The organism is Glycocaulis sp., assembly GCF_050485565.1.
Taxonomy (GTDB): Bacteria; Pseudomonadota; Alphaproteobacteria; order Caulobacterales; family Maricaulaceae; genus Glycocaulis.
Window position 1 is genome coordinate 1 of record NZ_JBJHBQ010000012.1, and the last position, 56,736, is coordinate 56,736.

51 protein-coding genes (1 of these 51 only partly in view) are annotated in these 56,736 nt (G+C 64.1%); 25 read left to right on the forward strand and 26 right to left on the reverse strand.

The window, feature by feature from the left end; translation table 11 throughout:
• On the reverse strand, positions 1–1,565 hold a 1,565-nt coding region (locus tag ACQ5ID_RS12380; protein ID WP_429912748.1), incomplete at its 3' end, for a DNA gyrase subunit B.
• Between the two features lie 66 nt (positions 1,566–1,631).
• Between ACQ5ID_RS12380 and ACQ5ID_RS12385 the strand changes: the two genes are divergently transcribed.
• Both ACQ5ID_RS12385 and polA read left to right on the forward strand, forming a co-directional pair.
• A complete protein-coding gene (locus ACQ5ID_RS12385) occupies positions 1,632–2,156 on the forward strand; it encodes a hypothetical protein (protein WP_429912749.1) in 525 nt (174 codons plus the stop codon).
• A gap of 87 nt (positions 2,157–2,243) precedes the next feature.
• The gene (gene polA / locus ACQ5ID_RS12390; RefSeq protein ID WP_429912750.1) at positions 2,244–5,018 is read left to right on the forward strand and encodes a DNA polymerase I; all 2,775 of its coding nucleotides are present in this window, start codon (positions 2,244–2,246) and stop codon (positions 5,016–5,018) included.
• A 2-nt stretch (positions 5,019–5,020) separates the two neighbouring features.
• Here the strand turns inward: polA and dapB are convergent, their stop codons facing one another.
• From dapB to ACQ5ID_RS12410, 4 genes are all read right to left on the reverse strand, one after another.
• Positions 5,021–5,851 (reverse strand): 4-hydroxy-tetrahydrodipicolinate reductase, encoded by an 831-nt coding sequence (gene dapB, locus ACQ5ID_RS12395; protein ID WP_429912751.1) that lies wholly within the window; start codon positions 5,849–5,851, stop codon positions 5,021–5,023.
• Between the two features lie 74 nt (positions 5,852–5,925).
• Positions 5,926–7,101, reverse strand: a complete 1,176-nt coding sequence (gene dnaJ / locus ACQ5ID_RS12400) for a molecular chaperone DnaJ (protein ID WP_429912813.1) — start codon at positions 7,099–7,101, stop codon at positions 5,926–5,928.
• An 89-nt stretch (positions 7,102–7,190) separates the two neighbouring features.
• A complete protein-coding gene (gene dnaK, locus ACQ5ID_RS12405; protein WP_429912752.1) occupies positions 7,191–9,110 on the reverse strand; it encodes a molecular chaperone DnaK in 1,920 nt (639 codons plus the stop codon).
• Positions 9,111–9,311: 201 nt separating this feature from the next.
• Complete coding sequence (locus ACQ5ID_RS12410; protein ID WP_429912753.1) at positions 9,312–9,659, reverse strand: hypothetical protein; 348 nt, start codon at positions 9,657–9,659, stop codon at positions 9,312–9,314.
• A gap of 118 nt (positions 9,660–9,777) precedes the next feature.
• Between ACQ5ID_RS12410 and ACQ5ID_RS12415 the strand changes: the two genes are divergently transcribed.
• From ACQ5ID_RS12415 to ACQ5ID_RS12430, 4 genes are all read left to right on the forward strand, one after another.
• Complete coding sequence (locus ACQ5ID_RS12415) at positions 9,778–10,446, forward strand: hypothetical protein (RefSeq protein WP_429912754.1); 669 nt, start codon at positions 9,778–9,780, stop codon at positions 10,444–10,446.
• Positions 10,447–10,452: 6 nt separating this feature from the next.
• Complete coding sequence (locus ACQ5ID_RS12420; protein ID WP_429912755.1) at positions 10,453–11,091, forward strand: alpha-ketoglutarate-dependent dioxygenase AlkB family protein; 639 nt, start codon at positions 10,453–10,455, stop codon at positions 11,089–11,091.
• Positions 11,092–11,197: 106 nt separating this feature from the next.
• On the forward strand, positions 11,198–11,551 hold the full coding sequence (locus ACQ5ID_RS12425; protein WP_429912756.1) for a YMGG-like glycine zipper-containing protein: 354 nt from the start codon (positions 11,198–11,200) through the stop codon (positions 11,549–11,551).
• 157 nt (positions 11,552–11,708) lie between these two features.
• Positions 11,709–12,080, forward strand: coding sequence for a YMGG-like glycine zipper-containing protein (locus ACQ5ID_RS12430; protein ID WP_429912757.1), 372 nt, complete (start codon positions 11,709–11,711; stop codon positions 12,078–12,080).
• A 73-nt stretch (positions 12,081–12,153) separates the two neighbouring features.
• Here ACQ5ID_RS12430 and grpE read toward each other — a convergent pair whose 3' ends face one another.
• Together grpE and hrcA are read right to left on the reverse strand one after the other, a co-directional pair.
• A complete protein-coding gene (gene grpE / locus ACQ5ID_RS12435; protein ID WP_429912758.1) occupies positions 12,154–12,810 on the reverse strand; it encodes a nucleotide exchange factor GrpE in 657 nt (218 codons plus the stop codon).
• A gap of 56 nt (positions 12,811–12,866) precedes the next feature.
• Complete coding sequence (gene hrcA / locus ACQ5ID_RS12440; RefSeq protein WP_429912759.1) at positions 12,867–13,937, reverse strand: heat-inducible transcriptional repressor HrcA; 1,071 nt, start codon at positions 13,935–13,937, stop codon at positions 12,867–12,869.
• 133 nt (positions 13,938–14,070) lie between these two features.
• Between hrcA and rph the strand changes: the two genes are divergently transcribed.
• Together rph and ACQ5ID_RS12450 are read left to right on the forward strand one after the other, a co-directional pair.
• Positions 14,071–14,793, forward strand: a complete 723-nt coding sequence (gene rph, locus ACQ5ID_RS12445; RefSeq protein ID WP_429912760.1) for a ribonuclease PH — start codon at positions 14,071–14,073, stop codon at positions 14,791–14,793.
• Between the two features lie 27 nt (positions 14,794–14,820).
• Entirely contained in the window at positions 14,821–16,011 is a 1,191-nt protein-coding gene (locus ACQ5ID_RS12450) for a hydroxymethylglutaryl-CoA reductase (RefSeq protein ID WP_429912761.1), read from the forward strand.
• A gap of 26 nt (positions 16,012–16,037) precedes the next feature.
• On the opposite strand, the gene ACQ5ID_RS12455 is transcribed toward ACQ5ID_RS12450, so the two are convergent.
• From ACQ5ID_RS12455 to ACQ5ID_RS12480, 6 genes are all read right to left on the reverse strand, one after another.
• Positions 16,038–16,355: a hypothetical protein gene (locus tag ACQ5ID_RS12455; protein ID WP_429912762.1), complete on the reverse strand. Its 318-nt coding sequence runs from the start codon at positions 16,353–16,355 to the stop codon at positions 16,038–16,040.
• A gap of 86 nt (positions 16,356–16,441) precedes the next feature.
• Positions 16,442–17,830, reverse strand: a complete 1,389-nt coding sequence (locus ACQ5ID_RS12460; protein ID WP_429912763.1) for an alpha/beta fold hydrolase — start codon at positions 17,828–17,830, stop codon at positions 16,442–16,444.
• A gap of 43 nt (positions 17,831–17,873) precedes the next feature.
• Positions 17,874–18,338, reverse strand: coding sequence for a VOC family protein (locus tag ACQ5ID_RS12465; RefSeq protein WP_429912764.1), 465 nt, complete (start codon positions 18,336–18,338; stop codon positions 17,874–17,876).
• A gap of 33 nt (positions 18,339–18,371) precedes the next feature.
• Positions 18,372–18,962, reverse strand: coding sequence for a hypothetical protein (locus tag ACQ5ID_RS12470; RefSeq protein ID WP_429912765.1), 591 nt, complete (start codon positions 18,960–18,962; stop codon positions 18,372–18,374).
• 10 nt (positions 18,963–18,972) lie between these two features.
• Positions 18,973–19,842: a methylated-DNA--[protein]-cysteine S-methyltransferase gene (locus tag ACQ5ID_RS12475; RefSeq protein ID WP_429912766.1), complete on the reverse strand. Its 870-nt coding sequence runs from the start codon at positions 19,840–19,842 to the stop codon at positions 18,973–18,975.
• A 23-nt stretch (positions 19,843–19,865) separates the two neighbouring features.
• Complete coding sequence (locus tag ACQ5ID_RS12480; protein WP_429912767.1) at positions 19,866–20,444, reverse strand: DUF2244 domain-containing protein; 579 nt, start codon at positions 20,442–20,444, stop codon at positions 19,866–19,868.
• 190 nt (positions 20,445–20,634) lie between these two features.
• Between ACQ5ID_RS12480 and ACQ5ID_RS12485 the strand changes: the two genes are divergently transcribed.
• Positions 20,635–21,384, forward strand: a complete 750-nt coding sequence (locus tag ACQ5ID_RS12485; protein ID WP_429912768.1) for a LolA family protein — start codon at positions 20,635–20,637, stop codon at positions 21,382–21,384.
• A gap of 3 nt (positions 21,385–21,387) precedes the next feature.
• Here the strand turns inward: ACQ5ID_RS12485 and ACQ5ID_RS12490 are convergent, their stop codons facing one another.
• Positions 21,388–21,624, reverse strand: coding sequence for a helix-turn-helix domain-containing protein (locus ACQ5ID_RS12490; protein ID WP_371393010.1), 237 nt, complete (start codon positions 21,622–21,624; stop codon positions 21,388–21,390).
• Positions 21,625–21,636: 12 nt separating this feature from the next.
• Positions 21,637–22,188, reverse strand: a complete 552-nt coding sequence (locus tag ACQ5ID_RS12495) for a DUF2975 domain-containing protein (RefSeq protein WP_371393009.1) — start codon at positions 22,186–22,188, stop codon at positions 21,637–21,639.
• A gap of 412 nt (positions 22,189–22,600) precedes the next feature.
• Between ACQ5ID_RS12495 and rdgB the strand changes: the two genes are divergently transcribed.
• Positions 22,601–23,224, forward strand: coding sequence for an RdgB/HAM1 family non-canonical purine NTP pyrophosphatase (gene rdgB / locus ACQ5ID_RS12500; RefSeq protein ID WP_429912769.1), 624 nt, complete (start codon positions 22,601–22,603; stop codon positions 23,222–23,224).
• Positions 23,221–24,366 carry a radical SAM family heme chaperone HemW gene (gene hemW / locus ACQ5ID_RS12505; protein ID WP_429912770.1) on the forward strand — a complete coding sequence of 382 codons (1,146 nt, stop codon included), beginning with the start codon at positions 23,221–23,223 and terminating at the stop codon, positions 24,364–24,366. Before rdgB ends, hemW begins: the two co-directional genes overlap by 4 nt.
• 19 nt (positions 24,367–24,385) lie before the next feature.
• Here the strand turns inward: hemW and ACQ5ID_RS12510 are convergent, their stop codons facing one another.
• Positions 24,386–25,750, reverse strand: a complete 1,365-nt coding sequence (locus tag ACQ5ID_RS12510; RefSeq protein WP_429912771.1) for a penicillin-binding protein activator — start codon at positions 25,748–25,750, stop codon at positions 24,386–24,388.
• 120 nt (positions 25,751–25,870) lie between these two features.
• Between ACQ5ID_RS12510 and ACQ5ID_RS12515 the strand changes: the two genes are divergently transcribed.
• From ACQ5ID_RS12515 to ACQ5ID_RS12530, 4 genes are all read left to right on the forward strand, one after another.
• Positions 25,871–26,260, forward strand: coding sequence for a YraN family protein (locus tag ACQ5ID_RS12515; RefSeq protein ID WP_429912772.1), 390 nt, complete (start codon positions 25,871–25,873; stop codon positions 26,258–26,260).
• A 163-nt stretch (positions 26,261–26,423) separates the two neighbouring features.
• Positions 26,424–27,989 carry a YifB family Mg chelatase-like AAA ATPase gene (locus tag ACQ5ID_RS12520; protein ID WP_429912773.1) on the forward strand — a complete coding sequence of 522 codons (1,566 nt, stop codon included), beginning with the start codon at positions 26,424–26,426 and terminating at the stop codon, positions 27,987–27,989.
• 24 nt (positions 27,990–28,013) lie between these two features.
• Positions 28,014–29,936, forward strand: a complete 1,923-nt coding sequence (locus ACQ5ID_RS12525) for an ATP-binding protein (RefSeq protein ID WP_429912774.1) — start codon at positions 28,014–28,016, stop codon at positions 29,934–29,936.
• Between the two features lie 27 nt (positions 29,937–29,963).
• Complete coding sequence (locus ACQ5ID_RS12530; protein ID WP_429912775.1) at positions 29,964–31,394, forward strand: AmpG family muropeptide MFS transporter; 1,431 nt, start codon at positions 29,964–29,966, stop codon at positions 31,392–31,394.
• Between the two features lie 6 nt (positions 31,395–31,400).
• Here the strand turns inward: ACQ5ID_RS12530 and ACQ5ID_RS12535 are convergent, their stop codons facing one another.
• Positions 31,401–33,683 carry an NADP-dependent malic enzyme gene (locus tag ACQ5ID_RS12535; RefSeq protein WP_429912776.1) on the reverse strand — a complete coding sequence of 761 codons (2,283 nt, stop codon included), beginning with the start codon at positions 33,681–33,683 and terminating at the stop codon, positions 31,401–31,403.
• 234 nt (positions 33,684–33,917) lie between these two features.
• Between ACQ5ID_RS12535 and mutS the strand changes: the two genes are divergently transcribed.
• From mutS to ACQ5ID_RS12570, 7 genes are all read left to right on the forward strand, one after another.
• Complete coding sequence (gene mutS / locus ACQ5ID_RS12540) at positions 33,918–36,539, forward strand: DNA mismatch repair protein MutS (RefSeq protein ID WP_429912777.1); 2,622 nt, start codon at positions 33,918–33,920, stop codon at positions 36,537–36,539.
• A gap of 38 nt (positions 36,540–36,577) precedes the next feature.
• The gene (locus ACQ5ID_RS12545; RefSeq protein ID WP_429912778.1) at positions 36,578–37,663 is read left to right on the forward strand and encodes a DUF2855 family protein; all 1,086 of its coding nucleotides are present in this window, start codon (positions 36,578–36,580) and stop codon (positions 37,661–37,663) included.
• A gap of 81 nt (positions 37,664–37,744) precedes the next feature.
• Positions 37,745–40,567, forward strand: a complete 2,823-nt coding sequence (locus ACQ5ID_RS12550) for a [protein-PII] uridylyltransferase (protein ID WP_429912779.1) — start codon at positions 37,745–37,747, stop codon at positions 40,565–40,567.
• Positions 40,568–40,571: 4 nt separating this feature from the next.
• Complete coding sequence (murJ, locus tag ACQ5ID_RS12555) at positions 40,572–42,173, forward strand: murein biosynthesis integral membrane protein MurJ (RefSeq protein WP_429912780.1); 1,602 nt, start codon at positions 40,572–40,574, stop codon at positions 42,171–42,173.
• Positions 42,174–42,278: 105 nt separating this feature from the next.
• Positions 42,279–43,316, forward strand: coding sequence for a tryptophan--tRNA ligase (trpS, locus tag ACQ5ID_RS12560; protein WP_429912781.1), 1,038 nt, complete (start codon positions 42,279–42,281; stop codon positions 43,314–43,316).
• On the forward strand, positions 43,294–43,488 hold the full coding sequence (locus ACQ5ID_RS12565) for a hypothetical protein (RefSeq protein ID WP_429912782.1): 195 nt from the start codon (positions 43,294–43,296) through the stop codon (positions 43,486–43,488). Before trpS ends, ACQ5ID_RS12565 begins: the two co-directional genes overlap by 23 nt.
• The gene (locus ACQ5ID_RS12570; RefSeq protein ID WP_429912783.1) at positions 43,485–44,063 is read left to right on the forward strand and encodes a copper chaperone PCu(A)C; all 579 of its coding nucleotides are present in this window, start codon (positions 43,485–43,487) and stop codon (positions 44,061–44,063) included. The genes ACQ5ID_RS12565 and ACQ5ID_RS12570 overlap by 4 nt, the downstream gene beginning before the upstream one ends.
• Before the next feature lie 96 nt (positions 44,064–44,159).
• Here ACQ5ID_RS12570 and lepA read toward each other — a convergent pair whose 3' ends face one another.
• Entirely contained in the window at positions 44,160–45,968 is a 1,809-nt protein-coding gene (gene lepA, locus ACQ5ID_RS12575; RefSeq protein WP_429912784.1) for a translation elongation factor 4, read from the reverse strand.
• A gap of 146 nt (positions 45,969–46,114) precedes the next feature.
• On the opposite strand from lepA, the gene ACQ5ID_RS12580 reads away from it, so the two are divergent.
• Together ACQ5ID_RS12580 and ACQ5ID_RS12585 are read left to right on the forward strand one after the other, a co-directional pair.
• Positions 46,115–46,576, forward strand: coding sequence for a BLUF domain-containing protein (locus tag ACQ5ID_RS12580; RefSeq protein ID WP_429912785.1), 462 nt, complete (start codon positions 46,115–46,117; stop codon positions 46,574–46,576).
• Positions 46,577–46,732: 156 nt separating this feature from the next.
• Complete coding sequence (locus ACQ5ID_RS12585) at positions 46,733–47,374, forward strand: DUF1134 domain-containing protein (RefSeq protein WP_429912786.1); 642 nt, start codon at positions 46,733–46,735, stop codon at positions 47,372–47,374.
• Positions 47,375–47,426: 52 nt separating this feature from the next.
• Here the strand turns inward: ACQ5ID_RS12585 and pheT are convergent, their stop codons facing one another.
• The 8 genes from pheT to ACQ5ID_RS12625 all read right to left on the reverse strand — a co-directional run bounded on the left by pheT (position 47,427) and on the right by ACQ5ID_RS12625 (position 56,615).
• Positions 47,427–49,820, reverse strand: a complete 2,394-nt coding sequence (gene pheT / locus ACQ5ID_RS12590) for a phenylalanine--tRNA ligase subunit beta (RefSeq protein WP_429912787.1) — start codon at positions 49,818–49,820, stop codon at positions 47,427–47,429.
• A gap of 12 nt (positions 49,821–49,832) precedes the next feature.
• The gene (pheS, locus tag ACQ5ID_RS12595; protein WP_429912814.1) at positions 49,833–50,906 is read right to left on the reverse strand and encodes a phenylalanine--tRNA ligase subunit alpha; all 1,074 of its coding nucleotides are present in this window, start codon (positions 50,904–50,906) and stop codon (positions 49,833–49,835) included.
• 192 nt (positions 50,907–51,098) lie between these two features.
• Positions 51,099–51,458, reverse strand: a complete 360-nt coding sequence (gene rplT / locus ACQ5ID_RS12600) for a 50S ribosomal protein L20 (protein ID WP_429912788.1) — start codon at positions 51,456–51,458, stop codon at positions 51,099–51,101.
• A gap of 44 nt (positions 51,459–51,502) precedes the next feature.
• On the reverse strand, positions 51,503–51,706 hold the full coding sequence (gene rpmI / locus ACQ5ID_RS12605; protein ID WP_371392981.1) for a 50S ribosomal protein L35: 204 nt from the start codon (positions 51,704–51,706) through the stop codon (positions 51,503–51,505).
• 162 nt (positions 51,707–51,868) lie between these two features.
• Positions 51,869–53,644 (reverse strand): hypothetical protein, encoded by a 1,776-nt coding sequence (locus ACQ5ID_RS12610; protein WP_429912789.1) that lies wholly within the window; start codon positions 53,642–53,644, stop codon positions 51,869–51,871.
• A gap of 145 nt (positions 53,645–53,789) precedes the next feature.
• A complete protein-coding gene (infC, locus tag ACQ5ID_RS12615; protein WP_429912815.1) occupies positions 53,790–54,329 on the reverse strand; it encodes a translation initiation factor IF-3 in 540 nt (179 codons plus the stop codon).
• A 145-nt stretch (positions 54,330–54,474) separates the two neighbouring features.
• On the reverse strand, positions 54,475–55,461 hold the full coding sequence (locus ACQ5ID_RS12620; RefSeq protein ID WP_429912790.1) for a glycosyltransferase family 9 protein: 987 nt from the start codon (positions 55,459–55,461) through the stop codon (positions 54,475–54,477).
• A complete protein-coding gene (locus ACQ5ID_RS12625; RefSeq protein ID WP_429912791.1) occupies positions 55,458–56,615 on the reverse strand; it encodes a glycosyltransferase family 4 protein in 1,158 nt (385 codons plus the stop codon). The genes ACQ5ID_RS12620 and ACQ5ID_RS12625 overlap by 4 nt, the downstream gene beginning before the upstream one ends.
• A gap of 113 nt (positions 56,616–56,728) precedes the next feature.
• Between ACQ5ID_RS12625 and ACQ5ID_RS12630 the strand changes: the two genes are divergently transcribed.
• A protein-coding gene (locus ACQ5ID_RS12630) for an alpha/beta fold hydrolase (protein ID WP_429912792.1) crosses the window boundary here: on the forward strand, positions 56,729–56,736 show its beginning. 748 nt of this gene lie beyond the right edge of the window; the window shows 8 of its 756 coding nt (coding positions 1–8); the start codon lies at positions 56,729–56,731; its stop codon lies beyond the right edge, outside the window.

A 56,736-nucleotide genomic window follows, 5' to 3' on the forward strand; every position in this document is an offset into this window, starting at 1 on the left:
GTGCGGATATGCGCGCCGTCCACGTCGGCGTCGGTCATGATGATGACCTTGTGATAGCGCAGCTTGTTGTAGTCGATCTGGTCGCGGCCAATGCCGGTACCAAGCGCGGTAATCAGCGTGCCGACCTGATCGGATGACAGCATCTTGTCAAAGCGCGCCCGCTCCACATTGAGGATTTTACCCCGCAGCGGCAGCACGGCCTGATTTTCACGGTTGCGGCCCTGCTTGGCCGAGCCACCGGCGGAATCACCCTCGACGATGAAGATTTCAGACTTGGACGGGTCTTTTTCCTGACAATCGGCCAGCTTGCCGGGCAGCGAAGTGATGTCGAGCGCGCTCTTGCGCCGGGTCAGCTCGCGGGCCTTGCGGGCAGCTTCGCGGGCCGCAGCCGCCTCGATGATTTTCGAGACAATGCCCTTGGCCTCGGCCGGGTGTTCCTCAAACCATTCGGACAGCTGTTCAAACACCGCGCCCTCAACGGCCGGGCGCACTTCGGATGAAACCAGCTTGTCCTTGGTCTGGGACGAGAATTTCGGGTCCGGCACCTTCACCGAGAGCACGCAGGTCAGCCCCTCGCGCGCATCATCGCCGGTAATGGCGACCTTGGCTTTTGAAGCCAGACCAGAGCTCGCCGCGTAATTATTGATGATGCGGGTCAGCGCGCCGCGAAAACCGGCCAAATGCGTGCCGCCATCTCTCTGGGGGATGTTGTTGGTGAAGCACAGCATGTTCTCGTGATAGCTGTCATTCCACTGCAGCGCGGCCTCCACCGTCACTCCGTCACGATCACCCAGGATGACGATCGGCTCCGGGAAGATCGGGGATTTGGCGCGATCAAGATGCTTCACGAAGGCGGCCACCCCGCCATCATATTGCAGCACTTCCTCAAAGGCTTCCGCCTCGCGCTCATCGCGCAGGACAATGCGGACGCCCGAATTGAGGAAGGCGAGCTCCCTAAGGCGGTGGTGCAGGCGCGCGCGCTCGAACACGATGTCGGAGAAGGTCTTGTCTGAGGGCAGGAAGCGCACTTCGGTGCCGGTCAGCGGCTTGCCATTGGGACGCAGCGGCGCCTCGCCAATGACCTTCAGATCTTCGCCATCCTTCGGCTCGCCATGGATGAAGCGCATATAGTGCGTCTTGCCATCACGCCAGATGGTGAGGTCCAGCCATTCCGACAGCGCGTTCACCACCGACACGCCGACGCCGTGCAGGCCGCCTGACACTTTGTAGGAATTCTGGTCGAACTTACCGCCGGCATGCAGCTGGGTCATGATGACCTGCGCCGCCGAGACGCCCTCGCCCTCATGGATGGCGGTCGGCACGCCGCGCCCGTCATCGGAGACGCTCGCCGAACCGTCCGCATGCAGCGTTACGCGCACCTCTGTGCAGTGGCCCGCCAGCGCCTCGTCAATGGCGTTATCGACCACCTCATAGACCATGTGATGCAGGCCCGAACCGTCATCGGTATCCCCGATATACATGCCCGGACGTTTGCGTACGGCATCCAGCCCTTTGAGGACCTTGATGCTGTCCGCGCCATATTCCTGATTCGTGTTCTCGCTCATGGGTTTTTTCTAGCCCATAGGCGCCCCATCCGCCATGTTTCACATGACAAAAGAGGGGGGTGGGCAATGACGCTGAAACACCTTGCGGCACTGACGGCATGTCTGGCGGCGGCGGCGTGCGGCAACTCCGCGCCCGCCGGTAGCGACGGCAGTGCATCTGCCCTCGACCCGCTAGCAGCATGCGAACCTTGGTTTGGAGTTGATGGCGGCTCGTTTGAAGACGGCATGCGGGGCAATGTGGCGGCAATCGATTGCTGGATCGCCAACGCCGAGAGGCGGCGTGCTGAAGGCTCCGTGGAGCCGGACCTGATCGATTTCGGCCGCTTGCGCGACGGGTATATGCGCTCCCACTGGTCGGGGGAGATATATCCTCCCGCGCTGGAGGCCGCGGCCCGTATGCCACGTATCGAGGTGGCCAGTCAGGTGGCCCTGCACCGCTGGTCCATCCGCTTCTTCTACAACCCGGACGAACCGCCGCTGACCGGCGAGCCGTGCTGGGAGCTGGACGAAACCCAGATTGCCTTCGTGCGCGCCGCCATCCCAGATGAGGAGAGTGCCCCCTGCCTTGAGGGCTGGGGAATCGCGGAGTGACCTGACCCCGCCTGATTGCCCCGATCTCGAAGCGGGCCTAGTTTGCGCCCTCGATACTCCCTCGCTCGCTTCCCAAGGACGCTACCCATGGCCACGACACGCCCCGTCACGAAGGATTCCCATGTCTATCTGGTGGACGGGTCGGGCTATATCTTCCGCGCCTATCACGCCCTGCCGCCGCTGACGCGCTCTGACGGCACGCCGGTCGGCGCGGTGCAGGGTTTCTGCAACATGCTGTGGAAGCTCCTGGAGGATCTGAAGGGCGAGGACCAGCCGACGCATCTGGCCGTGATTTTCGATCATTCGGCCAAGACCTTCCGCAACGAGATCTATCCCGAATACAAGGCCCACCGGCCCGAACCGCCCGAAGATTTGCGGCCCCAGTTCGCCATCATCCGCGATGCCACCAAGGCGTTTGACCTGCCCTGTATCGAGATGGACGGGTTTGAGGCCGATGACCTGATTGCCACCTATGCCCGCCAGGCCGCCGAGAAGGGCGCGCGCGTCACCATCGCCTCCTCCGACAAGGATCTGATGCAGCTGGTCAACGGGCAGGTGACGCTGCTGGACCCGATGAAGGTGCGCCGGATTGGCGATGCGGAGGTACGCGAGAAGTTCGGCGTTGGCCCGGAGCGCGTCATCGACGTGCAGGCGCTGGCAGGTGACAGCGTGGACAATGTGCCGGGCGTGCCGGGCATTGGCATCAAGACGGCCGCCGAACTCATCAACACCTATGGCGATCTTGAAACCCTGCTGGCGCGGGCGGAAGAGATCAAGCAGCCCGCGCGGCGCACCAAGCTGATCGAGAATGCAGAGAATGCGCGCATTTCCAAGCTGCTGGTGACGCTGAAAGACGATATCGAAACCCCTGATCCGCTGGAGGATTTCGGCGCGGCGGACCCGGACGGCGAAAAGCTGATCGCGTTTTTGCGCTCCATGGAGTTCCGCACCATCACGCGGCGCGTCGAGGAGGCGCTGGGGGCCGGGCCTGCCGACGAGACAGGCGATGCGACCGCGCCGATTGACCGTTCCGGCTATGCCTGCGTGCAGACGGTGGACGCCCTTCAAAGCTGGATCGCGAAAGCAAAGCGCATGCGCGTCATCGCGGTCGATACCGAGACCGATGCGCTGTCGGCGACGGCGGCCGGGCTTGTCGGTATTTCCATCGCGGTAAAGCCCGGCGAAGCCTGCTATATCCCGCTGGGCCACTTAGGCGGCGACCTCGCCGATGGCGGGGGAAGACCTGAGCAGATCGAGATGGCCGAGGCTATCGGGCTTTTAAAACCGCTGCTGGAAGACCCCGCCGTCCTGAAAGCCGGCCAGAATATCAAATATGATCTGGCGGTGCTGGCCCGCCAGGGCATCAACATGGCCCCGATCGATGACACCATGCTGATCTCCTATGTGCAGGAGGCGGGCCTGCACGGGCATGGCATGGACGAGCTCTCCGAACTGCACCTCGGCCACAAGCCGGTCGCCTTCAAGGAAGTGGCGGGCACCGGGAAAAACCAGAAGCATTTTGGCGAGATCGACCTTAAACGCGCGACCGAATACGCCGCCGAGGACGCCGACATCACGCTGCGCCTCTACGAGCTTTTAAAGCCCGGCCTTGCGGGCAAGGGGCTTGCCACCGTCTACGAGACGCTGGAGCGGCCCATGCCCGCCGTGCTGGCGCGCATGGAGCTCAATGGCATCAAGGTCGATGTCGCCCAGCTCTCCCGCCTGTCTTCGGAGTTTGCCCAGCGCATGGCTGAGGCCGAGGAGGAAGCGTTCGAGGCCGCAGGCACGCGCTTCAATCTTGGCAGCCCCAAACAGATCGGCGATATCATCTTTGGTGATATGGGCCTGCCGGGCGGCAAGAAGACCAAGACCGGCGCCTGGTCCACCGATGCGAGCGTGCTGGAGGAACTCGCCAATGAGGGCCATGCCCTGCCGCGCGCGCTGCTGACCTGGCGGCAGTTTGCCAAGCTGAAATCCACCTATTCGGACGCCCTAAAAGCCGCGATCAATCCGGATACGGGGCGCGTGCATACCAGCTTCTCGCTCGCCGCGACGACGACGGGGCGGCTCTCCAGCTCCGACCCCAATCTGCAGAACATCCCGATCCGCACCGAGGAAGGCCGCCTGATCCGCGAAGCCTTCGTGGCGGAAAAGGGGCATGTGCTGGTGGCGGCGGACTATTCCCAGATCGAATTGAGGCTGCTGGCTCATATTGCCGGCGTCGATGCCCTGAAAGACGCGTTTAAAGCCGGCCATGACATTCACGCCATGACGGCGTCTGAAATGTTCGGCGTGCCGCTGGACCAGATGGACGGCGCGACGCGGCGCAAGGCGAAGGCCATCAATTTTGGCATTATTTACGGGATTTCCGCCTTTGGCCTGGCCAATAATCTGGGGATCAAGCGCGATGAGGCGAAAGCCTATATCGAAAGCTATTTTGAAAAATTCCCCGGCATCGCCAGCTATATGGACGCGATGAAGGAGACCGCGCGCGAGCAGGGCTATATCGAGACCGTGTTCGGCCGGCGCTGCCACTTCCCCGGCATTCGCGACAAGAACCCGGCCATGCGCCAGTTCGCCGAGCGTCAGGCCATCAACGCACCCATTCAGGGCTCAGCCGCCGACATCATCCGGCGCGCCATGGCGCGCATGGACGCGGCAATTGAAGAGGCGGGCCTGAAAGCGCGCATGCTCTTGCAGGTGCATGACGAGCTGGTCTTTGAATGCCCTGAAGGCGAGGCCGATGCGCTGATCCCGCTGGTGCAGGAGGTGATGGGCAAGGCGGCCCTGCCTGCGGTCGATCTGTCCGTCCCGCTGGTGGTGGAGGCCAAGGCCGCCCTCACCTGGGGGCAGGCGCACTAGGGTCACTTCAACCCCAGCACATCCTCAATGCCGTAAAGGCCCGGTGCCTGCCCGGTCAGCCATTTGCCCGCTTCCAGCGCGCCGCGCGCAAAGATGAAGCGGTCATTGGCGCGGTGGCGGATTTCCAGCTCCTCGAACGCGCCGAGAAACAGGGCGGAATGCTCGCCAATTGCGCCGCCGCCGCGAATGGCAGAAAACCCTATCGCGCCTACGGGGCGGGCATTACCCTGACGCGGCCGGTCGAAAATGGCCTGGGTTTCGAAATCGAGCCCGCGCGCCTCTGCGGCCGCCTCGCCAATGGCCAATGCCGTGCCGGAGGGCGCATCGGCCTTGCGGCGATGATGGGTCTCGACGATTTCCAGGTCAAACTGCTCGGACGGCAATAGCCGTGCGGCCTCCCCGGCGAGCCAGCGCATGACCGCAGCGCCCAGCGAGAAATTGCGCGCATAGAGCACCGGCACTGATTGCGAGGCGGCGTTGAGCATCGCCATCTCGTCCTGGCCAAGCCCGGTAACGCCGCACACGAAAGGCGGTCCGCCGCGCTCTGTGATTTGCCGGGCAAAGGCGGCCGAGGCCTGCGGTCCGGAGACATCAATCACCAGATCGGCCGCGTCCGCCGCATCGCGCATGGAGACGCTGGTTTCGATGCCGGTCAGGGCGGTGTCTGCCAGCTCGCCCAGATCGGCGCCCAGCATCACCGAATCGTGGCGGACAACGCCCGCCACGAGCTCCATATCGGGCCGGCGCGTGATCTCGGCCATGATGAGACGGCCAAGCCGCCCCGAAGCGCCCAGAACCGCAATCTTGAGAATTTTGCCCGGTGGCGTGCTCACTGCTTTCACTCCCGCCCGCAATCATACCTGATATTGCAGACCCATTCGGTTAGCAGGGCGTGAATGACGGTGAATCAGGCACTGGGGCGCGCTTCATCATCGCCGCGCACATCATCCCAGAAGCGCTTGACCTTCTTGAAGAAACCGTCGCTGTCGGGATTGCAGCCATCGCCGGACAGCTCGCAGAATTCGCGCAAGAGCTCTTTCTGGCGCTCGCACAGCTTTTGCGGGGTCTCGACAAACAGCTCGACAAACATGTCGCCGCGTGCACCGCCGCCTTTGAGGCGCGCCATGCCCTTGCCCTTCAGGCGCATGCGCCGCCCGGTCTGGGAGCCTGCAGGGATGTGCATTTCGGCGCGCCCGCCTTCGATGGTGGGGGCCAGAATCTCGCCGCCCAGCGCCGCGGTGACCATGGGTACGGTCGCCCGGCAATAGAGATTGGGTCCGTCGCGCTCGAAAATGTCGTGCGGCCTGACGGAGATGAAAATATAGAGATCGCCCGGAGGGCCGCCGCGCCCGCCCGCCTCGCCTTCACCGGCAAGGCGGATACGCATGCCGTCCTCGACGCCCGGCGGCACCTGCACCTGCAGCTCCCGGTTCTTGCGCACCCGGCCCACGCCGTCGCATTCCCGGCAGGGCGTTTCGACATACTGGCCACGCCCGCCACAGGTCGGGCAGGTCTGCTCCATGGTGAAGAAGCCTTGTGTGCGGCGGATGCGCCCTGCCCCGTTACAGGTTTCGCAGGTGATGATCTTGGAGCCGGGTTCGGCGCCCGATCCCTCGCAATGGCCGCAGGAGACGGTGGTGGGGACGCGTATCTTGGCATCCTTGCCGTTGAACGCCTCTTCCAGCGTGATTTCCATGTCATAGCGCAGATCAGAGCCGCGCGCCGGGCCGGAACGCCGGCGTCCGCCGCCACGCCCGGCAAAGGCATCGCCAAAGACCTGCTCGAAAATATCGGCAAAATCGGCTGCGCCGCCAAATCCGCCCGGCCCGAACGGACCGCCTGCGCCAGCCCCGCCATTCTGGAAGGCGGCGTGGCCCATCCGGTCATAGGCGGCGCGCTTGTCGGCGTCCGACAGGATGGCGTAAGCCTCGCCCACTTCCTTGAACTTGGCTTCGGCTTCCGCATCACCCGGATTGCGGTCGGGGTGAAACTGCATGGCCAGCTTGCGGTAGGCGCTCTTTATCGCGCCCGCATCGGCGGTGCGTTCAACACCCAGGATTTCGTAATAGTCTCGCTTGGCCATGGTCCGCCGGTCTGAATGCTTGCTGGTATCAGGCAAAAGCCCCGGCCCACCTTCAGGGAGCCGGGGCTGTCAGCATCTACACGCCGTTATCAGGCGCTCTTCTTCTTGTCGTCGCCGTCCACTTCGGTGAACTCGGCATCGACCACATCATCCCCGTCCGGGGTGTTGTCGTCCGAACCGCCATCATCACCGCCAGCGGATTGCTGCTGGGCGTACATCGCCTCACCCAGCTTCATGGCCGCCTGCAGGACAGCTTGCGTCTTCTGCTGGATGGCTTCGACATCCTCGCCATCCTTGACCTCTTTCAACTCGGAAATGGCGGTCTCGATGGAGGATTTGTCTTCCGCCGAGACCTTGTCGCCAAACTCTTCGAGCTGCTTTTCGGTCTGGTGGACCAGCGCCTCGGCATTATTGCGGGCCTCGACCAGCGCGCGGCGCTTCTTGTCGGCCTCGGCATTGGCCTCGGCGTCCTTCACCATCTTTTCGATGTCAGCGTCGGACAGGCCGCCAGACGCCTGGATACGGATCGCCTGCTCCTTGCCGGTCGCCTGATCCTTCGCGGAGACATTCACAATGCCATTGGCATCGATATCGAACGTCACCTCGATCTGCGGCATGCCGCGCGGGGCGGGCGGGATACCGACCAGATCAAACTGGCCGAGCAGCTTGTTGTCAGCGGCCATTTCCCGCTCACCCTGGAAGCAGCGGATCGTCACCGCCGTCTGATTGTCATCAGCGGTGGAGAAGGTCTGGCTCTTCTTGGTCGGGATGGTGGTGTTGCGGTCGATCAGGCGGGTGAACACGCCGCCCAGCGTCTCGATACCCAGCGAAAGCGGGGTCACGTCGAGCAGCAGCACGTCTTTCACATCGCCCTGCAGCACGCCGGCCTGAATGGCCGCGCCCATGGCAACGACTTCATCGGGGTTCACGCCGCGATGGGGTTCCTTGCCGAAGAAGGTTTTCACCGCCTCCTGCACCTTGGGCATACGGGTCATGCCGCCGACCAGAACGATCTCGTCGATCTGACCGGTGGAGAGGCCCGAATCCTTCAGCGCCGCCTTGCACGGCTCGATCGTGCGCTTGATGAGGTCTTCAACCAGCGCTTCCAGCTTGGCGCGGGAAAGTTTCAGATTGAGGTGTTTCGGGCCGGAGGCGTCCGCCGTGATGAAGGGGAGGTTGACCTCATAGGCAGAGGCGCTGGAGAGCTCCTTCTTGGCCTTTTCAGCCTCTTCCTTCAGGCGCTGGAGGGCCAGCTTGTCCTTGCGAAGGTCGATGCCGTTTTCCTTTTTGAACTCGTCGGCAAGGTAATCGACAATGCGCATGTCGAAATCTTCACCGCCCAGGAAAGTGTCGCCATTGGTGGCCTTCACCTCGAACACGCCGTCACCGATCTCCAGGATGGAGATGTCGAACGTGCCGCCGCCAAGGTCGTAAACGGCAATGGTTTTGGACTCGCCCGATTTGTCGAGGCCATAGGCGAGCGCGGCTGCGGTCGGCTCATTGATGATGCGCAGCACTTCAAGCCCGGCGATCTTGCCGGCGTCCTTGGTGGCCTGACGCTGGGCGTCATTGAAGTAGGCGGGAACCGTGATGACGGCCTTTTCCACCTTCTCGCCGAGATAGCTTTCAGCCGTCTCTTTCATTTTCTGCAGGATGAAGGCGGATATCTCGGCCGGCGCGTATTTCTTGTCGCGCCCTTCCACCCAAGCATCGCCATTATCACCGGGGACGATTCTGTAGGGCACCATGTCGGCGTCCTTCTTGACCGTCGGGTCGTTCATATTGCGGCCAATAAGGCGCTTGATGGCGAAGAAGGTCTGCTCGGGATTGGTCACGGCCTGACGGCGCGCGGGCTGACCGATCAGGCGCTCGCCATCTTCGGTGAACGCCACGACAGACGGCGTGGTGCGCGCGCCTTCGGTGTTCTCGATGACGCGGGCCTGCCCGCCTTCCATGACCGCCACACACGAATTGGTGGTGCCAAGGTCGATGCCGATAACTTTGCTCATAGTCTCATTCTCTCCACTTTGTGGCAGGGCGGGGTGCGCGGTCCGTAAACCTTAAAAAGCGTTTGCGGCGGCTCGCCGGTCATCCGCCCCCCGTGCAGGTTGGTGTTTCTGGTCTTGCTTTAACCCTTCGAGGCGGTCAGGAAAAAACCCCTCTTGATACGGGGCGATTTAGGGAGGCGGGAGCGAAGCCGCAAGGGTGTGTTACGCCTTATTTGCTGCCGCTTTCCACCAGCGCCAGGCCGCAGCGCCGCCAATTACAGCAAAAGCGGGCACGCAAACCGGCATGGTCGCGCGCGCAACCGGTTCGGGCAGGAAGAGAATGTCGCGCGCCCAGCCCTCCTCGATTCCGGAAAGTTCACGCGCCCAGCTTTGCAGTATGCACTCACCATTGATGAGGATGCCGATGAAGATGAGCACTGGAAAACCGAGCGCCCACGGGACAAACCGTTCAAACCGCCCGGTCAGCACATAGGCGGCAAGCCCTATCACCATGGTGACCGCCACCACCCAGACAATGGTGTGGACCAGTTGCAGGATGAACAGCGCCATAATTCCCCTCGTCCCCCTTCTTGCCTGCCATCCATACTGGCCCGGCTTCCGGCGCGATCCAAATCCTGATTGAGTGTGTGGCAGGAAATGAGCTGCGCCCAGCCGTCAGGAGGCTGACATGAACACGATCCCCCTACGCACCGGACTTGTCGCCCTGATGGCGCTCGCCCTGACCGCCTGCATCATTGAGCGCGAGCATGTGCTGGCGCCCGATACGCAAGGTCTGGTGGTGGATGGCGATACACTGGCGCCAGTACAGGGTGCGCAGGTGCGTTTTGAAGCCCTGACCGCAAGCCCGGCGTCCATGACGGATGCTGAGGGCCGGTTTTCTCTGGACGGGCGTAGCGAAATGCGCCGTGTCATGCCCGTCGTTGGCGGTGTCCATCGCGATGCATCCCGCGTGCAGGCCAGCGCCAGCGAGTATGAGACCGGCTATTCAAGCGCGGCCTTCATCAACGGGCTGGGCCCGGCGCAGGCCGAGTATCCGGTGATTATCATGCTGGTCCCGCAAGGTGCCGCTGAACCTCATCTGGCAGATCTGATGGCGGACTGTCTTGAAACGCCTGAGCAGCGCCACGCGGTACATATCGCGGCCCGTCTTGCCGAGCTGGACCCGCGAGACCTTCCCGCATGGCTGGACACCGAGGCGGCGCTGGGACTGGAGGAGCATATCAGCATCGTCCTGCGTTCCAGCCTTCTTCTGGACTGTGAACAGACACAGGCCGCGCACGAAACCTTGCAAGGCCAGCTGACGGCCTTTCGCGCCACGGCCGGTATCGGGGGTTAGGCGGTGATGGACACTGGCCGGGTCACCGGGCCGGACGGGTTTGTCGTCCTGCCGGGCTATTTCGGCCGGGCGGCCCAGGAAAGCCTGCTGGCCGATGTGCTGGCAGGAATCGACGCTGCGCCGCTTTACCAGCCGGTCATGCCGCGTACAGGGGCACCCTTAAGCGTACAGATGAGTAATTTTGGCCCGCTGGGCTGGATCGCGGACCGCAAGGGCTATCGCTATGAGCCCACCCACCCCGTCACCGGCAGGTCCTGGCCGCCCATGCCGCAGGCGCTTCTCGATCTGTGGAGCGCAGTGTCGGGCTGGCAGCAGCCACCCCAGGCCTGCCTGATCAATGTCTACGGCCCCGGTGCCCGGATGGGCCTGCATATCGACGCAGACGAGGATGCGCGTGATGCGCCGGTCGTCTCGATCAGCCTCGGCGACCGGGCGCGCTTCCGGCTAGGCGGGTCTGAACGCAAAAGCCCTACACGGTCGATGGTGCTGTCTTCGGGTGATGTTGTGGTGCTGGGCGGGGCCTCGCGGCGCTTCTATCACGGCGTGGACCGGATTTATCCCGGCACCAGCACGCTCCTGCCTGAGCATCTGCGCCCCGGCCGGATCAATCTGACGCTGCGGCGGGTCCGGGCCGGCGGAAAATAAATCCGGCGGAACCCGTTTCGTTCATCTTGCGTATAGCGAAAGTCTGTTTCAATCACGGACAACGGCGGCACGAGGGCTCGCCGTACGGATTTGGATGGAGGCTCCCATGCGGAAGCTGATGATTATCTCTCTGGCGGCACCTGCCCTGATGGTCACAGGTTGTGCGGCCAATAACACGATGACCCATGCAGCAGGCGGCGCGGCCGCCGGTGCGCTGGCCGGTGCCGTGATCGGCAACAATACCGGCAGCGGGGATGCCCGTCAGGGTGCCATTATCGGCGCCGTGGTCGGCGGCGCTGCCGGTGCCTATGCCGGTTGCCGCGAAGATGGCGGCTGCCGCTGGAACCAGAACAACCAGAACCACTCCCAGCTCTATTATGACCAGCGTGCGGGCCGGTATTACTATGTCGACCAGCGCACGGGTCAGACCTTCTGGCAGAATGGCGAGTTCCGCGGCTAGATCCGTTTGCCGCGCCGGTGGCCTGCATTCCCCTGGCAGGCCAGATGAGAGAAGCCCCGGACGCCCTTTGGCCGGGGCTTTTTTCTTGACCGCGCCCGGAACCTCACGGCACACCAAGCCGTTAATCGTGCACAAGGCATCCATGGGAGAGTGATACATGTTTCGCAAAGTTCTCGTAGCCGCGACACTTAGCGTGCCGCTTATCGCAACCGCCTGTGCCACGACGCCAGCTGCACGCGGCGGCGCAACGGGTGCGGCTGTAGGTGCCGTCGGCGGTGCCGTGATCGGTAACCAGGTCGGTAGTGGCCATCCGCGCACCGGGGCTGCCATTGGCGCTGTGGGTGGTGCGATTGCCGGGGCGGCCATTGCCTGCCAGCAACAGGGCGGGTGCCAGCACAATCCCAATAATCCGCGCCACTCCCAGCTCTATTACGACCAGCACAATGACCGCTACTGGTATGAGGACCATCAGACCGGTAACACCTACTGGCAGAACGGCGAGCCACGCACGCGTGTGCCGCGCCGCTAACGCGCCGGGCATGAATGTGAAAAGGGCGGCTCTGACGAGCCGCCCTTTTTTTGTTTTTCAGGCCCTTGGACGATCAGGCTTCCACATCCAGCCCGCTGCCGGGCTTCTGCCCCGGCTGTGTGGATGCGGTAGCAGGCGCGTCTGCGGCGGGCGCTGCGCCTTCAGCCGGTCCTGCTGACACCACCACCATCGCCGCGCGCAGCGTGCGCTCGCCAATGACATAACCGGGCTGCATCACATGGGCGATGCGGCCCTTGGGCTGGTCTGCGGGGATCTGGGCGGCGGCCTGATGGAGGTTGGGATCGAGCGGATCACCCGGTTGCGGGTCAATGCGCTTTACGCCGTGACGCTCCAGCGTGCTCATCAGGCGGCGCTGGGTCATCTCCACGCCTTCAACCAGCGGCTTGACGTTTTCAGGCAGGCTGGCGCGCACATCGTCGCCCAGAAGGCCCAGAGCCCGTTCCAGATTGTCAGCGATATCGAGCATGTCGCGGGCAAAGCCGGTGACGGCGTATTCGCGCGTTTCCTTCACCTCGCGGGCGGCGCGCTTGCGGGTATTGTCCGCATCGGCCACCGCGCGCAGCAGACGGTCACGCAGATCATCGACCTGGCCCTGCAGCGCCTCCAGCCCGTCTTCAGCCGTTCCGGTTTCCATCGCAGCTTCGGCCGCCTCGTCCAGCTCTGCATCATCGTGAGCGCCGGTCTGGCCGTTCTTGCTGTCATCACTCATGTCAAAGCGTCCTGTTGTCATTCTTAAGGCGTCGGGTTGACCGACACATAGGGAGGCTAGCTGCGTCCGTCGAGAAGCCGGCCCACAAGCTGGGCGGTATAATCCACAAGCGGGATGACGCGGGCATAGTTCAGACGCGTCGGACCGATCACCCCCAGCGCACCCAGAATACGCTGATCGCGATTGCGATAGGGGGCAACAATCACGCTGGACCCGGAGAGCGAGAAGAGCGGGTTCTCCGAACCGATGAAAAGCCGCACGCCCTGCGCGCCGCGCGCTTCATCCAGGAGGGCCAGCAGGTCTTCCTTGCGCTCGATATCGTCAAACAGCAGGCGGATGCGTTCGAGATCCTCGCTGGCCTCGACCGATTCCAGCAGCTTTGCCTGACCGCGCACGATCAGCGAGCGGTTTTCCGACCCGCTCCAGTCGGCAAGCCCCGCCTCGACCAGGCTGGCCGCGGTTTCGTCCAGCTGGGCGCGCTTTTCGGCGATCTCGCTCTGGATGGCCGACAGCGCCTCGGCCAGCGTGCGCCCCCTGAGCCGGGAGGAGAGGTAATTGCCTGCCTCCACCAGCGCCGCAGGCGGCAAGCCGGCGGGCGCGGTCATCAGCCGGTTTTCCACCGCGCCTGATTCCGACACCAGCACGGCGAGGATCTCTACCGGCGAGAGCGGGACAAATTCCACATGGCGCAGCGGCACGTCCTGTTTTTGCGAAGCCACAAGGCCCGCCCCGCCGGCCAGGCCGGACAGAAGCGAGGAGGCTTCGGCCAGCACGTCTTCAGGCCGCTTACCCGCCGCGCCGACGCGGGCATCGATCTCGCGGCGCTCTTCCTCTGCCACTTCACCAATCTGCAGCAGGCCGTCGACGAAGAGGCGCAGCCCTGCATGGGTCGGCATGCGCCCGGCCGATGTATGCGGCGCAGACAGAAGCCCGGCGCCAGCGAGATCGGCCATGGTGTTGCGGATGGAGGCAGGCGAGAGGTTCAGCGCGGAACGCTTTGACAGGGTACGAGAGCCCACCGGCTCGCCGGTATCGAGATACGCCTCGACCAGCTCGCGGAAAATATCACGCGAGCGCGCGTCCAGTTCGGCCAGCGATGAGGATAGGGGCGAAGTCCGCTCTGTCATGATGGCAACCAGTTAAGCGAGCCGGGCGCGCGCTGCAATGGTCTCGTCTCCATGCCCGCTGCCCGCCAGCGCTGCTTTCATCGCGCGTACATTCGGGCTAGGTCGGCATCAGAGATTCATCCGGAGAGACACTATGCGCCCTGACAACCGCCAAGCCGACGCCCTGCGCGAGGTGTATTTCGAGCTGGGCGCCGCGCCCTATGCGGAAGGTTCCTGCCTTGCCGTGTTTGGCAATACGCGTGTTCTGTGTGCGGCGAGCGTTGAAGAAACCACCCCGCCCTGGCTGCGCGGACGCGGGCAGGGCTGGGTGACAGCCGAATACGCCATGCTGCCGCGCGCCACCCATCAGCGTACGCGCCGCGAAGTGACCAGTGGCAAGCCTTCAGGCCGCACACAGGAAATCCAGCGCCTGATAGGGCGCTCCTTGCGGGCGGTTGTCGACCTCAAAGCGCTGGGCGAACGCCAGATCATCGTCGATTGCGACGTGCTGCAGGCCGATGGCGGCACGCGCACGGCGGCCATTACCGGCGCATGGATCGCCCTGAAATCGGCCTGTCTCTATCTGATGGAGGAGGGGCTTCTCAAATCCGATCCGGTGACCGGACAGGTCGCGGCGGTTTCCGCCGGTATCATCAAGGGCGAAGCGCGCCTCGACCTTGAGTATGAGGAAGACAGCACGGCGGACGCAGACGCCAATTTCGTGCTGACGGCCAATGGCGGGGTTGTCGAAATACAGGCGACCGCCGAAACTGATCCGATGAAGCCCGAAGAGTTCGACGCGCTCTTTGCGCTGGCCCGCAAGGGCATTGGCGAGCTCGCGGTGCTGCAGAACGAGGCCCTGAAAACCCGGCGCTAGTCCGGGCGGGCCGTACGGGGAGGAGCCATGACCGACCGCCGCAACGACACCCGTGCGCCCGTGCCGCGCGACAAAACGAACGATCATACGCATGACGCCGCGCGCATGCGGCGGGCGTTTCTCACCAGCCGCACCGGCATGCCGCTTGACCATGTCGGGTCGTACTCGTTTGACCCCGGTGTGACCGCCGGGAATATCGAGAACTTTATCGGCGTGGCGCAGGTGCCCATCGGGCTGGCAGGCCCCTTGCGGATCAATGGCGAGCACGTGAACGAAGATGTCTACGTGCCGCTGGCCACAACCGAAGGCACGCTGGTGGCGAGCTATAACCGGGGGATGCGTATCCTGACCGAAGCGGGCGGGGTGAAAACCACCATCCATGAGCGCTTCATGCAGCGCGCGCCGGTTTTTCACTTCAGCGATGCCAGAAGTGCACGATCGTTCGCGCAGTGGGTGGACGGTAATCTGGACGGTATCCGCGCCGCCGCCGAATCTACATCGTCGGTGGCCAAACTCTCCCATATCGAGCGCTACTCGGTGGGACCGATGCTCCACTTACGCTTCAACTATGAGACAGGCGACGCGGCCGGCCAGAATATGTGCGGCAAGGCCACGCTGGCGGCGTGCGAGTGGATAGCCGCCAACCATCCCGGCGGCGCGCGCTATACCCTCTCCGGCGCGATGGATACCGACAAGAAGCACTCCCAGCTCAACGTGCTGCATTCACGCGGCGCGCGGGTGATCGCGGAAGCCTGGATCCCCAGCGCGCTGCTTAAAGAGCGCGCTGGGGTAGACGCGGCGACGCTGTTCCGCGCCCGGCTCAACTCCTTTGCCGGCTCGGTGATGGCGGGCAGCGCCAATAACGGCATGCATGCGGCCAACGGGCTGGCGGCCCTGTTCATCGCCTGCGGGCAGGACGCGGCCAATATCGCCGAATCCCATACCGCGATGACCTTTGTGCGGCTGGAGGATGATGGCGAGACCTATTACTGGTCGATCACCCTGCCGGCCCTGATCGTGGCGACATTTGGCGGCGGCACACAGCTGCCGACGCAAGGCGAGTGCCTCGATATTCTGGGCTGCCGGGGCAAGGGCAAGGTCGGGCGCTTTATCGAGATATGCGCGGCAACCGTGCTGGCGGGAGAAATATCGCTGGCGAGCGCGGTCGTGGCGGGGGACTGGGTGGAGAGCCACGACCGGCTCGGCCGCAATCGCTGATCTGGCGAGGGGTACAGATCAGCCGATCAGTTGAAGAGTTCCAGCTGGCGCGCCTCGCGGGCGAAAGGGGCGATGCTCGCCGGTCCCACCTGAAGCTTGCGGGGTTTGAGCGCAGGCCGCGCGACCGGCACGCTTTCGGGCGCTTCCACCAGCTCCAGATGCAGGGCAGACGCCTTGGTGCGGATCGCGCCTTCAGGCCGGCCGAGCTTTAGCGAAATGCGCTGCAGCGGCACGCCGCGCCGGGCCAGCTCGCGCAGTTCACGCTCATCCTCATAACGCCAGCGCTTGCCCGCATTGCGGGCATAGCCGCCGCCGCTTGCTTTCAATTTCGATGCATAATTCATGGCACCGCTCCTGCTCCGAATAAAGAACATAAGCGGAACATTAACCAAAGTCAAGGGATTGTGGATAAAATCTTACCCGCACCCCGTCAGGGACGGCATGTCTCCAATGTGTCTGCACCTTCGACGAAGGCCGATACGGCCCGGACAAAGCATGATGGCGCGACGACGGGCAGGAAATGGGCCGCGCCCTCAAATGTCGTAAAGCTGACCTCACCTGCCTGCGCCAGGCGTTCAGCGTGCGCGCGAGCGCCCTCATACGGCGTATTGGGGTCGTGCGTGCCGTGGATGATGAGGGTGCGCGGCAGGCTGGCCGGTTCGCCGCCAAAGTATGCGTCGCGCTCGTATAACGGTGCGGGTATGCCGACCAGCAGGCCGGGAAGCGGGCTGGTAAACAGGGCATCGGCCGCCTCTGCCGCCACCGTGTCGGCCGTCAGGTCCCGGCGCTCATTGTTCTCCGAGCCGCTTATCAGCATGACCAGCGGCAGGGAGGGTGGCGACTGGGGATAGCCGGCCAGTGTGGCCAGCAGCCTCTCCAGCTCAGCGGCCGTGTCGTCCAGAAGCCCGGTCTCGCCGCGCCCCAGCGTCTCGATCAGCGCCGGAATGCGGTCCCGGAGCGTGGGGAAGTTCAGCAAAGCGCCCATGAAGCGGCGCAGATCACCACCCGGCACACTCCCGGCCCAGCTGGCCGATGCAGAGTCTTCGTGCAGGAGCCGGGCATAGGCCGCCAGTTCGTCATCTGTCAGCAGATCGCGGCCCACCGCATCGACAATCTCCGTCCGCCGGGAAAGATCAGCGCCGGGCGTACCTTCGGCGGAGACAAGACCGTCCAGCACCAGCCCGTCGAGCGCCACCGGGGCGGCCTGCATCATCCGCAAGGCAAGCTGGGTTCCGTAGGACACGGCATAGACGAGGACCTCGCCCGGCTCCCTGTGGCGGCCGATCAGTGCCGACAGATCATGGGCGGCATTGGTGATGGTGAAGCCGTGAACGCGGCCGGGATCGGCAAACATCTGGCCAATGCACGGACCCCACTCCTCCCCGGCCAGCGCGATACCATCGGCGCTCTGCGGCGATTCCTGATCCGGGCAGAGCTTGGCGGAATAACCCGTCCCGCGATGATCCGGGATTACCAGATCATAGCCGGGGAAGGCGCTGCGGAACTCGTCGAGGAAGGGATAGAAGGACGCACCGGTCTCTCCCGGGCCCCCGGCGATCAGCCAGACTGCGCCGCGCCGCGCGTGCAAATCCCTTTCGGGGAAGAGGCGGACAAAGAGCTCTATCGCGCTCTCATCGCCCTCGTGCAGCGGGTGCAATGGCACACTCTCCACCCGGCACAGACTGTCAGACAGCGCGGGATAGTCACCGGCATCCGCGCAGGGCGCAAACCCCTCAAAGGCCGGAACGGCAGGCTGGGCTGCACAGGCAGCGGCAAGGCCAAGGACTGCCAGGCATGGCAGGCTGAAGGGTCGAATCATGAATCCTGTCCAGATGAAATGTTGGCGAAGGGCGAGCTGGGTCTTACCAGCTTCCGGTGTTCTCCATGCTGGCCCAAGGCTCTTTGGCGGGCAGGCTTTCGCCCTCCTGCAGCAGCTCGACCGAGATATTGTCCGGTGAACGCACAAAGGCCATGTGGCCGTCACGCGGCGGGCGGTGAATTGTATAGCCCATGCCCTGCAGGCGCGCGCACAGGGCGTAAATATCCTTCACCCGGTAGGCCAGATGGCCGAAATTGCGCCCGCCTGAATAGGTTTCCGGGTCCCAGTTATAGGTGAGCTCGATGCAGGGCAGACCCGCCGGGAGCGAACCTGTTTCCGGCACCCCGCCTGCCGCGGCAATATCATCAGGCGAACACAGGAAAATCAGCGTGAAACGTCCCTTCTCGCTGTCCATGCGGCGCACTTCCCTCAAGCCCAGCCCTTCGCAGTAGAAGCGCAAGCTGGCGTCCACATCGCTGATGCGCACCATGGTGTGGAGATATCTCACGACGCTGCCCTTTCGATCTGCTGCGCGCCCAGCCTAATCGCTGCTAGCGCCATCACCAGCGCTGGCGCTGCTATCGGCGTCTACGTCTGCGTCAGGGCGCACCCGGCGTGCCCATTTGGGCCGTCTGCGCCAGCCTGTATCTTCCGGGATCGGTTCGCCGCGTGCGCGGGCAAGGGCGTGGGTGAAGGGTTCGGGCGCCCTCGTGTGATGGAGGCGAGCCAGCACGAAAGCGGGCAGCGCGCCAAAGGCAACAACGCCGAAAAACACCGTGAACATGAAGACATAGCCGCCGCGCCCGGCCCAGTCCTGTGCGCCGCTGGCGAGCCATAGCTGGTCATAGGCGGCGGGGATGAGGATCAGCGCAACCGGGCTGAGAGCGATAGCGATCACGCAGCCTGCCGCCAGATAGAAAGCCCAGCGCGGCGCAAAACTTCTCACATAAAGGCGGATGAAATCAGCCTCGCTGACACCGCGCACAGTGGCGGGCTTGGTGGCTGTACGGTCGGCATATTCCTCTGCTGCGTCAGCACGCAGCGCCCTTAGGCGCAGCAGGCCATAACCCAGGCACGCAAGGATGAAGACCGCGAAGACGGCAAGGAGAAGCTGGAGCGAGAAATCATACATAAGCGCGTATCTAGCGCGTCGCGGCCTCGTAGGCGAGCATGGCGCGCTTACGCTCCAGACCCCAATGGTAGCCGTTAAGCCGCCCGTCGCTCGCCAGCACACGGTGACAGGGGATGAGCCAGCTGACCGGGTTGGCACCGACGGCTGCACCAACAGCGCGGCTCGCCCTGGCGGTGCAGACCTCGCGGGCGATATCACCGTAAGAAGTGGTCTCGCCGGGCGGGATGGCCAGCAGGGCCCGCCATACCTGCCGCCGCCAGGGCGTGCCATAGAGTACGAGCGGGACGGGCCGTGCGCCACCTTCACCGAATATCGCTTGCGCATAATGGTCAGCAGCACCGTGATCGACAGTGAAGCCCGCCGCCGGAAAGCGTGATCTCAGATCGGCTTCAGCCTCCGCCTCGCTGCCCGCATCGGCAAAGGCGAGGGCAGAGAGGCCACGCGGCGCAATGAGAAACACGCCGGTGCCAAAGGGTGTCGGGGCGTGACCGACGGCAAATTCAAGGCCCATTCCGGCAGTGCGGGCATTGCCGGGTGTGACGGCTTCCTCGGCGATGAAAACATCGTGCAGGCGCGACGGGCCGGATAGGCCGGTTTCCAGCGCAGCTTCCAGCACGCTTGCCCCTTCGCGCATCAGGCGGCGGGCGCTGGCATGGGTAAGGGCGGCGATCATGCGTTTGGGGCTGGCCCCGGTCCAGCGGGTGAAGACACGCTGGAAATGATGCGGGGAGAGGCCCGCAGCCTGCGCAATGCGCTCCAGCGAGGGTTGCTCCTCCCAATGGGCGGCGATGAAGTCCAGCGCGGCGTTGATGCGCGGATAATCGCTCGCGCGCAGGGCAAGGGCGGGCAGGGCGTCTGAAGGGGTGGCAAGATCTGTCATGGGAGCAAGAGTGCCGCTGGCGCCTAAGCTGCGCCACCCGTTTCTTGCGCCAAAGCCACCGGGCTGGTGCGCGCCTTGTCCAAGGCTTCGGCAATCGCGCTCGCAAGATCGCGCCGTTCACGCGGAGAGAGGACTGAGCCGACCAGCACATGCTTACCCATGGCGGTCAGGCGCGGCTGCACATCCGGATCGTCCTCATGGTCCACCACGAGGCGGGTCCAGGCAGAGGGCAGACGATAAAGTGTCTCATAGCCTGTCGGCCAGCGGCGCATGACATGAATGGCTTCCGGCGTGATATGGATACGCTCCAGACGCCGCCCGTCGCGATAATTGAGCCGGAAGGCGAGCCAGACGATCAGCACGTCCAGTCCGAAAAAGCCCAGCACCGGCCAGGCTCCGATCATCAGAAAGGCCAGACCTGCAGTAAAGCTGATAACGGCAATTGCCACCATCAGCGCGATGAATGCCGGACCGCCGAGCGAGCGGTTGGGCCGCACATGGGCGTCCAGCAGCACATCCTCGCGCGCGTCCAGATGGTCCAGACGCAGCGGACGGCCATGGGCCTCAATCGGCCAGTTCTCTATTGCCGTGCGACGCTTCATGGCACGCAAGATAGGGCAAAGGCGCGATCTAAGCGAGGCAGGCGGGTGCGGCGAATGGCACTTTGCCGGGCTTTTCACCTTATGAATTGCTGTCGCGCAGATGAACGCAAACGCCTTTCATGGGCCGCAATTTGCCTTTAGCCATAGGGTCATAGTGATTGTCCCCGGCACGAAGGAAAGGAACCAAAAAATGCTGACCACGCTTGCCACTGCCCTTGCAGCGCTGTCCACCGGCTGGAGCACGGCGGACGCCGATAGCGCCGCGTTCGATGTGAGCGCCGATACCGGCCTTGCCATCGTGCAGGAAACGCAAGAGGCGCAGGAGGTTGAAACCCTGCCGCCGGCTGAGGCTGTCGAACAGTCAGGCCGCGGCGAAGCGGTCGAGCGCGCCCGCGCGCTGGAAATCTTTGCCGCCGTTGAGACCCTGCAGGCGCGCTTCCGTCAAGTGAACCCGGACGGTTCGGTCAGCGAGGGCGATATCGCCCTGTCGCGCCCCGGTCGCGTGCGCTTTGCCTATGATGCACCCTCGCCCTTGCTGATCGTGGCTGATGGCTCGACGGTGGCGATTGCCGATAGCGCGCTGGAAACAATTGACCGTGCGCCGATCCGCTCCACGCCCCTGCGCTGGCTGCTGGCCCCGGCTTCGGAACTGGAATCCTCCGGCGCGATTGTGGAGGTCGGCCGCTATGACAATCAGCTCTATGTGACGCTGGAAGATCCGCAAGGCGAGGCGGAGGGCCGGGTGACGCTCGCCTTTGGCGATGATGATCCGGCGGCCCCTGCGGGTGAGGTGGCGCTTCTGGGCTGGTATGCGGTGGACGGGATGGGCTCGCTCACGCAGGTGACGCTCGATGAGGTGCGCCTTGGTCAGCGCGCCGATCCGCGCCTGTTCGTGCTGGATGATGACATGTTCTCGTCGCGGCGGAGGGGGCGGCGGTAGGGGCTACTCCGTCCCGTCATCATCCTCATCGCCGGGTTCGTCGGTAAACTGCAAGAGGTCGCCGGGCTGGCAATCGAGCTCGCGGCACAGCGCCTCCAGCGTGGAGAAGCGCACAGCCTTGGCCTTGCCGGTCTTCAGGATGGAGAGATTGGCCATGGTGATGCCGACACGGTCGCACAGCTCAGTCAGCGACATGCGCCGTTCGAGCAGCATACGATCGAGGGTGACGCGGATTGCCATGTCTCGCGCCCCCTAGATCGTCAGCTTCTGCTCGTCGCGCAGGCGCGTTCCCTCACGGAACACTTCTGACAGGACGAGAAGCGCGATAACGGCGATCCAGGCGCCAATGTTCAGGCCAAATTCGGGCTGGACGCTGACCCCGCTTTCCACCGGGCGGCCAAACACGGTGAAAATCAGCGCGATAATGCCGTGCGCGCCGTAGCGGATGATCTGGTAGATGGCGATGGCAATCGCGATGGCGCGCAGATGGCCGGCATTTTCCGGCACAAAGGGATCACCTTCAATGAGGGTGACAACGATACGGCGCAGCCGGTCGGTGATGAAGAGAATCGCAATGATCGCGGCCACGCCAAGCGGCAGCGCGATCACGATATCCAGCTGGAGGAAGCGGACAAAGGCGTCTGGCAGGTCCGGACCCATGCCGGTTACACTGAAGACGCCAAAAACCATGAGGGAGAGTGTGACGAGGCTGGCCAGGACCAGGAGGCCCCACAGCACGATAATCGCCACATCGAGAAAAATTTTCAGAAGGGATGTCAGAAATCCCGGACTTAGCGCACGCATCCCTGCCCCTTCTGCGACGTCACACCGGGCGCGATGCTGCCTCCAAGGGGGGAGAGGTCAGACGCGCCCGGTGCCGTCATGCTGCCTCACGGCGCCGCCTTATGCGACAATCGGTGACAGCGCCGCAGCCATGCCCGCTACTACCGCAGCGACCAGAACCACATTCATGATAGCCGTAAACGGAATACGGCGGGTGTTGTTTTCGAGCCTGACCATCTTTGTCTCCTTTGAGGTCCAGTGTTATCGATCAACCTTCGGCCTTTGCTCCGGTCATGTGTTCCGCCGGGGCTTTTGCCGTGAGGCAGCGGGGTGTTCCCCTTGCCTCGAAAACACATCTAGCAAGGCCCTCATCGCTTTGCAACAAAAAAATATCGAAAAACGATATGAATTTTTCGAAAGGCGATATGCGTAAATGGATGTAGTAACCATAAAACGCCTTTTCCGGGAGGCTCCGCTGTGGGTTTTGGCGAGCCATAATGCAGGCAAGATCAAGGAGATAGCCGATCTCGTTGCCCCCTTCTCCATCCGTGTCAAAGGGGCTGGCGAGATGGGTCTGGAGGAGCCGGAAGAGACTGAAAAAACTTTTTCGGGCAATGCGCTTTTGAAGGCGAGGGCCGCAGCCAAAGCCTCCGGAGCCGTCGCGCTGGCCGATGATTCCGGTCTGGAGGTGAGCGCGCTTGGCGGTGAGCCGGGGGTTTATTCCGCCCGCTGGGCCGGGCCGGAGAAGGATTTCCGCCTCGCCATGGAGACGGTTGAAAAAAAGCTTGCCGCCTCTGGCAGCCCGGACCGTTCGGCGCGCTTTGTGTGCGTTCTGGCGCTGGTTCATCCCGGCGGGGCCGAGCTGGTGTTCGAAGGCGAGGTGAAGGGCGATCTTGTCTGGCCGCCGCGCGGGGATCAGGGCTTTGGCTATGATCCGGTGTTTGTCGCCAGGGGCGAAACCCGCACCTTTGCCGAGATGGGCGCGGCGGAGAAAAAAGCGCTGAGCCACCGCGCTGATGCTTTCAGGAAGCTGACAGACACGGTGTTCGGCGCGTGAGCACGCCAGCGCCCACCCCGCTGGGGCTTTATATCCACTGGCCCTATTGCGTGCGTATCTGCCCGTATTGCGATTTCAATGTCTACAAGGCCAAAGGTGCAGACAGCGCAGCGCTGGTGGATGCGCTAATAACCGATATGGCCCGCTGGCGCGCGGTAACGGGGCCGCGCACCCTCACAAGTGTCCATTTTGGCGGCGGCACGCCCTCACTGATGGAGGCGGGTGATATTGCCCGCGTGCTGGAAACGGCGGAGACCCTGTGGGGATTTGAGAGCGATCCTGAGCTGGGACTGGAAGCCAATCCGGCCGAGCGCGCACGTCTGAACGATATTGTTGCTGCCGGGATCAACCGGCTGTCGGTCGGCGTGCAATCGCTGGACGATGCCGCTCTGGCGCGGCTGGGGCGCGACCATGATGCGCGCGCCGGGCTGGAGGCGCTGGAAATCGCCCGCTCTCTGGTGGGGCGCGTATCAGCTGATCTCATCTATGCCCGCCATGGCCAGAGCCTTGCAGACTGGGAAGGTGAGCTTTCCGCCATTCTGGCGCTGGGCGTCGATCATCTCTCGGCCTATCAGCTGACCATTGAGGAGGGGACGGCGTTTGCCCGGCAGGTGAAGCGCGGCGCGCTGGTGCCGCCGGAAGAAGAGCTGGCCGCAGACATGTTCGAGCTGACGCAAGGATTGACCGCTGCCGCCGGGCTGGAGCCTTACGAGATTTCCAATCATGCACGGGGTGAGGACCATCGCTCGCGCCATAACCGGCTCTACTGGACGGGCGGGGACTGGATCGGTATCGGCCCCGGCGCGCATGGCCGCATTGGCTCACACGCGGGCGGGGGGCGCATTGCCCATGGCGCGCCCTTGCGCCCGGCAGACTATATTGCCGCCAGCCGGGAGCCCCTTGCTCATCTCGAACGCCTGAGCGCGCTGGAAGAGGCGCAGGAGCGGGTGCTGATGGGCCTGCGCATTGTTGAGGGGCTGGACCGCACGCGCCTCAAAACCCTGACCGGACTCGATATCGATGAAGAGGCCGCCGCGTCTCTGCTGGATGACGGGCTTATTGCCATGGACGCGTCAGGCGTGCGCCTGACCGCGCAAGGACGCCTCTATGCCGACCGGGTGGCGAACATGCTGGCACCCTGAACAAGAACCGGACGGCTGATCAGGATTCGCCCGGTTCCACATCCATGGCGATGCCGTCCGGACCAAAGCGCTCGGGCGCCGGATCAAGCACCTCAAAGCGTCCGTTGCGGATGGTGTAGAGCGCAAGGCCACGCTCCACCGTGCCGTCGGCGCGCAGCCGGAACAGGCCGTCCACGCCCAGGAATCCGTTCGGATCTTCAATGATGGAGCGGTCGATCCCGCCCGTATTGGCGGCCATCAGGACAGCCAGTGAGGCGGAATCATACCCCAGTCCGGCGAGACGGGAGGGCCGTTCACCGAACGCCGCCTCATAGGCCATCTCGAACCGGGCGCGCATTTCGGCATCGGGACCGGCAAACCAGCCATTGGCCAGCGCCGGTTCGCGGACGCTATCAGGATTGCGCCACAGCCCGGTGCCGACAAACTTCACCAGCAGCGGGTCGATATCGGCAAACAGCAGCGAGGGCGCGAGCATGCGCAGATCATCGCCCCCTGCGGGGAGCATCACCACCTGGAACGCACCGCTATCGGCGGGCCGCCAGCCCTCGCCCGTCATGGCAAGGGCGCGCCCAACCTCCAGACTGCCAATGCCGGCGCGGGCGAGACGGCGGGCCGCCTGGCTCATGGAGTCCACGCCGCCCGAATAGACTTCCTCGGCCGTTACCGTGCCGCCAAACTCGGCAGCGGCGGAGCGATAAGCCTGGCTGACCAGCTGCCCATAAGGGGTGGCCGGGGCCACAATGGCAAAGCGGTCTGCGCCCAGAGCGGCGGTGTAGGACACCACGCGGCGCACTTCTTCCTCTGGCGGGAAGCTCAATAGATAGACGCCGCCACCGGCAACACTGGTGTCTGTGGAAAAGGAGATGACGGGAATGTTGGACCGGCGCGCCAGGCTGGAGACCGCGCGCACTTCGGCGGCGAGCAGCGGGCCGATGATCATGTCAGCGCCGTCGGCAATGGCTGCTTCGGCAGCGGCTTCCGCGCCGCGAGCCGTGCCTTCAGTATCCTTTGGCAGCAGAACGACATTCTCGACGCCGCGCTCAAACAGGGCCAGCTCGGCGGCGCGCAGCAAATGGCCGGCCTCTGAGCGCAAGGCAGCCGACGCGCCGGAGAAGGGCAGCAATACGCCGACGCGCACAAGGTCCACCCCTTCCAGATGCGGCGGGGTGAAGGCCAGACGTTCCGGGCTCATCTCCACACCCAGCACGGCCGGTTCAGGCGGCGCGCCTACGACCGGCGATGCGGGTCCCGGCGTGACACCGGGGCCCCCGGTGGTTGCGCCACAAGCCGACAGGAAAAGGGCCGCACCCGCCATACAGGCGGTCACACGCCAAAGGCCAGCTATTGGCACCAGCGCGCGGGTGGGCAAGATTGCTCTCATCATGGCTTGCGTCCTCAAAACCGTCTCCCCCGCCTTGTGCCGGCCCGGCCGGAACGGAGGCTACCGGCGCGGCCGGTCAGGGGCAACTATGCACCTGCCGAAATCCGTCTGCGAGGGGCGGGCATGACCCGGCATGCGCGCCAGCGGGCCGAACGGCGCGGACGGCGCGGGGAGCGGGCCGCCAGCATCCTGCTCATCCTGAAGGGCTGGCGCATTCTGGGGCGGCGGGTGAAGACCCCGCTCGGCGAGATTGATCTTATCGCGCGCAAGGGCCGCACGCTCGCCTTCGTCGAGGTGAAATGGCGAAACCGGCGCGAGGCCGCGCGCGAAGCGTTTCATCCGCGCCAGCAGGTGCGGCTGATGCGGGCCGCCGCCCTGTGGCGTGCGCGGCGCACCGGGCTGGACAGGCTGGCGACGCGTTTTGACCTGATCTGCGTGGCACCCGGACGATGGCCGGAGCACCTCAAGGGCGTGGCCAGCGCCGATTACGGGCCAGAAAACCATTTGATCTAGCAGGGGTTTGGTAAAAAGTTAATATGACGTCTTGACGTTTCCGGCAGTTTTGTTCTTTTCTTGTTCTGGTTTTATACCGGCCTGTTCATGCGTTCTGTGGATAAATGGTAAATCCCGGCGACCAGAATTGAATTTGTTCAGTGAATGAATTTCGGAGGCAAAGATGAGCGCCTACACCCATTCTGCCTCGTTTGAAGGTGCTAATGCGCGCCTTGTCGATGTTCAGGTGCAGATTGCCGGCGGCACCCCGGCCTTCAGCGTGGTCGGGCTGGCCGACAAGGCGGTGGCCGAAAGCCGCGAACGCGTGCGGGCCGCCTTTGCCGCCATCGGCCTGTCGCTGCCCGGCCAGCGCCTGATCGTCAATCTGGCACCCGCTGACCGGCCGAAGGAAGGCGCCCATTTCGATCTGCCGATCGCCATTGGCATACTGATCGCGATGGGCGTGCTCCCCCCCGAGGCGGGGTCTGAATATCTGGCGATGGGGGAGCTGGGCCTTGATGGCTCGATATCGCCCGCGCCGGGCGCGCTGCCAGCCGCCATGCTGGCCGTGGAGCAGGAAACCGGCTTTATCTGCGCGAAGGATAGCGGGCCGGAAGCGGCCTGGGCGGGGGGCGAGCTGGCCATTCTTGCCCCGGCCTCACTCATCCAGCTTATCAATCATTTCAAGGGCGGGCAGGCGCTCGCCCGGCCCCAGCCAGGAGATCTGGTGGAGGGGCCGCGCTTTAAGGACATGCGTGATGTGCGCGGGCAGGAGACCGCCAAGCGCGCGCTGGAAATCGCCATGGCTGGCGGCCACAACATCTTGTTCATCGGGCCGCCGGGTTCTGGCAAGTCCATGCTGGCCGAGCGGGCTCCGGGCCTTCTGCCGCCCCTGTCAGCCAAGGAATTGCTGGAGATTTCGACCGTTCAGTCGGTCGCCGGGCTATTGCAGCGCGGGGAGCTGAGCCGGGCGCGGCCATTTCGTGCGCCGCACCATTCTGCCTCGATGGCCGCGATGGTCGGTGGCGGCACGCGCGTGCGCCCCGGCGAAGCCTCTCTGGCCCATAATGGCGTGCTGTTCTTGGATGAATTGCCGGAATTTCACCCGCAAGTGCTCGATTCCCTGCGCCAGCCGCTGGAAACCGGCGAGATCGCGGTGGCGCGCGCCAATGCCCGCATCACATTCCCGGCCCGGTTCCAGCTGGTCGCGGCGATGAATCCCTGCCGCTGCGGCTGGGCAGGCGCAGACGGGCGCGCTTGCGCGCGCGGTAAAAATTGCGCGGAAAGCTATCAGGCACGCATTTCCGGCCCGATGATGGACCGGATCGATCTGCAGATCGAGGTGCCGCCGGTGACGCCTGCAGACCTTGCCCTGCCGCCCGCGCACGAAGGCACGGCCGAGATCGCCGCGCGCGTGGCAAAAGCGCGGGAGGTGCAGGAGGCGCGCGGCGCGCTCAATGCGCGGCTGTCGGGCGAGGCGCTGGACCGGATTGCCGAGCCTGACGCCGCCGGTCGCGAGTTATTGTCGCGCGCCGCTGAGGCCATGGGGCTGACTGCGCGCAGCTATCACCGCGTGCTGCGCACCGCGCGCACCATCGCCGATCTGGATGGTGTGGAGGGTGTGCGCCGCATCCATATTGCAGAGGCGCTGAGCGCCAGGCGCACCACCCGCCCTGCCGGGACGCCCGCAGGGTGGCCAGCGCTCGCAGACGGGGGAGAAAAATCACTCCGGCATTCGACGCTTCGTTAACCTGACCGGCATTAGCGTCGCACCATGACCCATGCCCTGCCGCCCTCCTCTCCGGACCCTTCTCCGGCCCCGTCCCTGGCCACCTCAGCAGACGGCGCGCCTGCCGATGAAGGCGCGGTGCCCGTCATGGCCGCGTCCACGGCCTTGCGCGGCGTGTTTGATGCCATTGGCGAGCTGGTCATCGTGCGTGACCGGGACGGGCGTCTGAGCGATGTGAACGGCGCGTTCCTGCGCGCCTTTGGCGGAACGCGCGAAGACTGGACAGGGCGCTGGTTCGCGGTCGCTCCCGCTTTTGGCGAGAGCGCATCACACCGGCGCTATGATGTGGCGATGCGCACCCGCACCGGGCCGGTCTGGATCGAGTGGTCGGAGACCCTCACCGCTGACGGCTCGATCATCGCGGTCGGCCGCGACGTGACCGAGCAGCGCAGCCAGGTCCAGCGCGAGAGCGAGGCCGCGCGCGGCAAGGGCGTGTTCTTTGCCGCCGTCACCCATGAATTGCGCACGCCCCTGTCGGGCGCGCTGGGCACGGCGCGCCTGCTGGAAGATACCGGGCTGAAGCCCGATCAGGCCGCCTATGTGGCGGCCCTCAAAGCCAGTGCCAGCCATGCGCTGAAGCTCATTGACGACATTCTCGACCTCTCCCGGCTGGAGGCCGGCAAGCTGGAACTCCGGCCAGAGGCCATGGACCCGTCGAGGCTGGTTGAAGAGGTGTGCGAGCTGTTGTCGGAGAAGGCCGCCGAAAAGGGGCTGGCGCTCGCCCACGCGCAGGGGCCGGGCGTGCCTGCCCAGATCAGGGCCGATCCGGCACGGCTGAAACAGATACTCTATAATCTGGCAGGTAATGCGGTGAAATTCACCCGCGAGGGCGGGGTGCTGGTCACGCTTGAGGCCGAAAATAATAGTCTGCGCCTGTCGGTCCGGGATACCGGCCCCGGTATCACCCCGTCCGATCAGGCCCGCCTGTTCGAGCAGTTCGAGCGCGGCGCGGCCGAACGCGATAATAGCGCGCCGGGCGCGGGGCTGGGCCTTGCCATGGTCAAGCGTCTGGCCGAGGCCATGGACGGCGAGGTGGGCGTGCGCTCTCAGCCCGGCGAAGGAGCGCTGTTCTGGTTCACCTTCCAGCCGGAAGTGCTGCAGCGCGCGCCGGTGCACCGTCCGCTGGCGGGGCGGCGCATTCTGATCGCGACACCGTGTTCCATCGAATCCGATGCCCTGGTTCTGCACGCCGAAACGCTGGGCGCCTGGGCGGAAAACTGTAGCAGTCAGGGACAGCTTGTGGCGCGGGCGCAGGCGGTGCGCCCCGATATCGTCATTCTTGATGATGGCTGGACCGAGGATGCCTCGGCGCTGGCAGCCGCCGGATGTGCGGGGCGGATTCTCGCTCTTGCCCGCCCGCGCACCAAGGCACGCTATACCGGCAAGGACCGTCCGGCGGGGATTGATGGCTGGCTGGTCGCGCCGGTGCGGGCAAGCTCGCTGGCCCGGTTTGCGCTGGGCAAGAGTTCGGGCGATGAAAAGCGCGAGAGCGAGGTGCGCGGCCCGGTACTCGCCGGCTACCGCATCCTTCTGGCCGAGGACGATCCGGTAAACGCGCTGATCGCACGCACGCTTCTGACCCGTTTGGGTGCCAGCGTTGTCATGGCGGCGACCGGGCGCGAAGCGGTGCTGGAAGCCTCACAAGGCGGGCTGGATGCCGCGCTGCTGGATTTGCGCATGCCGGAGCTGGACGGGCGCGACGCGGCGGCCCAGATCCGCGCCTTGCCGGGCGAGCCCGGCTCTGTCCCGCTCGTTGCGCTGACGGCCAATGCGACCGAGTCTGACCGCGATGCCTGCCTTGCTGCCGGCATGGACGCCTTCCTTGCCAAGCCGGTTGACCCTGACGAGCTGGCGAGCGTCCTCTCCGGCTTGTGCGGCGGGCAAATCCGCGCAAGGCTGAGCGCCTAGACAGGGCCAGCCCGGAGCGCGCTTTCCATGACCGATATCAGTGCCGAGCGCCAGAGCGAGCGCCGCAGCCTTCTGGGCTCGGTAGTGGCACTGGGCTGGCGGCGCTCGGCCGTCATGCTGCTTTTGGGGTTCTCGGCCGGACTTCCCATCCTGCTGGTCTTCTCCACGCTGTCGGCCTGGTTGCGGCTGGAAGGTGTGTCACGCACCGAGATCGGGTTTTTTGCCTGGGCGGGCATGGCCTACACATTCAAATTCATGTGGTCGCCACTCGTTGACCGGCTGCCCTTACCCTTCCTTGACCGGCTGCTCGGGCGGCGGCGCTCCTGGATATTGCTGGCACAGGCGGTTGTGATCGGCGCGATACTGCTCGCCTCCACGGCGACGCCCTCCACCGGGCTTTTCGTGATTGCACTGGCGACCGTGATGATCGCCTTTGGCTCGGCGACACAGGACATTGCGCTGGATGCCTGGCGGATTGATGTCGCCGAGGATGAGTATCAGGCCCTGCTGGTGGCGATTTATCAGTGGGGCTACCGCTTTGGCATGATCGCCGCGGGCGCAGGCGCGCTGGTGATGGCCGATTTTGGCGGGTTTTCCTTTGCCTACACCGTGCTCGCCGCCCTCATGCTGATCGGCGTGGCGGGCGTGTTCCTGGCCCCGGAGCCCGCGCGTCCCAAAGCGCTGGGCGGCGGCACCGAAGCCATTGAGGGCGCGGTAAAGGGCAACCCAGTGGGGGAGGCGGCTGCCTGGCTCTACTCGGCCGTGGTCGCGCCGTTTGTCGATTTCGTTGTGCGCTATCGCTGGATCGCGCTGCTTATCCTCACCCTGATCGGTGCCTATAGGCTCAATGATTTCGTGCTCGGCTTCATGGCCTATCCCTTCTATGTGGATATGGGCTATACGCTGTCTGAAATCGGCGCGGTATCAAAGGTTTACGGCGTATTTGCCATGCTGGCGGGCGCCATGATGGCCGGTGTCGCCGCCACGCGCTGGGGCGTTTATCCGGTGCTGATGGTGGGCGCGATCATCAGCGCGGTCTCGGCGCTGGCCTTCACCTGGCTGGCGCTCCTCCAGCCGACCGGCGAGATCACCATGGTCAATGGCGCAGAACTGACCCCGTGGCCGCAGGAGAAGAACCCCTCCATCCTCTATCTGACGCTGGCCATCACGGCGGAAAATGTGGCCGGTGGCTGGGCGGGTACGGCCCTCATCGCCTATATGTCGAGCCTGACCAACCGGGCCTTCTCGGCGACGCAATACGCGCTCTTCAGCTCGTTCTACGCCCTGCCGGGCAAGCTCTTTGGCGGGTTTTCCGGCATCATGGTGGACTCTCTTGGCTATGCCAATTTCTTCACCACCACCGCGCTCATCGGTGCGCCAGCGGTGCTGCTGGTCTGGATCGTGATGCGCTGGCGGGCCGCGCGCGAAGTCGCCGCCCACAAGCCCCAGATCAGCTAGAAACAATCAGCTAGTTTCGCTCCGCTCCGCCGAGAGGTCATGTGCGGCCAGCGCCGCGAGGGTGAGGATATCGGCCACGCCCGCGCCGAGGCGCGCGATCTGCACCGGCTTTTCCAGCCCCAACAGCATCGGACCCAGCACCGTCGCGCCGCCTGCAGCGCGCAACAGCTTGGTGGAGATGGAGGCGGAATGAATGGCCGGCATGATCAGCACATTGGCCGGGCCGGTCAGGCGCGAGAACGGGTAGAGCCGGGTATGGTCGGGGTCGAGCGCCACATCGGCATTCATCTCGCCCTCGTATTCAAAATCGGGGCTGCGGGCGTCGAGAAGGCGAACCGCCTCGCGTATCTTCTCCGAGCGCTCACCGGCAGGGTTGCCGAAAGTGGAGTAGGAGAGCAGCGCCACGCGCGGCTCCACCCCGAAACGCCGCGCGGCAGAAGCCGCCTCGCACGCCATATCGGCCATGGCCTCAGCACTTGGAAATTCGGTGACATTGGTGTCGGCGATGAAGAGCGTGCGCCCGCGTGACAGCACCAGCGACATGCCCATCACCCGCTCACCGGGCTTGGGGTCCAGCGCCATCTGCACATCGGCCAGGGCTTGGGCGTAATTGCGCGTGGTGCCGGTCACCAGGCCATGGGCATCGCCCAGGGCCACCATGCAGGCGGCAAACACGTTGCGGTCATTATTGACCATGCGCTGCACGTCGCGTTTGAGATAACCGCGTCTTTGCAGACGCTTGAACAGCCAGTCGGCATAGACCGCATTGTTCTCGGAGAGGCGCGCATTGAGGATTTCAATGGAGCCTTCAGGCACGCCGACAAGGCGCATATTGGCTTTGGTGGTTTCCTCCCGGCCGACCAGCACCGCCTTGCCAAGCCCTTGCGTCTGGAAGGCGTGGGCGGCGCGGATAACCGTCGGCTCCTCGCCTTCGGCAAAAACAATCGTCTTGCGGTCTGCGGCGCGCACTTCCTCGTGCAGGGCCTGCAAAATGGCCGCTGTGGGGTCCAGCCGCTGGGCGAGGGTCGCCTTGTAAGCTTCCATATCGGCGATGGGGCGGCGGGCAACGCCGGAATCCATCGCGGCTTGTGCCACATAAGGCGGGACATGGCTGATCAGGCGCGGATCGAACGGAGCCGGGATGATGTAATCCTTGCCGAAGCTGGGGCGTGATCCGTGATAGGCAGCGGCCACCTCGTCTGGCACATCCTCGCGCGCCAGCTCGGCCAGCGCGCGGGCGGCAGCAACTTTCATCTCTTCATTGATGGTGCGCGCGCGGACATCCAGCGCGCCGCGAAAAATGTAAGGAAAGCCCAGCACGTTGTTGACCTGATTGGGATAATCAGAGCGGCCGGTGGCCATGATCGCGTCTGAACGCGCCTCGCGTACTTCTTCCGGCGTGATTTCCGGATCGGGATTGGCCATGGCGAAGATGATCGGATCAGCCGCCATGGACTTTATCATCGCCTTGTTGACCGCGCCCTTCACCGACAGGCCGATAAAACAGTCCGCCCCGTCCAGCGCCTCTTCCAGCGTACGCTTGTCCGTCTCGGCGGCATGGGCCGATTTCCACTGGTTCATGCCGTTGGTGCGGCCCTTGTAGATGACGCCCTTGGTGTCACACAGGATCGCATTGTCGTGGGCGACGCCCATGGATTTGATAAGCTCCAGCACCGCGATACCGGCAGCGCCCGCGCCGTTCACGACGACTTTGAGATCCTTGATGTCGCGCCCTGACAATTCACAGGCATTGATGATGCCGGCAGCGGAGATGATGGCCGTGCCGTGCTGGTCATCATGGAAGACCGGGATATCGAGCAGCTCGCGCAGGCGCTCCTCGATGATGAAGCAGTCCGGCCCCTTGATGTCTTCCAGATTGATGCCGCCGAACGTATTGCCGAAGCGGCGCACGCATTCGATGAAGGCTTCCGGGTCGTTTTCCTCCACCTCGATATCGATGGCGTCGATATCGGCAAAGCGCTTGAACAGGACCGCCTTGCCTTCCATCACCGGCTTGGAGGCAGCAGGGCCCAGATCACCCAGGCCCAGAATGGCCGTCCCGTTGGAGATGACGGCGACGAAATTGCCCTTGGAGGTATAGTCATAGACCGCGTCCGGGTTGGCATGGATCGCCTTTACCGGCGCGGCAACACCGGGTGAGTAGGCCAGCGAGAGATCACGCTGGGTGGCCATCGGCTTGGTCGCGCGCAGGGCGATCTTTCCGGCAGGCGTCTGGCGGTGAAAGGCCAGAGCTTCTTCATCGTCCACGCGCGGCTTGCGATCTGTCATTGAGGGGGTCCGTCAGGGCAGGTGTCAGCGGGGTCAGGGTGCAGGCTTCACCCAAGCCTAGACGCTCCCGCACCAGAAGCGAAAGCCTGTTTAGCCAGCGCAAAAACGTGTCCCTCTGGCCTGCCCCCTTGCGGGCAGCAGGCGGAGAGTTAATTTGCCGCCATGAGCCCGGACGCCAGCGCCCCATCCGACATCGCGACACGCACCTTTCCCAGCGCGGAAGGGGCGACGCCCATGATGGTGCAATTCCTGGCCCTTCGCGCGCAGGTGCCTGCCGAAGCGCTGCTATTCTACCGGATGGGCGATTTCTACGAGCTGTTCTTTGACGATGCGGTGCGGGCCGCCGCTGCGCTCGACATCACGCTGACCAGGCGCGGGGAACATCAGGGCGAGCCGATCGCCATGTGCGGGGTGCCGGTTCATAACGCACAAATCTATCTCTCCCGCCTGATCCGGGCGGGCTTCAAGGTCGCCATTGGCGAGCAGGTGGAAGACCCTGCAGAAGCCAAGAAGCGCGGATCGAAATCGGTGGTGGAGCGGGCCATCACCCGCATCGTCACACCGGGCACTTTGAGCGAGGATGATCTTCTCGATGCACGCAAGTCCAACCGGCTTGCGGCGCTGGCGCGCGGACCGGCCGGGGACATGGCGCTCGCCTTTGCCGATATTTCCGATGGCAGTTTCGGCTCCATACGGCTGGAGCCGGGCGATATGGAGGCCGAGCTTGCCGCGCTTCAACCGGCCGAGCTGCTGGTGCTGGATGATGATGCGCGCGTGCTGGCGCCCATCCTGCCCGGCACCACGATCACAGCGCGGCCAAAGGCGAAGTTCGAGGCCGGATCGGCAGAGCGGCGGCTGAATGCGCATTTCGGTACGCTGAGCCTTGACGGGTTTGGTGATTTTTCAAGAATCGAACTCGGCGCGCTTGGCTGTCTTCTGGATTATCTGGAGCTGTCGCAGGCGGGGGCTGCGCCGAGACTGGCCCCACCGCGCCATTTCGAGGCCGGAGGCTGGCTCGCCATCGATCCGGCGGCGCGGGCAAGCCTTGAGATCGACCGCACCTTGCAGGGCCAGCGCAAGGGCTCACTGCTTGATGCCATAGACCGCACCGTCACCGCACCGGGCGCGCGTCTGCTGGCGGAGCAGCTCTCCCGGCCTTCTGCGCACCGCGCCGAGATCGAGGCGCGCCTTGATGCGGTGGCGTTTCTGCACGAGCAGGCGGGCTTGCGCGAGTCCTTGCGCGACAGCCTGAAAAGCGCAGGCGATCCGGCGCGCGCCCTGTCACGCCTGTGCCTTGAGCGCGGGGGGCCACGCGATCTTCTGGCGCTGGCGCGCGCATTGAAGGAGGGCGAGCGCATCAATGCGGCCTTTGCCCGCCTTGGCCATGATGCCTTGCCAGTCGCCATTCAGGGCGCGCTGGAGGCGCTATCGCTGGCGGCCCGGCCCGAGCTGGCAAACCTGGTTGATGAGCTGGCCCGCGCGCTGGTGGAGGAACCGCCTCTGCTGACGCGCGATGGCGGGTTCGTGGCCGAGGGGTGGGACCCGGCGCTGGACGAGCTGCGCACGCTGAAAGACCAGTCGCGGCGCGTCGTGGCGGGCCTGCAGAAAACCTATGCCGACCAGACGGGTGTTTCCGGCCTGAAGGTCAAGCACAACAACGTGCTGGGCTATTTCATCGAGGTCAGTGCGCGCCATGGCGAGGCGATGATGGGCGTGGAGCCCTTCATTCACCGCCAGACCATGGCCAATGCGGTGCGGTTCTCGACTACGGAGCTTGGCGAGCTGGAATCGAAGATTGCCTCTGCCGCCTCGCGGGCCATCGCGCTGGAGCTGGAGATTTTTGCGCGGTTCTGCACCCAGGTCGAAAGCCTTGCCGGTCCTATCCGCGCTGCAGGCGAGGCGCTGGCCGCGCTGGATGTGTGGGCGGCGGCGGCGCACTGGGCCGTCGAGACGGGCGCGTGCAGGCCGGAACTGACGGATGGCACGGACCTCTTTATCGAGGCGGGCCGCCATCCGGTGGTGGAGCAGGCCCTGACCCGGAGCGGCGAGGCGCGCTTTACGCCCAATGACTGCCAGCTGGACGCAGACGGGAAGGCGGCCAGCCGCCTGCTTCTGGTCACGGGGCCGAACATGGCCGGTAAATCCACCTTCCTGCGCCAGTGCGCGATCATCGTCATCATGGCGCAGGCGGGCCTGTTTGTTCCCGCACGAACGGTCAGGCTGGGATTGGTGGACCGCCTGTTCTCGCGCGTCGGCGCCGCCGATGATCTGGCGCGCGGGCGCTCCACCTTCATGGCGGAAATGATCGAGACGGCGGCCATACTCAATCAGGCAACGCCGAACAGCCTGGTCATACTCGACGAGATCGGGCGCGGCACCTCCACCTGGGATGGTCTCTCGATCGCCTGGGCCACGGTGGAACATCTCCATGCCGTCAATCGCTGCCGCGCGCTCTTTGCCACGCACTACCACGAGCTGACGCGCCTTGCCGACGAGCTGGACGGGACGGGCAATGTGTCGCTGAAAGCGCGCGAGTGGAAAGGCGAGCTGGTCTTCCTGCATGAGGTGGGCAGCGGCCCTGCCGACCGTTCGTACGGGGTGGAAGTGGCCAAGCGCGCCGGCCTGCCGGACATGGCAGTGCGCCGGGCGCAATCCATCCTGGCCAAGCTGGAATCTGATGGCAGTCCGGCAGCGGCGCTGGCCGAGCTACCGCTGTTTTCCGCCCAGCCTGCGCCAGCCGCGCCGAAACCCTCCAAAGCGCTCGAACGGCTCAAATCCATCGATCCGGATGCGCTGACCCCGCGCGAGGCGCTGGACGCGCTCTACGCACTCAAAAACCTGACCGAAGAAGACTGAACGCCAGATTGGCAATACCCATTGAGGAGGAGACAGGCATGGTCTGGGCGCTGAGCATTGACCAGAGCGACATCACGAAGGCCAGCCTGGTGGAGGAGGCCCAGCGCCCCTTGCAGGCGGGCGAGGCGCGTCTTGCCGTGAGCCGCTTTGCGCTGACGGCCAATAATATCACCTATGCCGCCTTTGGTGAGGCGATGGGCTATTGGCGCTTCTTTCCCGGCGCAGACGGGCGCGGACGCCTGCCGGTCTGGGGCTTTGCGCAAGTGAGCGAGAGCCGCTGTGATGGGCTGACCGCCGGTGAGCGCGTCTATGGCTATCTGCCCGCTGCCAGTGAGCTGATCGTCACGCCCGGCAAGATCCGCCCCGACAGCTTTTTCGACGCGGCCACCCACCGCGCCGAGCTGCCGCCGGTCTATAACCGCTATGAGCGCTGCGCGGCCGCTGCGGGGTATGACGCGGCGCGCGAAGCCGCGCAGATGGTGCTGCAGCCTTTGTTTCTCACCTCCTTCCTCATTGATGCGTATTTGCGCGATACCGGCTTTTCCGGTGCGGCGCGCATTGTGCTGACCAGCGCGTCAAGCAAGACGGCGCTGGCGCTCGCCTTCCTGTTGAAGCGCAACAAGCCTGAAGCCTTGCGTATCGAGGCGCTGACCTCGGCGCGTAACGCCGCCTTCGTAAAGGGCAGCGGGCTTTACGATGATGTCATCGCCTATGAGGACATTGCGGGGATGGACCCGGAACCGGCCCGGCTGATCGTCGATTTTGCCGGTTCGGCCGAGGTGAACCGGGCGCTGCACACCCGTTTTGGCGAAAATCTGAACGCCAATATCCGCGTCGGCGGCGCGCATTGGGATGACAGCACGCCCGCTTCCGGCCTGCCCGGCCCCAGGCCGGTTTTCTTCTTTGCCCCCGACCATGCCCGTGACCGGATTGCCGAATGGGGACCGGACGGGTTTGCAGCCCGGCAGGGTGAGGCATGGTCCAGCTTCGTTGCTGCGGCAGACAATCTTCTGGCGTGGCGTGGCCTTACTGGCGGGAGCGAGGCCCTGAATGCCTATCAGGCGCTGGTGCACGGCGATGTTTCCGCCAGCGAAGCGCTGGTGGTGGAGGTGGAGGCAGGCTAGCGGGCCACGCTTCCTGCTCTGAAACACATAAACCAAAAGGACGGCTGACGCCGCCCCGCCAATAGCGTAAGACCTTGGCCCATGCGTCTTTCTGCCCTTCCCGCTTCGCTTGACGGCCTGCGCCTGCGCGCAGAGCTGGCCGCTGCCACCCGTGAGGGATGGGAACAGGCTGCATCGCGCCAGGCGGGTATCGGCCGGCTGAAGAAATTCATATCGGCCGGGCGCGCCCATGCCGCCAGCAAGCTGGCGGGCAAGGGCGGCGGGCTGGAGGCCGCACGCGCGCTTTCAGGCGTAATGAATGCTGCCGTGCGCGCCCTGTTTGATTCGGTTGCCACCGATTTTGACGAAGCGGGCGCGACGGCGCCGGGCCTTGCCGTGTGTGCGCTGGGCGGCTGGGGTGCAGGCGAGCTGGCCCCTCAATCGGATATCGATCTGCTCTTCCTCACCGGCACACCGCCGCGCGAAGGGGCAGAGGCCATTGTGGAGCGCATGCTCTACGTGCTGTGGGATTGTGGCCTCAACATTGGCGGCGGCGCGATCCGCACCGTGGACGAGGCGCTGGCGCTGGCTGGCGATGATGTTTCGGAACGCACGGCGCTTCTCGATCTGCGCTGGGTGTCGGGTGATGAGCGGCTGGTGAGCACGCTGCGGCTGAAATTTGGCCGCGCCCACCGCACCCGCGAATCCATTGCGCCCTTCATTGCGGCAAAGCTGTCGGAACGCGATACGCGCGTCGACCGGCAGGGTGATAGCCGCTATGCGGTCGAGCCCCATATCAAGGACGGCAAGGGGGCCTTGCGCGATCTGCAGACCCTGCGCTGGCTGGCGCAGGTGCTCTACGGCAATGACGCGATGGAGCGCTGGGTGGCGAGCGGATTGCTGACCGTTCAGGACGTGGAGCGCTATCTGCGCGCCGAGGATTTCTACTGGGCGGTGCGCTTCCACCTGCATACGCTCAATGGCCGCAAGGATGACCGGCTGACCTTCGATACCCAGCCGGAAATCTCCGCGCTGATGGGCTATGCCGACAGCGAGGACACGCTGGGCGTCGAAGACTTCATGCGCGACTATTTCAAGCGTGCCATCGATGTCGGCGCGCTCACCCGCCTTGTCTGCGCCAAGCTGGAAGCTGATGAGCTGAAAGACCCACCATCGGGCATTGGCCGCTTCATGCCCGCCGATGGCCTGCAGAAAGGTGATGACGCCCTTGAAGAGGCCGGGTTCGTGGTCCGGTCGGGCCGTCTCGCCTTTGCTGATCCGGCACGGGTGGAGGAAGACCCGGTCCTGATGCTGACGCTGTTCGAGCTGGCGGCTGCGCGCCATCTCGATCTGCACCCGGATGCAGTGGCGCTCGTTTCGCGTTCATTGCGGCTGGTGGATGACAGTTTGCGCCGCGATGAGCGCGCCGCGCGCAGCTTCTTTGCCATATTGCTGGAATCTGATGATCCGCGCATCACCTTGCGGGCGATGACAGAGGCGGGACTTCTGGGCGCCTATATTCCTGAGTTCGGCGATATCGTCGCGCGCACCCAGTTCAACATGTATCACCGCTTCACGGTCGATGAGCACACGCTCAACGCGCTGGGCCTGCTTCGCGGGATAGAGCAGGGCAAGCTGATTGCCGACCACCCGCTGGCCACCCGCATTTTCCCGGAGATCATCCATCGCCGCGCCTTGCATCTGGCCGTGCTGCTGCACGATACCGGCAAGGGCAATGGCGATCAGTGCATTGAAGGGGCGGAGCGCGCGCGCAGCGCCTGCGAAAGGCTGGGCATCGAGGAAGCCGAAACGGAGCTGGTGGCCTGGCTGATCGCCAATCATCTGGAAATGAGCGATGCCGCGCAGCGCCGCGATCTCTCCGATCCGCGCACCGTGCTCGATTTTGCCGGACGGGTGGCCAATATGGAGCGGCTGCGCCTTCTGACCGTGCTGACCGTGGTCGATATCCGCGCTGTCGGCCCCGGCGTATGGAATGGGTGGAAGGCCCAGCTGATCCGCGATCTCTATGAGGCCACGGCCGCCGTGCTGGCGGGCGGCGAGCGCGCTGGTGAGGAAGAAGCCCGCGCCCGGCTGCATGCGCGCGCAGACCGCGCCCGGACCCTGTTCCGCGCTGATATGGAGCGGATAGACCCAGAGTTTGGCGAGCGCTGGATTGCCAGCCTTGATGACAGCTACTGGCTGTCCTTTGCCGAAAGCGACCGGCTGCGCCACGCCGCCTTTGTGCGCGCGGCTGAAAGCCGGGGCCGCGACGTGGCGTGCGGTGTGCGCGTGGACAGGCGCCGTTCGGCCGCCGAGGTGCTGATACTGGCACCGGACCGGGACGGGCTGTTTGCCGATATTGCCGGCGCACTAGCGCTGGCGGGCGCCAATGTGGTCGGCGCGCAAGTTGCCACAACGAGCTGGGGCGCGGCCTTTGACGTGTTTTACGTCCAGGAACAGGGCGGCAAGCCTTATGGCTGGTCCGACCTGTCCGCGCTCGACCGGCTGCGGGCCAGCGTGGAGGAGGCCGCGCGCGGCGGTCTGGGCGGCGAGATCGTGATCCCGGCGCGGCGCGTGGCCCGGCGCGAGGCGGCCTTCACGGTCAGCCCCTATGTGAAGCTGGAAGGTCAGGCGGCTGACGGCGCGCTGGTCATCGAGGCATCGGGGCGCGACCGCCCCGGCCTGCTGCACGATCTGGCGCGCGCGATTACCGATCTGGGCTGTTCCATTCAGGCTGCGCGCATTGACGGCTATGGCGAGCGGGCGGTCGACGTCTTCTACGTCACCCAGCAGGGCCGCAAGATTGCCGATCCTGAGACTGAAAAAGCGCTCGCCAGCGCCCTGATGAACGTACTTGGCTCCGGCGAGGCAGGGGCCAGCGGCGCACCATCGCGCCTGCGCGCCGAAGCGAGCGCAGGACGCTGACACGATGCGGCTCTTACGCAATCTGGGGGTTATCAGCATCCTCACCCTGGTCAGCCGGGTAGCCGGGCTGGCCCGCGAGATTCTCACCGCTGCGCGCCTCGGTGCCGGGCCGGTGGCCGATACTTTCTTCCAGGCGATGACCATTCCCAACACCTTCCGCCGGGTGCTGGCCGAGGGGGCGTTCAACGCCGCGTTCGTGCCGCTTTATGCGCGCCAGCTAGAAGAGAAAGACCGGGCGGAGGCTGACCGGTTTGCCTCTGAAGCCCTGTCCTTCATGGCGACATTCACGACGCTTCTCGTCATCGCCTTTCAGATATTCGCGCCCTGGCTGGCCTATATCTTCTTTCCCGGCCGGATAGGTGATCCCGATGGCATGATGCTGGCCGTCCTGCTGTTGCAGATCATGATGCCCTACCTGCTGGCCATGGTGGTGACGGCGCTGATCTCCGGCGGGCTGAACAGTAATGGCAAGTTCGCCGCGGCAGCCGGCGCGCCGGTCCTGCTCAATATCGCCATGATCGGTGTTTTGCTGTTCGACCTTGGACCGCCTGAAGAGCTGGTCATCTGGCTGGCCGCTTCAGTAACGGCATCGGGCGTGATGCAGGTGGCGCTGTTATGGACGGCGGCCATGCGGGCCAAGCTGCACTTACGCCTCCTGCCGCCAAAACTGACCCCGCGGGTAAAGCGCCTCATCGCGCTTGGTATTCCCGGCGCGCTGGCGGCCAGCGCGATGCAGGTCAATATCGTTGTCACCTCCTCCATCGCCACGCTGGAGGAGGGTGCGCGGTCCTGGCTCAATTATGCCGAGCGGCTCTATCAGCTGCCTCTGGGGATGATCGGGATTGCGATGGGGATTGCCCTTCTACCCAATCTGACCCGCCGCTTCCGCTCCGGTGATGAGAAGGGCGGGCACTTTGCCATGAACCGGGCGATTGAAATCGCGCTGGCGCTGACCCTGCCGGCCTCCTTTGCCTTTCTGGCCATCCCGGAGCTGATTACGGCCGGGCTTTACCAGCGCGGCGAGTTTACTCGGCTGGACACGTCCAACACCGCGATCGTGCTGGCCATTGCCGGGCTGGGCCTGCCTGCTTTCGTTCTGGTGAAAGTATTGGCGCCGGGCTTTTTCGCCCGTGAGGACACCAGAACCCCGATGCGCTTTGCGCTGGCCGCCGTGGCGGTGAATTTCGTGCTTGCCCTCACCCTGTTCTTTGGCGGGCTGGGCTTTATCGGCCTTGCCATAGCGTCGAGCCTGGCTGGCTGGGTCAATGCGGGCCTGCTGGCGATCACGCTGAGGGCGCGCGGGCTGTTGCATATTGATAAGCGGCTGATGACGGCGATGCCGCGCCTGCTGCTGGCCTCACTCATCATGGCAGGCACGGTCTGGCTATTGTCTGGCCTGGTACCCGGCCTGGTGGCAGCGGCCCTGCCCATGCTGGGGCTGAGCTGGCAGACTCTGATCAGTCTCGGCCTTGTCGTTTTCGCCGGACTGGCCGTTTTTGGCGGTGCGGGACTGGCGCTGGGGGCGATAAAGCCTTCTGAACTCGCCGAGGCGCTAAAGCCACAGCGGACCAGCAAAACCCTGCCCGCCAGCGATAGCCGCGATTAACGCCGCGCCTGCGCCTTGAGCCTGACCGTCAGCGCCGCTAAACCGGCGCCTCCTGCAGGTTTGTCTGCGGATCCTTCCGGCCTCCTTCATTTCGAGCACCTGCCCATGAGCGACACCCCCACCGATTACAAAGGCCCTGAGCGTATCCTGTCGGGCATGCAGCCGACCGGCGCGCTGCATCTTGGCAATTATCTGGGGGCGCTGAAGAACTGGGTGGCGCTGCAGGAGCGCGGCATGCCCTGCTTCTACTGCGTGGTGGACATGCACGCCATGACCATGCCGCACGATCCGGCCGCCCTGCCCGATGCTGTGCGCAACGTGGCAGCCGCCTATCTCGCCGCAGGCGTGGACCCGTCGCGCAGCGCCGTCTTTGCCCAGTCATCGGTGCGCGAACATGCGGAGCTGGCCTGGATTTTCAACTGTGTGGCCCGGCTGGGCTGGCTGGAGCGCATGACCCAGTTCAAGGACAAGGCGGGCAAGGACGCCGAGCGCGCGAGCGTGGGCCTGTTCACCTATCCCGTCCTGCAGGCCGCTGACATCCTCGTCTACAAGGCAACCCATGTGCCGGTGGGCGAAGACCAGAAGCAGCATCTGGAGTTGTCGCGCGACATTGCCGCGCGCTTCAACCGCGACTTTGGCAAGGGCGAGGCGGTGTTCCCGCTGCCGGAACCCGTCATCATGCCCGACGGCGCGCGCATCATGTCGCTCAAGGACGGCAGTGCGAAAATGTCGAAATCCGACGCAAGCGACAATTCACGCATCAATCTGGCTGACGATGCCGACGCAATTGCGCGCAAGATCAAGAAGGCCAAGACCGATCCGGAAGCCCTGCCAGCAAGCGTGAAGGAGCTGGAAGGCCGCCCGGAAGCGAAGAATCTCGTCGGCATCTATGCGGCGCTGACCGGCACCAGCAGCCAGGCCGTGCTGGACGAGTTTGGCGGTCAGGGCTTTGGCGTGTTCAAGCCGCGCCTGGCCGAAGTGGCGGTAGAGTTCCTCAGCCCCATTTCAGACACTTATGCGCGCCTTCTGTCTGACCGCGCCGAGATCGACCGCATCCTCGCCGCAGGGGCCGAAAAGGCCCGTGCGGTGGCCGCACCTGTGATCGCCGAGGCGCGTGATCTTGTGGGCTATTGGCGCGGCTGATCGCCGCGAGGGCCACGAAATTTTCCTGCAGGGCTTGCCTGCCGGGCCGGCGCGCGACACCTATATGGACGATGCGCGCATTGGTCCTCGCGGGCGCGGCCAGACCCGTCAGCGCGCAAGGCCCTGCCGTCCTGTACCGTTTCACGCCAGCCCTCTGGAGATATTGAAATGACGCTTATCCGTACCCCTGCCTCTCCCGCCACGGCCACCCGGCTGGGCGCTGTCTCGCTGGCTGCACTGCTGCTGGCAGCCTGCGGTGACGCGGCTGCTCCGGGGAGCGTAGATGAGGTGCCCGAAACCACCCCCGCCGCTCACGAGGCCGAGCCTGCCAGCGATATACAGGATGCAGCGCCGGAAGTGGCCGCGCCCGAGCTGCTCTCCGGCTGGGTACGCACCCCGCCTGCGGGCCGCGATGTCACGGCAGGCTATGTCTCCTTGCGCGCAGGCGCAGAGGACGACCAGCTGGTCGGCGCCAGCTCGCCCATCGCATCGCGCGTGGAGCTCCACACGATGGAGGATGATGGCGAGGTGATGCGCATGCGTCAGGTGGAAGCCATTGACCTGCCGGCAGGCGAAACGGTCGCCCTTGCTCCGGGCGGCGATCATCTGATGATTTTCGGCGTCGATACCGCAAGCCTTGATGGCGAGGTGGAGATGACGCTGGAATTTGCCAGCGGGGCTGCAAGCACGGTGCGCCTGCCGCTGAGCTTCACCGCGCCGGAAGCGGACGCGGGAAGCGCCGAATAAGACGCCAGCCCAACTGACCCTCAAGCTATATGAAAACGCCGCCGGACACGATCCGGCGGCGTTTTTGTGTTGAGAAGGGTGGGATCGGTCTTACCCCTAATCCCCATCCATCTTCAGGGCGGCGATAAAGGCTTCCTGCGGGATTTCGACCCGGCCGAACTGGCGCATCTTCTTCTTGCCGGCTTTTTGCTTGTCGAGAAGCTTGCGCTTGCGGCTGGCATCACCGCCATAGCATTTGGCCGTCACGTCCTTGCGCAGCGCGGAGAGGGTTTCGCGCGCGATCACGCGGCCGCCAATGGCTGCCTGGATCGGGATTTTGAACATGTGCCGGGGGATCAGCTCTTTGAGCTTCTCGCACATGCCCCGGCCGCGCATTTCGGCGCGCGCGCGGTGCACGATCATGGAGAGCGCGTCGACCGGCTCTTCATTGACGAGGATCGACATTTTTACGAGGTCGCCCTCGCGGTGGTCGACGAACTGGTAGTCGAAGCTGGCATAGCCCTTGGTGACGGATTTCAGCCGGTCGTAGAAGTCAAACACCACCTCGTTGAGCGGCAGCTCATAGACCAGCATGGCCCGGCTGCCCGCATAGGTGAGCTCTTTCTGGATGCCGCGCCGGTCTTCGCACAGCTTCAAGACGCCGCCCAGATACTCGTCCGGCACCAGTATCGTCGCCTTGATCCAGGGTTCGGCGATGGTGTCGATGCGCACGGGGTCTGGCATATCGGCGGGGTTATGCAGATCGATCACCTCGCCATCGGTCATCTTGATCTTGTAGATCACGGACGGGGCGGTGGTGATGAGGTCTACATCATATTCGCGCTCCAGCCGCTCGCGGATGACCTCCAGATGCAACAGCCCCAGGAAACCACAGCGGAAGCCGAAGCCGAGCGCGGCGCTGGTTTCCATCTCGAAGCTGAACGAGGCGTCGTTGAGCGCCAGACGCTCCACCGCATCGCGCAAATCTTCAAAATCATTGGCATCCACAGGGAAGAGCCCGCAGAACACGACCGGAATGGCGGGCTTGAAGCCCGGCAGCATGGATGAGGTGGGGCGCTTTTCCTCGGTGACCGTGTCACCGACGCGCGCATCGCGCACCTGCTTGATCGAGGCGTTGAGAAAGCCGATCTCGCCCGGACCCAGCGAGTCCACATTCACCTTTGTGGGCCGGAACACGCCGACGCCGTCCACATTATAGTTCGCGCCGGTGCCCATCAGGCGCACGCGCATGCCTTTTTTCAGTGTGCCCTCATGGATGCGCACCAGGCAGATCACGCCCAGATAGGCGTCATACCAGCTATCCACGAGCAGGGCCTTGAGCGGGGCATCGGGATCGCCAGCCGCCGGCGCGGGCAGGCGGTGCACGATGGCTTCGAGCACGTCCTCAATGCCAAGGCCGGTCTTGGCGGAGATTTCCAGCGCATCATGCGCCTCAATGCCGATCACATCCTCGATCTGGGCGCGCACCCGGTCGGGTTCGGCGGCCGGCAGGTCGATCTTGTTGAGCACCGGCACGATATCGAGATCAACCTCGATGGCGGCATAGACATTGGCCAGTGTCTGGGCTTCCACCCCTTGTGCCGCGTCCACGACCAGCAGCGCGCCTTCGCACGCCGAGAGCGAGCGCGAGACTTCGTAGGCGAAGTCCACATGGCCGGGCGTGTCGATCAGGTTCAGGACGTATTTCTCGCCATTGCGCGCGGTGTAATCCAGGCGCACGGTCTGCGCCTTGATGGTGATGCCGCGCTCACGCTCCAGCTCCATATTATCGAGCACCTGCTCCTTCATCTCACGGTTGGACAGCCCGCCCGTCACCTGAATCAGGCGGTCGGCCAGCGTCGATTTGCCGTGGTCGATATGGGCCACGATGGAGAAATTGCGGATATTGGCGGGATTGGTGCTCATGGGCGGGGAAGTAGCACCGCAAGGGCCTTGCGCCAAGGGCATTAGGCGGCACGGCACGCGGGACTTTAAATCGTCACGATTTGCGGCTTATCTGTTACCGGGATCGGGTGTGACAGGGGGCGAGAGTCCGCCCGACAAGGATATCCATGAATATTTCGCGCCTGGTGTATGTCAGCACGGCCCGTCCGGACCTTATGCTGACCGATATTGATGCCATTGTGGACACGGCCCGTGCCCGTAACGAAGCAGAGGGCATCACCGGCCTTTTGATATTTAACGGCTTCAATTTCATGCAATTGCTCGAAGGCCCGCCCGAAAGCGTGGAGCGGGTATTTGCCTCCATCTGCAAGGATACGCGCCATAGCGGCGTTGTGCGCATCCTGTCGGCCAGCGCCGGGGACCGGGTATTTGGCGGCTGGGCCATGGCCTATGCCCGTACCGGCGCCGGTCACGGCGCGGGCGCGTTCGCGCTGACCACAGATGCACTCAGGGCCTATCTGCCAGAAGAGCTGCCGACCGATCTGCACATGCTGCTGGTCAGCTTCAACACCATGTCGGCCTTCGATGTCCGCCCGCCCGCAGGCGACGACATCCAGCCCGCGCAATAGCGGAACGAACGGCAAGGCCTGCGCATTCTCCCTTCAGGCCTGCCAGTGCCTCGTGTCCTTAATTGCGCCTTAACCAAGGCGCAGCATGGATGGATGGAAGGGGCCTGACAGGTGGTGGGCCGGTCCCGGCCCTGCCCGTCTTTCGCGGAGATTACCATGATGCGCCTTACCTCGATTTCCAGCCGTGATGTCCGGCTTGCGGCCATTGCCGCTGCTTTTGGCATGGTCATGGCTGCCTGTGCCTCGGCTCCGGCCAATACCGCGCAAAGCCACAACGCCGCTGAGCCGGACGCGCAAGTCCAGTCCGAGCGCGAAACCTATACCAGCACCGAGATCGTTGAAGCGGTGTCGGACTTTTTCGGCGTAACGGCTGAAGCCGCCGGTGTTCTGGTGGAGCGCATCTTCTCCGATCTGGGCGAGCCGGTCGGCTATATCATCGGTGAAGAGGCATCCGGCGCGGTCGGTGTCGGCCTGCGTTATGGCCAGGGCGATATGGTCCTGCGCGGCGAGACCGGCACCCAGCGGGTTTACTGGCAGGGACCCTCGGTCGGGTTTGATGCCGGCGGCAATGCCAGCCGGGTCTTCACCCTCGTCTATAATCTCGACAGTCCTGACCGGATCTATCAGCGCTTTCCGGGTGTTGAAGGCACGGCCTATTTCGTGGCCGGGATGGGCGTGAACTATCAGCGCGCCGATTACATCACGCTCGCCCCGATCCGCTCCGGCGTCGGTTTCCGCGCCGGTGCGAATGTGGGCTATCTGGCCTATTCGCGCCGCCGCAATATCCTGCCCTTCTAGGCAAGCAAATCCCCCGCCCAAGGGCGGGGGATTTGCTTGCCTGAACAGGCCATCAGCCTCTCAGCTTTGCGCCCTGCTTTTCAGCCGCCGCGATGATGCGCTTTGACACCGCGTCGATCTCCGCGTCGGTGAGCGTCTTGTCGGTTGGCTGAAGGGTAATTTCCACCGCCAGCGAGACATGGCCCTCCGGCACGCCCTTGCCCGCATAGCGGTCAAACAGCGCCACATCCGAGATGAGCTGCTTGTCAGCCCCGGCGAGCGCACGCAGGAGATCGCCTGCGGGCACGCTATCCGGCGTGAGGAAGGCAAAGTCGCGCCGTACCGCCATCAGATCGGAGACCTGCAAGGCGGGACGCGATTTCAGTCCCTTCGCCTTCGAGGCCGGGACGATATCAAGGAAGATCTCAGCCGCCAGCACCCGGCCCTCAACGCCGAGGGTTTTGAGGACACCGGGGTGGATCTCGCCAAATTCGGCGAGGACATTTTTCGGACCCAGACGTAATACGCCCGACCGTCCAGGATGCCACCAGGAGCGCGCTTCGGGCGCAGCCTGCAGATTGGCAACCGGCGCGCCAGCCGCCTCCAGCAAGGCCAGCGCATCGGCCTTGGCGTCGAACACGTCCGGCTTGCTGGCGCCCTTCCAGTCGCGGACGGTTTCGGCCTGGCGAACCAGTGACACCACGGTGCGCTGCCCGGTGGGGCTATCATCCAGATAGATCGGCCCGGCCTCGAAATAGCGCGGATCGGCCAGCCCCTTGTCGAGGCTTTTCTGCAAGGACAGGAGGAGATGGATCAGCGCGGTGGGGCGCATCACATCCAGCTCCGAGGAAATCGGATTGGCCAGCTTCAGCCCCGCCCCGTGACCGCCAAAGAGAGCCGCCTGATCTTCCCGGCAGAAAGACCAGGTGACAGCCTCCTGATACCCCCTATTGGCCGCAGCCCGGCGCGCAGCACGTACCCGGTTCTGCATTGGGGTGGCGGGTGCCTCGAAGCGGCCAGCAGGGCGCTTCAGGCTGGTTGCTGGCAGGCGGTCATAGCCCTCGATACGGGCCACTTCCTCGATCAGGTCTGCGCCCTGGGTACAATCACGCCGCCAGCTCGGCACGGTCACTGTCCATACCGGGCCTGCCCGATCCACGCCAAAGCCCAGAGCGGTGAGAATGTTGGCGATACGGTCATGCGACATGTCGAGACCGGTCAGACGGCCCACGCGCACAGGATCGAACTGAATCGGTGCCGGATCAGCCGGAATTTCGCCCGCCACATAAATTTCAGACGCTTCGCCCCCGCACAGCTCCAGGATCAAGCGGGTGGCGAGCTCCAGACCGGGGAGGACGGAACCGGTATCCACGCCGCGCTCAAAACGATAGCGCGCATCGGAGATGATGCCTGTCTCACGACCGGTCGTGCGGATTATGGATGGCTCAAACCAGGCGCTTTCGATGAAGACGTCAACGGTAGTGCCAGAGCAGCCGGAGTACTCGCCGCCCATGACGCCGCCAAGGCCGAGACACCGTGCATCATCAGCAATGACACAGTGATGGGCGTGCGGGTCATACTCGCGGCCATCGAGCGCTTCGAAGCGGTCTGACTCGCCATGGCCCATTCTAGCACGAATGGTCGTTCCGATCTTGGAGAGATCATAGACATGCAAAGGACGCGCGCGCTCATGCGAGATCAGATTGGTGATATCAGCGAGCGTATTGATGGGCCGGAGGCCAATGGCTTTGAGGCGCTTTTGCAGCCATTCCGGGGACGGACCATTCTTTACGCCCCGAACCACCCGGCCCGCAAACACGGGGCAGGCTTCGGGCCATGCGGTCTCGATTGTAACCGGGCAGGGGAAAGCCCCCTTCACCGGCGCAATTTCGGTATCCTTGAATGTGCCGACACCGGCGGCGGCAAGATCACGGGCAATGCCGTGCACGCCCAGCCAGTCAGGCCGGTTCGGCGTCACTTCAAAGTCGATGACAGGATCATTGAGGCCCAGCGCCTCGGCGGCCGGTGTGCCGACGGCCCAGTCGCCTTTCAGGTCGGCAATGCCGTCATGGTCCTCGCCGGCTTCCAGCTCCTTGGTGGAGCAGAGCATGCCATGGCTTTCCACGCCGCGGATCTTGCGCGGCTTGGCATCAAGTGCAAAGTCGAGGCCGGGAATATAGGCGCCCAGCGGCGCATAGATGGCCGTCATGCCTGCGCGCGCATTCGGCGCACCGCAGACGATCTGCTTGACGCCATCGACCGTTTCCACCGTGCAGACGCGCAGCTTGTCCGCGTCCGGGTGCGGCTGCGCATCTTTCACGTGGGCAACCGTGAACGCGGCCAGCCGGTCGGCGGGATTGTCGATGTGCTCGATCTCGAGACCCGCCATCGTCATCGCATCGGCGATTTCGGAAAGGCTCTTGTCGGTCTCAAGATGTTCCTTGAGCCAGGAGAGGGTGAATTTCATGGGTGCAGTCTCCTAGCTCAGTCCGGTCGCGAGGTTCGCCTGCAGAAGCGGCGAGAAGCCATAATGGGAAAGCCAGCGCGGGTCCGGCTCGAAGAAGGGGCGCAGATCACTCATCCCGTATTTCAGCATGGCAAGACGGTCGACGCCCATGCCGAAGGCAAAGCCCTGATAGACATCCGGGTCCAGCCCGCACGCCTTGATGACATTGGGATGCACCATGCCGCAGCCGAGAATCTCCAGCCATTTATCGCCGGAGCCGACCTTTACGGCATCGCCCACGCGCTCATAGCGCACATCCATCTCCGCGCTCGGCTCAGTGAAGGGGAAGTGGTGGGGGCGAAAACGCACCTCCACCTCATCGGTCTCGAAAAAGGCCGCGATGAAGTCGATGAGGCAGCCTTTCAGGTGACCCATATGGGTATCCTTGTCGATCACGAGGCCCTCGACCTGATGGAACATAGGCGTGTGGGTCTGATCCCAATCACAGCGATAGACCCGGCCCGGCGCGATGATGCGCACAGGCGGCTGCGAATTCATCAGCGTGCGGATCTGCACCGGCGAGGTGTGGGTGCGCAGGAGCTTCGCCGTCCCGTCCTCGCCCTTCTCCATGAAGAAGGTGTCGTGGGTGTCGCGCGCAGGGTGATCCGCCGGGAAGTTGAGCGCGGTGAAGTTATGAAAATCATCCTCCACATCCGGACCTTCGGCGACGGCAAAGCCCATATCGGCGAAAATCACGGCCAGCTCTTCCATCACCTGTGAAACGGGGTGCAGAGAGCCCTTGGGCGCGCGCGGGGCGGGCAGGGTGATATCGACGCGCTCAGTGCTCAGCGCTGCGTTGAGCGCTTCGGCCTCAAGAGCGGCCTTCTTCGCTTCAATAGCGGTGTTGAGGCGGTCCTTGACGCCGTTCAGCGCCGGGCCGAAGACTTTGCGCTCGTCCGGGCTCATACCACCCAGATCGCGCATTTTCAGGCTCAGCTCGCCCTTCTTGCCCAGGGCCGCAACGCGCACCTCGTCCAGCGCAGGCATGTCACCGGCCGCGTCCAGCGCCGCCATGTAGCGCGCTTCCAGCGCGGCAAGATCATCAATCGTCGTCATCGCTCGTTCCGTTTTTCCGGTGAGGCCCGTTACAGCCTTCAAAGAGTCAGGCGGGTCTTAGACCCTTTTGACGGGAAGGTTCAAACCCTGGCTTCAAGCGGACAGAAAAAAGCCCGCCTGCGGAGCTCGCAGGCGGGCTTTTTTGATCCGTAAAGGGGCTGGTTGCCAGCCCGGACCTGCCACTTACGCCTTGAGAGCCGAACGCGCCTGGTCAGCCAGGGCGGTAAAGGCTTCGGGCTCACGAATGGCGATATCGGAGAGAACCTTGCGGTCGAGCTCGATACCGGCCTTCTTGAGCCCGTTCATAAACGTGGCATAGGTCAGTTCGTTGAGGCGGGCAGCCGCATTGATGCGCTGAATCCAGAGAGCGCGGAAAGTGCGCTTCTTGGCGCGGCGGTCGCGGTAAGCGTACTGGCCGGCTTTCTCGACAGCCTGGTTGGCAGCACGGAATGTGTTCTTGCGGCGGCCATAATAGCCTTTGGCAGCCTTGATCACCTTGCGGTGACGGGCGTGGGAAGCGGGTCCTGCGGAAACGCGAGCCATGATATCAGTCCTTCAAACGTTGGGTATACGTACCGGCCAGCGCGTTAGCGGCTGTAGGGCAGGTAGTGTTGTTTCACGATCTTCGCGTCGGGCGCCGCCAGAGTGTCGGTGCCGCGCTTCTGGCGGATCTGCTTGGGCGTCCGCTTGATCATGCCGTGACGTTTGCCGGACTGGGCGGCCAGCACTTTGCCGGTCGCCGTTACCTTGAAGCGCTTCTTGGCGCCGCTTTTGGTCTTCATCTTCGACATTTCGGTCTCCTGATATGGGTGCCGGGCGCAAGGCGCGGCGAGCCGTTAACGGCCAGCAGGCATGTCGTGGGCCTGACTGACCGGACTAAAGAGCGCGTGGTTATACGCAAGAAGGCGCGAAACGCAAGCGTCTCACGCCTTCCGGCACACTTGTGCTCATTACTAGCGCGGGGCTTCGCCTTCGGCCACGTACAGCGTGGCCGGTGCTTCCTGCGCGCCGAACGTACCCGCATAGACATAATACATGCCCGGTTCGCCCGCCGGGAAGTTGATCCCGGCATTGAGGCCCACCGAACCGTCATCATCACAACGCCAACTGCCATCAGGCGTCATCACGGCCAGCGTGGTGTCGCGTTCGGCATCGAGATAGATGGTGAAAGGCAGCTCTCCGTCTGGCGTCCAGTTCACGATATAGCTGGGTTCCCGGCTGATATGGCCGACACAGTAATCATGGCTGTGAAAACCGGCCTGGAAGGCACGCAGCGGCCCGCCCGCCTGCAGCTCCGCCTCATAGGGCAGGTTGACCGTTGCCGGATCAAGGGTCACCGCGCCGAAAAGCGGCTCCAGCGTTGTATCCACCCGCATGGACACCGCATCAGCGCCCCACCCCGTTTCGGAGATGTAAACGGTGGCGGTGGATGTCTCGTCTGATGAGAAAGTGGCGACATAGATGTCGTAAACACCGCTGGACGCGCCATCGATCACAAGGCCGGGATCGAGATTGCCCGCACTGTCATCATCGCACCACCAGCCGCCATCTGGCGCGTTGACCAGAAGCAGGGTGTCGATATCGCTCGCCGCCGAGATGTAAAGCGGCTCTCCATTGCCTGTCCATGTCAGGCGCATGGTGGGCTCGCGCGTCATATGACCGTAGCAGAAGCCCTCGACGACCGTGTGGCCGGACGCCAGTGCCAGCTGGGCGTTTACAGGCCCGCCAACCCTGACTCCCATCGCGAACGGGTTGGGCGAAAAGCCCGTTTCCAGCCGGTAGCTGCCATCATGAGGCGTTCCTGATACATCCACCGAATTGTCGAGACCGGCATAGCCGATTTCAGAGACATGCAGCACGGCTGTCTGCTCGCCGATATCGCTGAATGTGCCAGCCCAGATGAGATAATCGCCCGATTGCGGCTCAGCGAAGGTCACGCCCGGATCAAGGCCGCCCGCGCCATCATCATCGCAATGCCAAGTGCCATCGGGCGCGCGAACGGCAATCGTGCCATCGCGCTCGCTCTCGGTGGAAATGTAAAGCTGGTAGCGGCCCGCGCGGTAAGTCAGGCGGGCGCTGGGCGCTTCTGACCCGAAACCGACACAGGCGGTACCAAGCGGGCCGAGGCGTACATCCCCGCCTTGCGAGACCTCGATGCTTGCCGGATCATTGCGGAAGCCCGCACGCAAGGACAGCGTCGTGGCAGGCGGCGCCTCGGCATTGACCGTACGGGCGAAGGGGTTGGCGGTGGAGTAGGCCAGCTCGGAAATATGCAAGGCGGTATCAGGATAACCCCCACCGGCAGAATAGGTGCCGACCCAGATCTCGTAAGCCCCGCTGGCAGGGCCTTCGACCGTGATGCCGGGGCCGAGATTGCCCGCACTGTCATCATCGCACAGCACCGTGCCATCAGGCGTGCGCACCGACATGGTGGTGTCGGTCTCTGACGCCGCCGAGAGCATGAGATCAAACACGTCGCCTGCATCTTCATAGGTCAGGACGAAGGTCGGGTCTTCGGTAATGAAGCCCACACAGCCCGAACCGCCCAGGCGCGAAGCGCGCATGGCACCGCCCGCCTGAACGGCAAATGTGCGCGGATCGTCGGGAAAGCCTGCAGAGAGGGTCACCGAGCCATGGCGGCCTTGCGCCTCGCCGTGCGGTGTCTGCGACAGGGCGGCAGGTGCAATGGCAAAAGCTGCCAGAACGCCAAAGGATACAAGATGTTTCATGAAAGATCCTCCTGCTGTGGATGCCATCAGCGTCCGACTCGCGGCAGGAGACTAGGCCCAAAAGGCCGGGCCTGCCTAGGCGCAAAAAAGCCGGCAGCACATGGGTGCCACCGGCTTTCAGAAATTATCAGGCAGACAGGACGCGTTAGCGCGGCGCCATCACCATAATCATCTGGCGGCCTTCAAGCTTGGGCTCGAACTCCACCTTTGCGATGTCGCCGAAATCGGCTTTCACGCGGTCGAAAATCACCATGCCGCGATCCTGGTGCGCCATTTCCCGGCCCCGGAAGCGCAAGGTGATCTTCACCTTGTCGCCGTCCTCGAAGAAGCGCCGCATGGACCGGGTTTTCACCTCATAGTCATGCGTATCGATATTCGGACGCATCTTTATCTCTTTGATATCCTGCGTCTTCTGCTTCTTGCGTGCTTCCGCCTTCTTCTTCTGCTCGGCATATTTCAGCTTGCCGAAATCGGCCAGCTTGCAGACAGGCGGGTTGGCGGTGGGTGAGACTTCAATAAGGTCGAGTCCTGCCTCGGCCGCAGCGTCCAGCGCGGCTTCAATCGGCATCTCGCCTTGTTTTTCGCCATTTTCGTCAATCAGGAGCACTCGCGGCACGCGAATGTCTCCGTTGATGCGCGGTCCGTCCTTCTTGACAGGCGGCGCGGCGTGGGGGCGTCGGGCTATGCGTCTTCTCCTGTTACAGCGCCGGACCGGAGAGGCTTGATCGGCTCCCGCTCCCGGCAAACAAAACTCTTCAATGGCGTCAACGCACGATATCGCGTTTCCGATGCATGCGCATATCGTGAGATGGCTGGTAAAATCAAGACATTCAGGCCGCTTCGGGGCTACGCGCAAAGCCGCCGGCCACCCGCATGGACTGCACGGCCTCGGCAACCGAAATCTGCGCAAGTGTCGGTGCGTGCATGAGAATCACGCTTTCCGGGCCGCGCGGAGACGCCATGTGAGGCGGTTCGGCGCCCGGATGGAACATGACAGCCGGGGAGCCGGCAGCGACGAGAAGATGCAAAAGATCCACATCCTCGCCAAAGGAAAAGCTGGCCTTGCGCCCCAGCCCTGCCAGCTGGACGAGGTTGGCGCGGCCCGTAAGGTCACGCGCGCCGGGTGTGACATGGGCGATATAGCGGCCGATCTCGCGCGTGGAAGGTCCACCGACAATGACCGGCTCAACACCCTGCTCTTTCAGCTCATGGGCCAGTGACGCCCAGCGGTCTTTCGGCCAGCGAAAAGCGGGCTGGAACTCGTCGCCCGCGGGCGCAAACAGGGCGTAGCGGCCCTGCAGGCCGAAATAGGCAGGCTCCAGCGTACGCGAGCGCTTGGCCACGAAATCAACCCAGTCGAGCATGGGCGGGGGCGCCTCGCCCAGCTGATGACCAGTGCGGCCGATACCGGCATTGCCAAGCCGGTCGGCCATCTGTTCGGCCGGATGGTCGGGTGATTTGGGGTCCGGCGCGCCATCGATCCACTGGCCGCGCGACAGGCGCATCGCGCCCTTCAGCTTGCGGGCAGCGTCCGAGCCGCACAGATCATAGACGAAATCAAACTTCGAGGCGCGGGCGAGCTTTACCCGTTCAAAGAAGCCCTTCTTGGCCGTATCGCGCAGGCTTGCCTCGACAGCGTTGAAATACGGGCAGTATTTCACCAGGCCCTCATATTCGGGCGTGGTCAGAAAGGTGATGCGCGCCTTGCGGTGATGCTCACGGATCAGACGCGCAGCCGCCATCATGCGCACGGTCGCACGCAGATCGCCTTCGTGGACGACCAGCACCTGTTCCTTTGGCGGCTCGTTCTCAATCATGGTTTATAGTCTAGAAGTTCCCGATATACCCGCAAGGTCGATCCCTGCAGCGCCTCGCGCGAATAATGGGCGATAACACGTTGGCGCGCCAAATGCCCGCGCAATTTTTTTGCCTCGGCGTCAAGATCGAGCACCGCCTTCATCTGCTCTGCCAGATCGGCGTCGCTTCCCGGCGCAAACAACCAGCCTGTTTGTGTGCCCGCAAGGATTTCCAGAGGACCGCCATGCGCCGCCGCGATCACCGGGCGTTCCATGGCCATGGCCTCGGCCAGCGTGCGGCCAAAGGCTTCCGGCTCAAGGGACGGGTTGATGACGATATCGGCGGCCATATAGGCGCGCGCCATGTCTGCAACATGGCCAGGCAATACCAGCGCCACGCCCGTTTCTGCCGCGTGGCTGCGCAACTGGTCGACATAGGCATCACGCCCTTGCGCATCACCGGCACACACCAGTACGGGTGCCGGGCCCGGCAGACGCCCGGCAAGGGCCGCCACCGCGTCAATGGCCAGCATCTGGCCTTTCCACGCCGTCAGGCGCGCGGGCAGCAGGATGACCGGTCCGCCCCGCCCGTCCAGCCAGGCTGAACGCAGGCTGTCAACTTCCAGCGGGTCTACGCGCGCTGGATCGAGCCGGGCCAGATCAACCCCGCGCGGAATGACATGCAGATGGGAGAGATCGGCGCGTTTCTCGGCCAGCACCTTGTAGTGCTCCGCCCGGACATGGTCGGCGATAAAGTGCGAGTTGGCGATAACCGCGTCGCCGCGCGCCATCACAGAATTGTAGAAGCGTTTCAGCCCGGTGCGGGCATTATACGTGCCGTGATAGGTCGTCACGAAGGGAATTTCCGCCCGCCGGGCAGCCTCCAGCCCGCTCCAGGCCGGTGCGCGCGACCGGGCATGGATGATGTCCACGCCGCGTTCGTGGGCCAGAGCGGCGAGGCGGCGCGAATTGGTCACGATGGTCAGCGGGTTCTTGGTCTTCATGTCGAGGCGGATCAGTTCACCGCCAACGGCGGCCAGCTCCTCTTCCATCCGCCCGCCAAGACTTGCCACCAGCGCTTCACCGCCCGAATCCACGATGGCCTGCGCGACATCAATCGTGGTGCGCTCGGCCCCGCCCGCTTCAAGCTCTGGAATCAGCTGGAGAATTTTCATGGGCGGGCTTTTTCCGGGTGAATGTGCGGCCAAGCGGTTGAACCATCGGGCCTGCGTCATAATGATGAGGCCAGTCAGGCGCAAACGCCAGCCCATACATAGAAGGTTCCCGCATGCCACA

Coding starts and splice junctions, on each gene's coding strand:
- ACQ5ID_RS12385 (WP_429912749.1), top strand. CDS start 1,632: ATGACGCTGAAACACCTTGCGGCACTGACGGCATGTCTGGCGGCGGCG.
- polA (WP_429912750.1), top strand. CDS start 2,244: ATGGCCACGACACGCCCCGTCACGAAGGATTCCCATGTCTATCTGGTG.
- dnaJ (WP_429912813.1), bottom strand. CDS start 7,101: ATGGCCAAGCGAGACTATTACGAAATCCTGGGTGTTGAACGCACCGCC.
- dnaK (WP_429912752.1), bottom strand. CDS start 9,110: ATGAGCAAAGTTATCGGCATCGACCTTGGCACCACCAATTCGTGTGTG.
- ACQ5ID_RS12410 (WP_429912753.1), bottom strand. CDS start 9,659: ATGGCGCTGTTCATCCTGCAACTGGTCCACACCATTGTCTGGGTGGTG.
- ACQ5ID_RS12415 (WP_429912754.1), top strand. CDS start 9,778: ATGAACACGATCCCCCTACGCACCGGACTTGTCGCCCTGATGGCGCTC.
- ACQ5ID_RS12420 (WP_429912755.1), top strand. CDS start 10,453: ATGGACACTGGCCGGGTCACCGGGCCGGACGGGTTTGTCGTCCTGCCG.
- ACQ5ID_RS12425 (WP_429912756.1), top strand. CDS start 11,198: ATGCGGAAGCTGATGATTATCTCTCTGGCGGCACCTGCCCTGATGGTC.
- ACQ5ID_RS12430 (WP_429912757.1), top strand. CDS start 11,709: ATGTTTCGCAAAGTTCTCGTAGCCGCGACACTTAGCGTGCCGCTTATC.
- grpE (WP_429912758.1), bottom strand. CDS start 12,810: ATGAGTGATGACAGCAAGAACGGCCAGACCGGCGCTCACGATGATGCA.
- hrcA (WP_429912759.1), bottom strand. CDS start 13,937: ATGACAGAGCGGACTTCGCCCCTATCCTCATCGCTGGCCGAACTGGAC.
- rph (WP_429912760.1), top strand. CDS start 14,071: ATGCGCCCTGACAACCGCCAAGCCGACGCCCTGCGCGAGGTGTATTTC.
- ACQ5ID_RS12450 (WP_429912761.1), top strand. CDS start 14,821: ATGACCGACCGCCGCAACGACACCCGTGCGCCCGTGCCGCGCGACAAA.
- ACQ5ID_RS12455 (WP_429912762.1), bottom strand. CDS start 16,355: ATGAATTATGCATCGAAATTGAAAGCAAGCGGCGGCGGCTATGCCCGC.
- ACQ5ID_RS12460 (WP_429912763.1), bottom strand. CDS start 17,830: ATGATTCGACCCTTCAGCCTGCCATGCCTGGCAGTCCTTGGCCTTGCC.
- ACQ5ID_RS12470 (WP_429912765.1), bottom strand. CDS start 18,962: ATGTATGATTTCTCGCTCCAGCTTCTCCTTGCCGTCTTCGCGGTCTTC.
- ACQ5ID_RS12475 (WP_429912766.1), bottom strand. CDS start 19,842: ATGACAGATCTTGCCACCCCTTCAGACGCCCTGCCCGCCCTTGCCCTG.
- ACQ5ID_RS12480 (WP_429912767.1), bottom strand. CDS start 20,444: ATGAAGCGTCGCACGGCAATAGAGAACTGGCCGATTGAGGCCCATGGC.
- ACQ5ID_RS12485 (WP_429912768.1), top strand. CDS start 20,635: ATGCTGACCACGCTTGCCACTGCCCTTGCAGCGCTGTCCACCGGCTGG.
- ACQ5ID_RS12490 (WP_371393010.1), bottom strand. CDS start 21,624: ATGGCAATCCGCGTCACCCTCGATCGTATGCTGCTCGAACGGCGCATG.
- ACQ5ID_RS12495 (WP_371393009.1), bottom strand. CDS start 22,188: ATGCGTGCGCTAAGTCCGGGATTTCTGACATCCCTTCTGAAAATTTTT.
- rdgB (WP_429912769.1), top strand. CDS start 22,601: ATGGATGTAGTAACCATAAAACGCCTTTTCCGGGAGGCTCCGCTGTGG.
- ACQ5ID_RS12510 (WP_429912771.1), bottom strand. CDS start 25,750: ATGATGAGAGCAATCTTGCCCACCCGCGCGCTGGTGCCAATAGCTGGC.
- ACQ5ID_RS12515 (WP_429912772.1), top strand. CDS start 25,871: ATGACCCGGCATGCGCGCCAGCGGGCCGAACGGCGCGGACGGCGCGGG.
- ACQ5ID_RS12520 (WP_429912773.1), top strand. CDS start 26,424: ATGAGCGCCTACACCCATTCTGCCTCGTTTGAAGGTGCTAATGCGCGC.
- ACQ5ID_RS12525 (WP_429912774.1), top strand. CDS start 28,014: ATGACCCATGCCCTGCCGCCCTCCTCTCCGGACCCTTCTCCGGCCCCG.
- ACQ5ID_RS12530 (WP_429912775.1), top strand. CDS start 29,964: ATGACCGATATCAGTGCCGAGCGCCAGAGCGAGCGCCGCAGCCTTCTG.
- ACQ5ID_RS12535 (WP_429912776.1), bottom strand. CDS start 33,683: ATGACAGATCGCAAGCCGCGCGTGGACGATGAAGAAGCTCTGGCCTTT.
- mutS (WP_429912777.1), top strand. CDS start 33,918: ATGATGGTGCAATTCCTGGCCCTTCGCGCGCAGGTGCCTGCCGAAGCG.
- ACQ5ID_RS12545 (WP_429912778.1), top strand. CDS start 36,578: ATGGTCTGGGCGCTGAGCATTGACCAGAGCGACATCACGAAGGCCAGC.
- ACQ5ID_RS12550 (WP_429912779.1), top strand. CDS start 37,745: ATGCGTCTTTCTGCCCTTCCCGCTTCGCTTGACGGCCTGCGCCTGCGC.
- murJ (WP_429912780.1), top strand. CDS start 40,572: ATGCGGCTCTTACGCAATCTGGGGGTTATCAGCATCCTCACCCTGGTC.
- trpS (WP_429912781.1), top strand. CDS start 42,279: ATGAGCGACACCCCCACCGATTACAAAGGCCCTGAGCGTATCCTGTCG.
- ACQ5ID_RS12570 (WP_429912783.1), top strand. CDS start 43,485: ATGACGCTTATCCGTACCCCTGCCTCTCCCGCCACGGCCACCCGGCTG.
- lepA (WP_429912784.1), bottom strand. CDS start 45,968: ATGAGCACCAATCCCGCCAATATCCGCAATTTCTCCATCGTGGCCCAT.
- ACQ5ID_RS12580 (WP_429912785.1), top strand. CDS start 46,115: ATGAATATTTCGCGCCTGGTGTATGTCAGCACGGCCCGTCCGGACCTT.
- ACQ5ID_RS12585 (WP_429912786.1), top strand. CDS start 46,733: ATGATGCGCCTTACCTCGATTTCCAGCCGTGATGTCCGGCTTGCGGCC.
- pheT (WP_429912787.1), bottom strand. CDS start 49,820: ATGAAATTCACCCTCTCCTGGCTCAAGGAACATCTTGAGACCGACAAG.
- rplT (WP_429912788.1), bottom strand. CDS start 51,458: ATGGCTCGCGTTTCCGCAGGACCCGCTTCCCACGCCCGTCACCGCAAG.
- rpmI (WP_371392981.1), bottom strand. CDS start 51,706: ATGTCGAAGATGAAGACCAAAAGCGGCGCCAAGAAGCGCTTCAAGGTA.
- ACQ5ID_RS12610 (WP_429912789.1), bottom strand. CDS start 53,644: ATGAAACATCTTGTATCCTTTGGCGTTCTGGCAGCTTTTGCCATTGCA.
- ACQ5ID_RS12620 (WP_429912790.1), bottom strand. CDS start 55,461: ATGATTGAGAACGAGCCGCCAAAGGAACAGGTGCTGGTCGTCCACGAA.
- ACQ5ID_RS12625 (WP_429912791.1), bottom strand. CDS start 56,615: ATGAAAATTCTCCAGCTGATTCCAGAGCTTGAAGCGGGCGGGGCCGAG.